Source organism: Luteimonas aestuarii, from assembly GCF_004357985.1.
GTDB classification, from domain to species: domain Bacteria; phylum Pseudomonadota; class Gammaproteobacteria; order Xanthomonadales; family Xanthomonadaceae; genus Luteimonas; species Luteimonas aestuarii.
The window spans coordinates 1-56,107 of record NZ_SMTF01000001.1 but is presented as its reverse complement, the minus strand read 5'-3'; the positions used below and the strand labels follow the sequence as shown (position 1 = coordinate 56,107).

The 56,107-nt window shown below is 67.9% G+C and carries 52 protein-coding genes and 4 tRNA genes (1 of these 56 cut by a window edge); 35 read left to right on the top strand and 21 right to left on the bottom strand.

The genetic code is table 11. The features are described 5' to 3' along the window. Positions 1-271 carry the 3' portion of an extensin-like domain-containing protein gene (locus E2F46_RS00275; RefSeq protein WP_133320193.1) on the top strand. Its footprint begins 500 nt before the window's first position, so only the last 271 of its 771 coding nucleotides appear in the window; its start codon lies beyond the left edge, outside the window; its stop codon occupies positions 269-271. Positions 272-319: 48 nt separating this feature from the next. Here E2F46_RS00275 and E2F46_RS00270 read toward each other — a convergent pair whose 3' ends face one another. After that, a complete protein-coding gene (locus E2F46_RS00270; protein WP_133320192.1) occupies positions 320-1,429 on the bottom strand; it encodes a tetratricopeptide repeat protein in 1,110 nt (369 codons plus the stop codon). A 161-nt stretch (positions 1,430-1,590) separates the two neighbouring features. Between E2F46_RS00270 and E2F46_RS00265 the strand changes: the two genes are divergently transcribed. Next, entirely contained in the window at positions 1,591-1,857 is a 267-nt protein-coding gene (locus tag E2F46_RS00265; RefSeq protein WP_133320191.1) for a DksA/TraR family C4-type zinc finger protein, read from the top strand. Between the two features lie 124 nt (positions 1,858-1,981). On the opposite strand, the gene E2F46_RS00260 is transcribed toward E2F46_RS00265, so the two are convergent. Then, a complete protein-coding gene (locus E2F46_RS00260) occupies positions 1,982-2,455 on the bottom strand; it encodes a hypothetical protein (protein ID WP_133320190.1) in 474 nt (157 codons plus the stop codon). Positions 2,456-2,467: 12 nt separating this feature from the next. Here E2F46_RS00260 and E2F46_RS00255 point away from each other — a divergent pair, with 12 nt between their 5' ends. The 20 genes from E2F46_RS00255 (at position 2,468) to E2F46_RS00160 (ending at position 19,847) form a co-directional block, all read left to right on the top strand. Then, positions 2,468-2,953 carry a hypothetical protein gene (locus E2F46_RS00255; protein ID WP_133320189.1) on the top strand — a complete coding sequence of 162 codons (486 nt, stop codon included), beginning with the start codon at positions 2,468-2,470 and terminating at the stop codon, positions 2,951-2,953. A 57-nt stretch (positions 2,954-3,010) separates the two neighbouring features. Continuing rightward, a complete protein-coding gene (locus tag E2F46_RS00250; protein ID WP_133320188.1) occupies positions 3,011-3,343 on the top strand; it encodes a hypothetical protein in 333 nt (110 codons plus the stop codon). Positions 3,344-3,515: 172 nt separating this feature from the next. After that, positions 3,516-4,316, top strand: coding sequence for a spermine/spermidine synthase domain-containing protein (locus tag E2F46_RS00245; protein ID WP_133320187.1), 801 nt, complete (start codon positions 3,516-3,518; stop codon positions 4,314-4,316). Positions 4,317-4,400: 84 nt separating this feature from the next. Next, the gene (locus tag E2F46_RS00240) at positions 4,401-6,464 is read left to right on the top strand and encodes a S9 family peptidase (RefSeq protein WP_133320186.1); all 2,064 of its coding nucleotides are present in this window, start codon (positions 4,401-4,403) and stop codon (positions 6,462-6,464) included. Between the two features lie 61 nt (positions 6,465-6,525). Further along, positions 6,526-7,824: an MFS transporter gene (locus E2F46_RS00235; protein ID WP_133320185.1), complete on the top strand. Its 1,299-nt coding sequence runs from the start codon at positions 6,526-6,528 to the stop codon at positions 7,822-7,824. Between the two features lie 4 nt (positions 7,825-7,828). Continuing rightward, complete coding sequence (locus tag E2F46_RS00230) at positions 7,829-8,290, top strand: DMT family transporter (protein ID WP_133320184.1); 462 nt, start codon at positions 7,829-7,831, stop codon at positions 8,288-8,290. Between the two features lie 7 nt (positions 8,291-8,297). Beyond that, a complete protein-coding gene (locus E2F46_RS00225) occupies positions 8,298-8,918 on the top strand; it encodes an HD domain-containing protein (RefSeq protein ID WP_133320183.1) in 621 nt (206 codons plus the stop codon). 407 nt (positions 8,919-9,325) lie between these two features. Then, positions 9,326-9,694, top strand: coding sequence for a DUF6164 family protein (locus tag E2F46_RS00220; protein WP_133320182.1), 369 nt, complete (start codon positions 9,326-9,328; stop codon positions 9,692-9,694). A 3-nt stretch (positions 9,695-9,697) separates the two neighbouring features. Continuing rightward, the gene (locus tag E2F46_RS00215) at positions 9,698-11,014 is read left to right on the top strand and encodes an APC family permease (protein ID WP_133320181.1); all 1,317 of its coding nucleotides are present in this window, start codon (positions 9,698-9,700) and stop codon (positions 11,012-11,014) included. Between the two features lie 95 nt (positions 11,015-11,109). Continuing rightward, the gene (locus E2F46_RS00210) at positions 11,110-12,660 is read left to right on the top strand and encodes a leucyl aminopeptidase (RefSeq protein WP_207949482.1); all 1,551 of its coding nucleotides are present in this window, start codon (positions 11,110-11,112) and stop codon (positions 12,658-12,660) included. Between the two features lie 45 nt (positions 12,661-12,705). Beyond that, on the top strand, positions 12,706-13,464 hold the full coding sequence (locus E2F46_RS00205) for a sulfurtransferase (protein ID WP_133320180.1): 759 nt from the start codon (positions 12,706-12,708) through the stop codon (positions 13,462-13,464). Beyond that, the gene (locus E2F46_RS00200) at positions 13,461-13,844 is read left to right on the top strand and encodes a hypothetical protein (protein ID WP_133320179.1); all 384 of its coding nucleotides are present in this window, start codon (positions 13,461-13,463) and stop codon (positions 13,842-13,844) included. Before E2F46_RS00205 ends, E2F46_RS00200 begins: the two co-directional genes overlap by 4 nt. 435 nt (positions 13,845-14,279) lie before the next feature. Further along, entirely contained in the window at positions 14,280-15,047 is a 768-nt protein-coding gene (gene kdsB / locus E2F46_RS00195) for a 3-deoxy-manno-octulosonate cytidylyltransferase (RefSeq protein ID WP_133320178.1), read from the top strand. A 4-nt stretch (positions 15,048-15,051) separates the two neighbouring features. After that, on the top strand, positions 15,052-15,528 hold the full coding sequence (locus E2F46_RS00190) for a low molecular weight protein-tyrosine-phosphatase (RefSeq protein WP_133320566.1): 477 nt from the start codon (positions 15,052-15,054) through the stop codon (positions 15,526-15,528). A 17-nt stretch (positions 15,529-15,545) separates the two neighbouring features. Then, a complete protein-coding gene (locus E2F46_RS00185) occupies positions 15,546-16,970 on the top strand; it encodes a thioredoxin-like domain-containing protein (RefSeq protein WP_133320177.1) in 1,425 nt (474 codons plus the stop codon). Further along, positions 16,967-18,862 (top strand): excinuclease ABC subunit UvrC, encoded by a 1,896-nt coding sequence (uvrC, locus tag E2F46_RS00180; protein ID WP_133320176.1) that lies wholly within the window; start codon positions 16,967-16,969, stop codon positions 18,860-18,862. Before E2F46_RS00185 ends, uvrC begins: the two co-directional genes overlap by 4 nt. After that, positions 18,859-19,497 (top strand): CDP-diacylglycerol--glycerol-3-phosphate 3-phosphatidyltransferase, encoded by a 639-nt coding sequence (pgsA, locus tag E2F46_RS00175; RefSeq protein WP_133320175.1) that lies wholly within the window; start codon positions 18,859-18,861, stop codon positions 19,495-19,497. Before uvrC ends, pgsA begins: the two co-directional genes overlap by 4 nt. Further along, positions 19,488-19,563, top strand: a tRNA-Gly gene (locus E2F46_RS00170). Before pgsA ends, E2F46_RS00170 begins: the two co-directional genes overlap by 10 nt. A 93-nt stretch (positions 19,564-19,656) precedes the next feature. After that, positions 19,657-19,730, top strand: a tRNA-Cys gene (locus E2F46_RS00165). 30 nt (positions 19,731-19,760) lie between these two features. After that, a tRNA-Leu gene (locus E2F46_RS00160) sits at positions 19,761-19,847 on the top strand. Between the two features lie 61 nt (positions 19,848-19,908). Here the strand turns inward: E2F46_RS00160 and E2F46_RS00155 are convergent. Next, the gene (locus E2F46_RS00155; protein ID WP_165967295.1) at positions 19,909-20,277 is read right to left on the bottom strand and encodes a hypothetical protein; all 369 of its coding nucleotides are present in this window, start codon (positions 20,275-20,277) and stop codon (positions 19,909-19,911) included. A 231-nt stretch (positions 20,278-20,508) separates the two neighbouring features. Between E2F46_RS00155 and E2F46_RS00150 the strand changes: the two genes are divergently transcribed. Then, positions 20,509-22,131, top strand: coding sequence for an FMN-binding glutamate synthase family protein (locus E2F46_RS00150; RefSeq protein ID WP_133320173.1), 1,623 nt, complete (start codon positions 20,509-20,511; stop codon positions 22,129-22,131). A gap of 29 nt (positions 22,132-22,160) precedes the next feature. Here E2F46_RS00150 and E2F46_RS00145 read toward each other — a convergent pair whose 3' ends face one another. From E2F46_RS00145 to E2F46_RS00130, 4 genes are all read right to left on the bottom strand, one after another. Continuing rightward, complete coding sequence (locus tag E2F46_RS00145) at positions 22,161-23,453, bottom strand: dicarboxylate/amino acid:cation symporter (protein WP_133320172.1); 1,293 nt, start codon at positions 23,451-23,453, stop codon at positions 22,161-22,163. 143 nt (positions 23,454-23,596) lie between these two features. After that, positions 23,597-24,439: a MurR/RpiR family transcriptional regulator gene (locus tag E2F46_RS00140; protein ID WP_133320171.1), complete on the bottom strand. Its 843-nt coding sequence runs from the start codon at positions 24,437-24,439 to the stop codon at positions 23,597-23,599. Between the two features lie 7 nt (positions 24,440-24,446). Continuing rightward, positions 24,447-25,544 (bottom strand): dipeptide epimerase, encoded by a 1,098-nt coding sequence (locus tag E2F46_RS00135; RefSeq protein ID WP_133320170.1) that lies wholly within the window; start codon positions 25,542-25,544, stop codon positions 24,447-24,449. Between the two features lie 34 nt (positions 25,545-25,578). Then, the gene (locus E2F46_RS00130; RefSeq protein ID WP_243720244.1) at positions 25,579-26,859 is read right to left on the bottom strand and encodes a C40 family peptidase; all 1,281 of its coding nucleotides are present in this window, start codon (positions 26,857-26,859) and stop codon (positions 25,579-25,581) included. A gap of 457 nt (positions 26,860-27,316) precedes the next feature. Between E2F46_RS00130 and E2F46_RS00125 the strand changes: the two genes are divergently transcribed. The 3 genes from E2F46_RS00125 to E2F46_RS00115 all read left to right on the top strand — a co-directional run bounded on the left by E2F46_RS00125 (position 27,317) and on the right by E2F46_RS00115 (position 34,899). Beyond that, positions 27,317-30,160, top strand: coding sequence for a TonB-dependent receptor plug domain-containing protein (locus E2F46_RS00125; protein ID WP_243720243.1), 2,844 nt, complete (start codon positions 27,317-27,319; stop codon positions 30,158-30,160). A gap of 234 nt (positions 30,161-30,394) precedes the next feature. Next, a complete protein-coding gene (locus E2F46_RS00120; RefSeq protein WP_133320168.1) occupies positions 30,395-33,223 on the top strand; it encodes a TonB-dependent receptor plug domain-containing protein in 2,829 nt (942 codons plus the stop codon). After that, positions 33,223-34,899, top strand: a complete 1,677-nt coding sequence (locus E2F46_RS00115; protein WP_243720272.1) for a serine hydrolase — start codon at positions 33,223-33,225, stop codon at positions 34,897-34,899. Before E2F46_RS00120 ends, E2F46_RS00115 begins: the two co-directional genes overlap by 1 nt. Before the next feature lie 36 nt (positions 34,900-34,935). On the opposite strand, the gene E2F46_RS17375 is transcribed toward E2F46_RS00115, so the two are convergent. The 5 genes from E2F46_RS17375 to E2F46_RS00095 all read right to left on the bottom strand — a co-directional run bounded on the left by E2F46_RS17375 (position 34,936) and on the right by E2F46_RS00095 (position 37,423). Next, positions 34,936-35,106, bottom strand: a complete 171-nt coding sequence (locus E2F46_RS17375; protein ID WP_165967294.1) for a hypothetical protein — start codon at positions 35,104-35,106, stop codon at positions 34,936-34,938. 145 nt (positions 35,107-35,251) lie between these two features. Then, positions 35,252-35,326, bottom strand: a tRNA-Val gene (locus tag E2F46_RS00110). 319 nt (positions 35,327-35,645) lie between these two features. Next, positions 35,646-36,497: a hypothetical protein gene (locus tag E2F46_RS00105; RefSeq protein ID WP_133320167.1), complete on the bottom strand. Its 852-nt coding sequence runs from the start codon at positions 36,495-36,497 to the stop codon at positions 35,646-35,648. 17 nt (positions 36,498-36,514) lie between these two features. Next, positions 36,515-37,141 (bottom strand): TetR/AcrR family transcriptional regulator, encoded by a 627-nt coding sequence (locus E2F46_RS00100; RefSeq protein ID WP_133320166.1) that lies wholly within the window; start codon positions 37,139-37,141, stop codon positions 36,515-36,517. Positions 37,142-37,165: 24 nt separating this feature from the next. Next, positions 37,166-37,423 (bottom strand): acyl-CoA-binding protein, encoded by a 258-nt coding sequence (locus E2F46_RS00095; protein WP_133320165.1) that lies wholly within the window; start codon positions 37,421-37,423, stop codon positions 37,166-37,168. 145 nt (positions 37,424-37,568) lie between these two features. On the opposite strand from E2F46_RS00095, the gene E2F46_RS00090 reads away from it, so the two are divergent. Further along, positions 37,569-39,557: an SDR family oxidoreductase gene (locus E2F46_RS00090; RefSeq protein ID WP_133320164.1), complete on the top strand. Its 1,989-nt coding sequence runs from the start codon at positions 37,569-37,571 to the stop codon at positions 39,555-39,557. A 43-nt stretch (positions 39,558-39,600) separates the two neighbouring features. On the opposite strand, the gene E2F46_RS00085 is transcribed toward E2F46_RS00090, so the two are convergent. The 3 genes from E2F46_RS00085 to E2F46_RS00075 all read right to left on the bottom strand — a co-directional run bounded on the left by E2F46_RS00085 (position 39,601) and on the right by E2F46_RS00075 (position 42,669). Beyond that, a complete protein-coding gene (locus tag E2F46_RS00085; RefSeq protein WP_133320163.1) occupies positions 39,601-40,539 on the bottom strand; it encodes a restriction endonuclease in 939 nt (312 codons plus the stop codon). Positions 40,540-40,741: 202 nt separating this feature from the next. Further along, on the bottom strand, positions 40,742-41,320 hold the full coding sequence (locus tag E2F46_RS00080) for a phasin family protein (protein ID WP_133320162.1): 579 nt from the start codon (positions 41,318-41,320) through the stop codon (positions 40,742-40,744). Between the two features lie 83 nt (positions 41,321-41,403). After that, positions 41,404-42,669: a patatin-like phospholipase family protein gene (locus tag E2F46_RS00075; protein ID WP_133320161.1), complete on the bottom strand. Its 1,266-nt coding sequence runs from the start codon at positions 42,667-42,669 to the stop codon at positions 41,404-41,406. An 88-nt stretch (positions 42,670-42,757) separates the two neighbouring features. Here E2F46_RS00075 and E2F46_RS00070 point away from each other — a divergent pair, with 88 nt between their 5' ends. Beyond that, a complete protein-coding gene (locus E2F46_RS00070; RefSeq protein ID WP_133320160.1) occupies positions 42,758-43,474 on the top strand; it encodes a DUF8198 family protein in 717 nt (238 codons plus the stop codon). A gap of 59 nt (positions 43,475-43,533) precedes the next feature. Here E2F46_RS00070 and E2F46_RS00065 read toward each other — a convergent pair whose 3' ends face one another. Next, the gene (locus E2F46_RS00065) at positions 43,534-43,806 is read right to left on the bottom strand and encodes a polyhydroxyalkanoic acid system family protein (RefSeq protein WP_133320159.1); all 273 of its coding nucleotides are present in this window, start codon (positions 43,804-43,806) and stop codon (positions 43,534-43,536) included. 81 nt (positions 43,807-43,887) lie between these two features. Here E2F46_RS00065 and E2F46_RS00060 point away from each other — a divergent pair, with 81 nt between their 5' ends. Further along, on the top strand, positions 43,888-44,688 hold the full coding sequence (locus E2F46_RS00060; RefSeq protein ID WP_133320563.1) for an FHA domain-containing protein: 801 nt from the start codon (positions 43,888-43,890) through the stop codon (positions 44,686-44,688). Between the two features lie 18 nt (positions 44,689-44,706). On the opposite strand, the gene msrQ is transcribed toward E2F46_RS00060, so the two are convergent. Together msrQ and msrP are read right to left on the bottom strand one after the other, a co-directional pair. Next, positions 44,707-45,342: a protein-methionine-sulfoxide reductase heme-binding subunit MsrQ gene (gene msrQ / locus E2F46_RS00055; RefSeq protein WP_133320158.1), complete on the bottom strand. Its 636-nt coding sequence runs from the start codon at positions 45,340-45,342 to the stop codon at positions 44,707-44,709. 27 nt (positions 45,343-45,369) lie between these two features. After that, positions 45,370-46,341 carry a protein-methionine-sulfoxide reductase catalytic subunit MsrP gene (gene msrP, locus E2F46_RS00050; RefSeq protein WP_133320157.1) on the bottom strand — a complete coding sequence of 324 codons (972 nt, stop codon included), beginning with the start codon at positions 46,339-46,341 and terminating at the stop codon, positions 45,370-45,372. 122 nt (positions 46,342-46,463) lie between these two features. On the opposite strand from msrP, the gene serC reads away from it, so the two are divergent. Genes serC through aroA form a run of 4 tightly spaced genes read left to right on the top strand, consistent with a single transcriptional unit; the run spans position 46,464 to position 51,223 of the window. After that, the gene (gene serC, locus E2F46_RS00045) at positions 46,464-47,564 is read left to right on the top strand and encodes a 3-phosphoserine/phosphohydroxythreonine transaminase (RefSeq protein ID WP_133320156.1); all 1,101 of its coding nucleotides are present in this window, start codon (positions 46,464-46,466) and stop codon (positions 47,562-47,564) included. Then, positions 47,557-48,786: a prephenate dehydratase gene (pheA, locus tag E2F46_RS00040; RefSeq protein WP_133320155.1), complete on the top strand. Its 1,230-nt coding sequence runs from the start codon at positions 47,557-47,559 to the stop codon at positions 48,784-48,786. The genes serC and pheA overlap by 8 nt, the downstream gene beginning before the upstream one ends. Further along, on the top strand, positions 48,786-49,916 hold the full coding sequence (gene hisC / locus E2F46_RS00035; RefSeq protein ID WP_133320154.1) for a histidinol-phosphate transaminase: 1,131 nt from the start codon (positions 48,786-48,788) through the stop codon (positions 49,914-49,916). The genes pheA and hisC overlap by 1 nt, the downstream gene beginning before the upstream one ends. Then, positions 49,913-51,223 carry a 3-phosphoshikimate 1-carboxyvinyltransferase gene (aroA, locus tag E2F46_RS00030; protein WP_133320153.1) on the top strand — a complete coding sequence of 437 codons (1,311 nt, stop codon included), beginning with the start codon at positions 49,913-49,915 and terminating at the stop codon, positions 51,221-51,223. Before hisC ends, aroA begins: the two co-directional genes overlap by 4 nt. An 88-nt stretch (positions 51,224-51,311) precedes the next feature. Here aroA and E2F46_RS00025 read toward each other — a convergent pair whose 3' ends face one another. Both E2F46_RS00025 and E2F46_RS00020 read right to left on the bottom strand, forming a co-directional pair. Further along, positions 51,312-51,887, bottom strand: a complete 576-nt coding sequence (locus E2F46_RS00025) for an energy transducer TonB (RefSeq protein ID WP_133320152.1) — start codon at positions 51,885-51,887, stop codon at positions 51,312-51,314. Between the two features lie 137 nt (positions 51,888-52,024). Further along, positions 52,025-52,660 (bottom strand): energy transducer TonB, encoded by a 636-nt coding sequence (locus tag E2F46_RS00020; protein ID WP_133320151.1) that lies wholly within the window; start codon positions 52,658-52,660, stop codon positions 52,025-52,027. Between the two features lie 116 nt (positions 52,661-52,776). Here E2F46_RS00020 and serS point away from each other — a divergent pair, with 116 nt between their 5' ends. After that, positions 52,777-54,057: a serine--tRNA ligase gene (serS, locus tag E2F46_RS00015; RefSeq protein ID WP_133320150.1), complete on the top strand. Its 1,281-nt coding sequence runs from the start codon at positions 52,777-52,779 to the stop codon at positions 54,055-54,057. A 51-nt stretch (positions 54,058-54,108) separates the two neighbouring features. On the opposite strand, the gene E2F46_RS00010 is transcribed toward serS, so the two are convergent. Beyond that, complete coding sequence (locus E2F46_RS00010; RefSeq protein ID WP_133320149.1) at positions 54,109-54,687, bottom strand: FMN-dependent NADH-azoreductase; 579 nt, start codon at positions 54,685-54,687, stop codon at positions 54,109-54,111. A gap of 115 nt (positions 54,688-54,802) precedes the next feature. Here E2F46_RS00010 and E2F46_RS00005 point away from each other — a divergent pair, with 115 nt between their 5' ends. Beyond that, entirely contained in the window at positions 54,803-55,810 is a 1,008-nt protein-coding gene (locus E2F46_RS00005; protein WP_133320148.1) for a LysR family transcriptional regulator, read from the top strand. Positions 55,811-56,107 lie beyond the last annotated feature (297 nt).

Sequence of the window (56,107 nt, the reverse complement as noted above, 5' to 3'; positions counted from 1 at the left end):
TGCGACGGCGGACGCAGTGGACATCGCCGGCTTCGTGCTTGAGGACGGCAGGCGCATCCGCGTGCTGTCCGACTGGTCATCCGCCGCTGCCGTCGACAGCCAGACCACGTCCAGTCCGGAAGACGCTACAGAAGACGAAGAAGCCGCGTTCCTGCGCGCCGTACGCGATGGCGCCTGCAGATGGTTCGATGCGGTCCTTGGGCCGGAGTACAACGAGGCCCACGCGGACCACTTCCATTTCGATCGCGGGCCGGCACGGATCTGCCGCTGAACGCGCAGGGCAGGGCCCGGGCCCGTGGCTGGCCCGGGGCGTCAATCGTCACCTCCCCAACTGCGCCTGCAGCACATCCAGCTTGGATTGGTACTGCAGGCGTTCGATATCGCCGCCCAGCGCACGCGCGCGGCGCAACGCACGCACTGCGCCCGTCCGATCGCCTAGTCCAACCTGCACCCGGGCCAGCGCGAAGTGGAAGCGGTGTTCGCGAGGCAGCAGGCGGATGGCTCGACGGTAGTGCGACTGTGCAGCCTCGAGCTCGCCCCGGCCCTCCGCGCCGTGCCCCTGCAGGAAGTGATGGAAGGGGTTGCGTTCCAGCACGCGCTGCGCACGCGCGTTCAGGTGCTGCGCGGCGGCGTCGTTGCCCTGGCGCTGGTAGGCCTGGGCGAGGTTGAACAGCGCCCCGGAATGATCCGGATCGAGCGCGATCGCACGTTCGTATGCCGAAGTCGCGGCGCCGAGGTCGCCGTTGCGGAGGTGCGCGACGCCGGCGTTGTTCCACAACGTCGCCGAGCGCGGGTCGAGCTGCAGCGACCGTGCCACGTGCGGCAATGCACCGCTCACGTCGCCATCCAGCACGTATTCCATCGCACGATTGCCGTGGTACAGCGCTGCGAGCTCCGCATCAGTCATGCGCAAGGGCGGTCCCTGTGCGATCACGCTGTCGCTGGCCACGTCCAGGGTGAAATGCCGATGTCCTACGCGGATGCCGGCATTGACGTGGTTGCTGAGGACGAGGTTGCTGTCCTGCTGCCGCCAGGAGAGGATCCTGTCGTGGCGTTGGCCATGCGCCTCGAAGCCGGCTTCGCGCGCCAGGGCGATGGCAAGCAGGGTGAACGACAGGCAGTTCGCTTGCCGCGTGCGATAGGCGTCGGCGACGCCATGGGTCGCCTCGGACGCGTAGCGCATGCCAAGTCCGCTGTCGTCGAACAGGAAGCGCATCATCGCGTCGAGTCGTCGGCTGGGCAGCGACGACGGCGACAGCACCTCGTCATGGAAGCGCTGCCGCAGCTCGTCCGGCATAGCGAGCAGCTCTTCGGTCGTGGTGGCGACGCCGGCCAGGGCGGTCGTGGTCGCGGGGGGCGCGGCATCCACAGGTGCCGTGTTGGCGGGACCTGCAGAGGCCAGGAGGGCAGCGAGCAGCCATGCGGACATGACGACCTCCGTGCCGTGGCGATGGCGTGGTGCTCCAAGTCTAGGCCGATCCCAGTACGCGTGGCGGACCGGTCGTCGGAGGCCCTCGCCGCCTGCTCACCCGGGGTTTCGGAGACCGCCGCTATGCTCCGGCTTTCACGCATACGCAAAGGTGACGAGACATGGCCACCGGATGGGCCGGCGATGGCGCCGTGCAGGACCAGATCGACGCGACGGTGAAGGACGGCATCAAGCGGGCACGCAGCCAGCTTGCGCAAGGCCCTGGGCTGACGCATTGCGAGGAATGCGGCGCGGCCATTCCCGAGGCGCGGCGCAAGGCCGTTCCGGGCGTGCGACTGTGCATTGCCTGCCAGGAGGCCGAGGAGCGCGAGGAAGAGTCGGGTGCCGGCTACAACCGTCGCGGCAGCAAGGACAGCCAGCTGCGTTGAGATGGCGTCGCCGCGGACCCGGTGCCGGACAGGCGCTGCGGATGCGTTCGATTGAGCGATGCCTGGCGGGCAGCCCGACCGGACTGCCCGCCCTGGAAGCACGGGCCCCGTGGGTGATGCCGGATCAGCGCAGCAGCTGCAGGCCCAGGATCACGCCCAGTACCGCCGCGACGACGCGGTAGCGGCCATCGTCGCCACGGTGGCCGTGGCGGTAGCGATCGTGGTAGCCGTCCTCGTAGCCGCGCTGGAAGCCCTGGCGGAAGTAGTACTGGTACTGGTCCATGCCGATGTAGTGGCCGTCGTAGCCATAGAGCGCGTCGTGGTAGGCCTCGCTGCCACGATAGTCGTAGCGCCAGCCATCGGCGCGATCGGCGCGGCCGGCGTAGAGCCCTTCCTCGTAGCCGTAGGCGACGGCACGCTCCATCAGCTCCGCGCCGTAGCGATTGGTCTGGTGCCATGTACCGGCGAACAGATAGCGGTGCGTGACCGGCGAGTAGTAGAACGGGTCGTTGTAGTAGTTGTAGCTGGCGCGCTGCCAGCGCAGCTGGTGGGCATGCAGGCGTGCGTAGTACTGCTGCTGGTAGCGGTACTGCGCCATGCGCCGCTGCTGTTGCAGCTGGCGCTCGCGTGCGGCGGCGCGCTGCGCAGCCTGGCGTTGTTGCTGCGCGCGCTCGTGGCGGAAGCGCTCGGCGCGGGCGCGATCATCGCGGATACGCGCTTCCTGGCGCCCGCGGTCGATCCGCTGTCCGTTGTCGCGACGGCCTTCGTCGCGACGGTCGCCGCGCCCTTGCCAGTCGCCGCCCGCCTGCTCGGCACCGCGCTGTGGACGATCACGCCCGGTCGATTCGCGTTGCGGCTGGCGAGTGTCGTTCCGTTCCGGACGCTGGCCGGACCGACCTGGCATCGGCTGCTCGCGCTGCGCACGTTCGGCCTGGTCGCGTTGTTGCTGCACGCGCGTCGCCTGCTCGCGGATCGCGGATTGGCGCTGGCGTTGCGCGTCGTCACGCTCACGCTGCTGGTCGCGGGGGCGCAGGTCGTCGCGCTGGCGCTCGCGCGTCGCCTGCTCGCGTGGACGATCGCCGTCACCGCGCGGTGACGGCGCGGCGGGGCGTTGCGGCTGCACGGACTCCGCGCGCTCCTGCTGGCGCGCCGATTGTTCGCGGCGCTGCGTTTGCTGGCGCTCACGCTGGTCGGTCTGCGCGTCCTGCGTGCGCTGCACGCGTGCGGTTTGGTCGGAATTGCCGCGCTGCGCGGCCTGCCCCGGACGACGCGGCTCGTCGTTACCCTGGCGGCGCTGTTCACCGCGATCGCCGCCTCGACCGCGATCCTGCGCGAGTGCTGGCGTGGCGGCCACCAGCAGGCCGGCAAGCACCAGCGACGCTTGCATGAGGCGAAGTCGGGAGAAGAGAAGTGTCATGGTCGTGGACCCTGCTGCGTGCGGGCGCGTGTGGCCGGCGTAAGGCAAGTGTTGCACCGCGTGCAATGAACGGATTCTGACGGTTGCCGTCGCGGATTCAGCTGCAGGAGGGCGTAACCGGTTCCAGTTGAATGGCCCGCAACGCGTCCGGTGGAACGGGTCAACGCACGGCTTCCCCGTGCGTGTGTCTGGGTGCGTCAGTTACGCTTCGCGGCTGGTGGGCGACTGGGCGCGGAACGGCATGGGGAAAGACGACACGGGAGTGCGCCGCGGGCGGTCAAGATGGCTGCCCTCGCCGGATGCGGAGGGCGGATCGACCGCTGTCTCGACGCTGTTCAAGCGCGGCTGGCGCCACACCGAGCTGAAGTTCGCCGGCACCGTCACCCAGAGCCGCATGCTGACGTTCCGGCCGCACCATCTGCTGGTGCCGTACACGCGGACGATGATGGCGGCACTGCTGCTGCAGCCTCACGTCGATTGCATCGGAATGATCGGGCTGGGCGGTGGTTCGCAGGTCAAGTTCTGCCGCCGTTACCTGCCCGGCGTGCGGCTGGAAGTGGTGGAGAACAATCCTGCCGTGGTCGCGATGCGTCGCCGGTTCCGCATCCCCGATGACGATGCATGCCTGCAGGTGTTCGTCGAAGACGGGGCTACCTTCCTCGGTACGCGACCCGGCCGCTACGACCTGCTGCTGGTCGATGCCTACGACCCGCAGGGCATTCCGCCCGCGCTGTCCACCCAGCGCTGGTACGACGACTGCCGCAATGCACTGGCGCCGGACGGCGTGCTTGCCACAAACCTGTTCTGCGCCGATGCGCTGCGCCACGTGGAGAAGCTGCAGCGCAGTTTCGGCAAGCACAAGGTCCTGGTGCTGCAGGAACCGACGATGAGCAATCGCGTCGCGTTTGCATGGACAGGGGACGCGGTGCCGCGCGACGCGGATGCGGCCCGGGCGGCGCTCGAACGCTTGCCCACGCGTCTGCGGAAGGCGTTGGCGCCGGAGTTCGCTGCGCTGGCGCAGGCGCGGCGCAGCGTGCGCTGACCGAGCGGCGGCGGCACCCTTCGGGTCTTGCCATTGCAGGCGTTCCCGGCCAAAGTCCCGGGTCTGGCCGGAACAGGGGTAGCAATGATGCGGATGCGTGGTGGACGGATGTCGCGGGCGGGTACTTGTGTCGTCGCGGTGCTGTGCCTGCTGGCGGGCAGCGCGTGGGCCAACGGCGGGATGACGCTCGAACACGTGGCCAAGCTGCGGGGCGTGACGACGGCTGCGATCAGTCCGGACGGCAACCAGGTGGCATACGCCCTGTCGGTACCGCGGGCGCTGGGCGTCGACGAGGACGGCCCGGCCTGGAGCGAACTGCACGTGGTGGACGCCAGCGGCAACAGTCGCGGCTTCGTCACCGGCAAGGTCAACGTGGGCGGGGTGGAGTGGTTCGCCGACGGGCGCGAGATCGCCTACCTCGCCAAGCGCCAGGGCGACGACACCCGCAAGCTCTACCGCATTCCGCTTTACGGCGGCGAGTCGCGCGCCGCGGCGACGCTCAAGTCCGACATCACCGCCTTCCACCTTTCGGCGGACGGTCGTCGCGCCGCACTGCTGGCCAGCGAGCCGGAAAGCGACGCGCTGAAGGCGCTGAAGAAGCAGGGCTTCACCCAGAAGGTCTACGAGGAAGACTGGCGCCCGGTGCAACTTTGGATCCAGGACCTCGCCAACGAAACCTCGCAGCCGCGGCTGGTGCCGGTCGAAGGCAGCGTGCAGTCGGTGCAGTGGAGCCCGGCGGGCGATCGCCTCGCGCTGCTGGTCGCGCCTCGTCAGCTGACCGACGACACCCTGGTCTTCACCCGGGTGCGCATCGTGTCGCCGGAGGGGCGCGTGCTGGGCACGGTCGACAACCCCGGCAAGATCGGCGGGCTGTCGTGGAGCCCGGATGGCGAGCACCTCGCCTTCATCTCCGCCGAGGACGAGCAGGACGCGCAGCAGGGCCGGCTGTTCGTGGTCGGCAAGAATGGCGGCGAATGGCGCGACCTGCTGCCCGGGCTGGAAGGCCACGTGGTGGACGTGGAGTGGCGCGATGCCAACACGCTGATGTTCCTCAGCCATGAAGGCGTGCAGGCGCGCCTGGGCACCGTGGCCGTGAGTGGTGGTGCCGCGCAGACGGTGTTGCCAGCGACCGAGGGCCCGGTGTGGAACGGGTTCGCGCTGGCGGCGCAGGGCAACGCGGTACTGCTCGGCAGCACGCCGCAGCATCCCTCCGAAGCCTTCGTCATGGCCGCCGGCGGCGGCGAGCCGCGCCGGCTCACCGACAGCAATCCCTGGCTCAAGGACGTGCGCCTGGCGCGCCAGGAAGTGATCCGCTACCCGGCCCGCGACGGGCTGGAGATCGAGGGTCTGCTGGTGCATCCGCTGGACCGCCGCGGCAATACACGCGTGCCGCTGATCGTCGTGGTCCACGGCGGGCCGGAGGCGCATTACTCCAACCAGTGGTTGACGGCGTACTCGCAGCCGTTGCACCACGCCGCCGCGCAAGGCTATGCGGTGTTCCTGCCCAACTATCGCAGCAGCACCGGGCGTGGCGTCGCGTTCTCGAAGCAGGGCTTCGGCCGGCCGGGCATGGAGGAGTTCGACGACGTGGTCGATGGCGTCGACTACCTGGTCGGGACGGGGTTGGTGGATGGCGACAAGGTCGGCATCACCGGGGGGTCCTACGGCGGCTATGCCAGTGCCTGGGGCGCGACGTACTACAGCGAGCGCTTCGCAGCGTCGGTGATGTTCGTCGGCATTTCCGACCAGGCCAGCCTGGTGACCACCGGCGACATCCCGTGGGAGCAGAACCTGGTGCACTGGGGCACGTGGCCCTGGGAAAACCCGGAGCTGTACCGGCAGACCAGCCCCATCACGCACGCGCAGAAATCGAACACGCCGACGCTCATCCTGCACGGCGAAGCCGATCCGCGCGTGCCGGTGATGCAGTCGTACATGATGTACCGCTACCTCAAGCTGGCCGGTCAGGCGCCGGTGCGGCTGGTGCTGTATCCCGGAGAAGGCCACGGCAACGCGCGTGGCGCCTCGCGCTACGACTATTCGGTGCGCTTGATGCAGTGGATGGACCACTACCTCAAGGGCCCGGGCGGCGAGCCACCGGCGTACCAGGTCGAGTACGCATTGCCTGCGGCGGGCGCCGGCAGGTGAGCCTGGCGTCGTCGTCCACGGCATCGCGGCAAGCGGCCGCCGTGGATGGCGGCCTGCACGCATGAGCACCGAGGCTGCGGAAGGCGCGACGATGCCCGCACGCGGCGCAGACAAACGCCGCGTGCTGTTCGCCAGCCTGATCGGCACCACGATCGAGTTCTTCGACTTCTACATCTACGCCACGGCCGCGGTGCTGGTGTTCCCGACGCTGTTCTTCCCGGCCGGCGATCCGGCCTCGGCCACGCTGCAGTCGCTGGCGACGTTCGCGCTGGCGTTCTTCGCCCGGCCGATCGGCTCGGCGGTGTTCGGCCACTTCGGCGACCGCGTCGGACGCAAGGCGACCCTGGTCGCCGCGCTGCTGACGATGGGCATCTCGACGGTGGTGATCGGGTTGTTGCCGACGTATGCGCAGATCGGCGTGCTGGCGCCGGCGCTGCTGGCGCTGTGCCGCTTCGGGCAGGGGCTGGGCCTGGGCGGCGAGTGGGGCGGGGCGGTGCTGCTGGCGACCGAGAACGCGCCACCGGGCAAGCGCGCGTGGTACGGCATGTTCCCGCAGCTGGGCGCGCCGATCGGCTTCTTCCTGTCCACCGGTACGTTCCTGCTGCTGACCCACTACATGAGCGACGAGGCGTTCTTCGCCTGGGGCTGGCGCGTGCCATTCCTGGCCAGTGCGGTGTTGGTGGGGGTGGGCCTCTGGGTGCGGTTGCGGATCGGCGAGACGCCGGATTTCCAGAAGGTGATCGACCGCGAGGATCGCGCGCGCATGCCGATGCGCGACGTGCTGGTGGAGCATCCGCGTGCGCTGGCCGTCGGCACGCTGCTGACGCTGTCGACCTTCGTGCTGTTCTACCTGATGACGGTGTTCTCGCTCTATTGGGGCACGTCGCAGCTGGGCTATTCACGCGAGCAGTTCCTGTGGCTGCAGATGGCGGGCGTGGTGTTCTTCGGCCTGACGATCCCGTTCGCGGCGCTGTATGCGGACCGGCACGGGCGGCGCAAGGCGATGATCGTGGCCACGCTTGCGATCATCGCGTTCGGCCTGCTGTTCGCGCCGCTGTTCGTGGCCGGCAGCCTCGCGGGCACGCTGCTGTTCCTGGTGCTGGGGCTGGGATTGATGGGCTTGACCTACGGCCCGGTCGGCACCCTGCTGGCCGAGCAGTTCCCGGCGCGCGTGCGCTACACGGGGGCGTCGCTGGCGTTCAACCTGTCGGGCATCTTTGGCGCCTCACTGGCGCCGTACATTGCCACCTGGCTGGCGGGTAACCTCGGCCTGCAGTGGGTCGGCTACTACCTCGCCGGCGCCGCACTGCTCAGCCTGGTCGCGCTGTTGTGCGTGCGTGAAGCATCTTTGGAGGCCTAGAAACATGAAGGCGTGGGCAATCGGCGGTATCGCGTTCGCAGTCGTCATCGGCGCCTTGCTGCCCCTGCAGGCGCTGATCAATGCGCGCCTTGGCGCACAGACGCAGGGTCCGCTGTACGCGGCCTTCGTCTCGTTCCTGGTCGGCACCTGCCTGCTGGGCGCACTGCTGCTGGCCACGCGCACGCCGCTGTGGCCGGCGCAGCCGCTGGCCGCGCTGCCCGCGTGGATCTGGCTGGGCGGGGTGATCGGCGCTGCCTTCGTGTACGCCGCGACCCTGCTGGTGCCCACGCTCGGCGCCGGCGCGATGATCTGCCTGGTGGTACTGGGGCAGGTGCTGGGCTCGCTGGCGCTCGACCACTACGGCGTACTCGGCACGCAGCGCCCGATCGACCTGCTGCGCGTGCTGGGCGGCGTGCTGGTGATCGTGGGCGCGGCGCTGGTGGTGCGGCCGTGGCAACCCCATTGAAGGCGTGATGGACGCACCTTTCCCGCTTCCGCAGGGCCTGCTTGCCGAACTGGAGGCGGCCTATGCCACGCCGCCACGGGCGTACCACGACTTCAACCACGTGCGCGAAGTGTTGCGTCACTACGCCAGCGTTGCCGAAGGCCCCGCTTGGACGCAGCCGGTCGAGGTATACTTGGCCGTGCTGTTCCACGACGCGATCTACGAGGCTGGGCGCAGCGACAACGAGGCGCGCTCCGCTGCGTTGGCAGCGGATCGCATCGCACACTGGTGGCCGGATGGTGGCATCGACATCCCGCGGGTGCGCGAACTGATCGAACTCACCGCGCGCCACGGCCAGCACGCGCCGCTGGATTTCGGCAAGACCGCCGGTGCAGACGATACGCGGCAATTCCTCGACTGCGACATGGCGATCCTGGGCGCGGCGCCGGACGTATTCGACGCCTATGACCGCGGCATCGCCGCCGAGTACCGCGGCCACGTGCCCGGTTGGTTGTTCCGCAACCGGCGTCGCGCGTTCCTCAAGGGACTGCTGGCGCGGGAACGGATCTACCTCAGCGATTTCTTCCACGAACGGCTGGATGCGCAGGCGCGTTCGAATCTGCGCAGGGCGATCACGACGAAGCGTTGAAATACGTCCGTGGGTGGAGTCCCGACACGTGAACGATTGGCTCCCGATCGTCGTGCGCCGACGTTGCTTCCACGTTGTCCGTGGCATTGGGCGTTGCAGGATCAAGTGCTCCCGCCTTTCGGCGGGTGACTTTTCGTTGCTTGCCCACTGCGCAGCGAACGGCGAAGCCGGTCAAGAAAGCAACCGCCCTTCAGGGCGGAACGCTCTTGCTTTGGTCAACTTTTCAGTTCACTTCGCATGGTTCAGCAAAGAAGAGTGATCCGTCGAAGTAAGGTGGCCAGGGACGTGCTCCCGATGCAAATGCCCATTCCGCGCCATCGGATTTTCGTCGATATCCGGCGTGCCTCCGTGGACATGACGAACCCGCCCAGAATCGACTCGCGCGCCTGTCGCGCTATGATCGCCCCATGGCCAAACTCCTGCTCAACCTGCGCCACGTGCCCGACGACGAGGCGGACGACGTGCGCGGGTTCCTCGATGCCAACCGGATCGAGTACTACCAGACGCCACCCAGCCTGTTCGGCATTTCCGCTGGCGGCATCTGGTTGCGCAACGATGGCGACCTGCCCCAGGCCAAGCGGCTGATGGCCGACTACCAGCGTGGCCGGCAGGCGCGGGTGCGCGCGGAAGTCGCTCAGGCGAAAGCCGATGGCACCGCCCAGACCTTCGCCGACGTGTTCCGCCAGCAGCCGATGCAGGTCGTGGCGCGGCTGCTGGCGATCGTGTTCCTGCTGTCGCTGCTGGCGCTGCCGGCCTGGCTGATCCTGCGGGCCTGACGGGTGCGGCCGGCGACCCGCGAGGGACTGGTCCGCGGCATTGGCCGCGGCAGCATGGTGGCGCTGTGCATCAACGCGGTGGTGGGGGCGGGCATCTTCGGGCTGCCGTCCCGCGTGCACGACCTGCTGGGGCCGTATGCGCTGCTCGCCTACATCGGCTGCGCGGTGCTGGTGCTGCTGGTGGTGCTGTGCTTCGCCGAAGTCGGCAGCCGCTTCGACCAGACCGGCGGGCCGTACCTCTACGCGCGCACCGCGTTCGGACCGGTTGCGGGGTTCCAGGTGGGCTGGCTGGTGTGGCTGACGCGCGTCACTGCGTTCGCGGCGCTGTGCAACCTGTTGATCGATTACCTCGCGCACTTCTCGCCGTGGTTGGCGTCCACCCATGGGCGCGTACTGGTCGCGGCCGTCGCGACGGGCGTCCTGGCCTGGGTGAACATCCGCGGCGTGCGCACCGCGGCCATCGTCGCCAACGTGTTCACCATCGGCAAGCTGGTGCCGCTGGTGCTGTTCGTGGCGGTGGGCCTGTTCTTCGTCGAGCCGGCGAGCTACGTACCGCAGTCCACGCCGACGGCGACCGAATTCTCCGCGACCATGCTGCTGCTGGTGTTCGCCTTCACCGGGTTCGAGACCGCCACCGTGCCGGCGGGCGAGGTGCGCGATCCGCGACGCACGCTGCCGTTCGCGATCCTTGCGTCGATGGCGGTGATCGTGCCGCTGTACGTGCTGATCCAGGTGGTGGCGATCGGCACGCTGCCAGACCTGGCCACATCGACCACGCCGCTGGCCGATGCCGCGGGTCGCTTCGCCGGCAGCCTCGGCGCGGCGGTGATCGTGGTCGGCGCGGCCATCTCGATCACCGGCACGCTCAACGGCCTGGTGCTGGCGGCGCCGCGGCTGCTCTATGGCATGGCCGAGCAACACCAATTGCCGGGTCTGTTCGCGCGCACGCATCCACGTTTCCACACGCCCTGGCTTGCGATCGTGCTGACGGCGGTGTGCATGCTGGTGCTCACGCTGTCGGGTTCGTTCCTGGCCGCGGTGGCGATGAGCACGATCACGCGGCTGCTGGCCTATGCCGCCACCTGCGTGGCGTTGCCGGTGCTGCGGCGGCGCGAAGGCCGCGGCGATGTGGCGCCGGCGATGTTCCGCGTGCCGGGCGGCGGCTGGGTGGTCGGCACTGCGTTGCTGGTGATCGCATGGCTGGTGGCGCATGCCAGCGTGCTGGAACTGCGCAACGTGGGCATCGCGATGCTGGTCGGCGCGGTGCTGATGTGGCTCGCCGGACGGGCGGCGCGACGACCGTCAGGCACCGAGGCGTGACTTTCGGCATACCCCGTCGCGGAGTGCCCGGGGTATGGTCGATGGCTGCGCGGCCAGCGGCCCGCCTTCTTTCCTGAATCAGATGGGGCGTCTTGATGTCCAGAATGGTCTTTGCCTTGCTGTCGGCGCTGGTGGCGCTGGCGTTGCTGCCGTTGTCGGCCCACGCGCAGCGCACGTTGTCGTTCGATGCCCACGCCGCGCCCGATGCGGGCACGGTGGCGATCGCCGTCGCTGAAGGCCTGCCGGAAGGCGGCACCTTCTCGTCCATCGATGCCCGCAGCAACGGCGCGCTGCGCCGGGCGGCGGAGGCCGAGGGCTTCCGTGGCCGCAAGGATTCCACCCTGGACCTGCGCGGCTTCGCCGGCTACGACCGCCTGCTGGTGGTCGGCACCGGCAAGGACGCGCTGACGCCGGCGGCACTGCAGGACATCGGCGGCACCGTCGCGCGCACGCTGGGCAAGGCACGGGCACCGCGCGTGGAGCTGGTGTGGGATGGCGACGAGGCCGACGCTGCCTCGCACCTCGCGCTCGGCGTCGAGCTGGGCCAGTACAGCTTCGACACCTACCGCACGCGCAAGGCCGACGACGAGACGCCGGCCGACGCGGGACGCGGCGAGCTGGTCGTTCGCAGCCCGGCCGGCGCGGCGGCGGGCCAGGCGTATGCAGCGCAGTGGCAGCCGGTGGCGCGGTCGGTGACCTTTGCGCGCGACCTGGTGACCGAGCCGGCGAACGCGGTGTGGCCGGAGGAGTTCGTGGCGCGCGTGCGCGAGGAAGCGCGCGGGCTGCCGGTGCAGATCGAAGTGCTGGACGTGCCGGCGATGGAGCGACTGGGCATGGGCGGCATCCTGTCCGTGGGGCAGGGCAGTGCACGACCGCCACGGCTGCTGCTGGTCAGCTACCAGGGCGGCACCCGCGGCGATGCGCCGTTGGCCTTCGTCGGCAAGGGCATCACCTTCGATACCGGTGGCATCTCGCTCAAGCCCGGCGCCGACATGTGGCGCATGAAGTACGACATGAGCGGCGCGGCCACCACCATCGCCACTGTGCTGGGCCTGGCGCGCCGCGGCGCGAACGTGAATGCCGTGGGCGTCGCGGCACTGGCCGAAAACATGCCTTCGGGCACCGCCAGCCGTCCCGGTGACGTGATCCGCACCGCGTCCGGAAAGACCTTCGAGATCATGAGCACCGATGCGGAAGGCCGCATGGTGCTGGTGGATGCGATCTGGTACGTGCAGCGCCAGCACCGGCCGAAGCTGATCGTGGACGTGGCCACGCTGACCGGCGCGATCGTGACTGCGCTGGGCAACGACTATGCCGGCCTGTTCTCGCGCGACGACGCGTTGGCCGCGCAACTGCTGTCGTCGGGCGAGAACAGCGGCGAGCTGCTGTGGCGCATGCCGCTGCGCGACGACTATGCGCAGGGCCTGAAGTCGCCCATCGCCGACCTGCGCAACGGCGGCGGATCGCCCGGCTCCGGCACGGCGGCCTGGTTCATCGGTGAATGGGTGCCCAGGGACCTGCCGTGGGCGCACCTGGACATCGCCGGCATGGCCTGGCGCAACAGCGCCAAGCCGACGATCCCGGAAGGCGCGTCCGCGTTCGGCGTGCGCCTGCTGGACCAGTTCGTGCGCGACCACCACGAGTAAGCCCGGGTTGGCCCGGGCGGGGCGGCGGCGGCCTACAATGCCGCGATGATCCGCAACGTCGCCGCCTACCATTTCGTCGCCATCGACGACCCCGCCGCGCTGGTCGCGGCGGTACGGGCGCGCGCCGAAGACGGGGCCTTGCGCGGCACGGTGCTGGTCGCGCCGGAGGGGATCAACCTGTTCCTCGCCGGGACGCCTGCCGCCATCGAGGGGTTCCTGGCGTGGCTGCGTGCGGATGCGCGTTTCGCCGCGCTGCAGGTGAAGTACAGCGACAGCGCCGCGCAACCGTTCGCGCGGCTGAAGGTGAAGTTGAAGCGCGAGATCATCAGTTTCCGTCGCGACGGTGCCGTGCCGCTGTCGCGCGAGCGGGCGCCCGCGGTGGCACCGCGGGACCTGGCGCGCTGGATCGCGCAGGGCGCCGACGACGCGGGCCGCCGGCTGGTGCTGCTGGACACGCGCAACCGCGAGGAATTCGCGCATGGCACCTTCGACGGCGCGCTGACGCTGCCGATCGACAATTTCACCGACCTGCCCGACGCACTGGAACCGCATCGCGGGGCCCTGGCCGATGCCACCGTGGTGAGTTTCTGCACCGGCGGCATCCGCTGCGAAAAGGCCGCGCTGTGGATGCGCGATACCGGCATGGACAACGTGCTGCAGCTCGAGGGCGGCATCCTTGGCTACTTCGAAGCCGTGGGTGGCGTGGGCTACGACGGCGACTGCTTCGTGTTCGACGAACGCGTTGCGCTGGACCCGGGGCTGCGTCCACGCGTGGATGGCATTGTCGAGGCATCGGCGGCGTGAGCTGGCTCGGGCTGGTCATGCTGGTCGTGGGCGCGTACCTGGCGTTCAAGCTGGTTGGCGCGTTGCTGAAGCTGCTGATGTTCGTGCTGGCGCTGGTGGGCGCCTACTGGTTCCTGGCGCCGCACCTTGGCTGGCCGACGGTGTCGGACCTGTTCTACGTGCTGGGTCCGGATTTCGGCGGCAAGCGCATCGAGGAACTGGCCGATCCCGCCGAGCTTGCGCGCCATGCGAAGCAGAAAGTCGTGGATGGCGTGGTGGACGGCGTCGTCGGCCACTTCCCCTCGCAGTCGCCGGTCCCGCTGGAGGACATGCCACAGCCGCTACCAGAAGCCGAGGCAACGACGCCGGTGCGTTCTGACGGGGGACTGCCGGCGAACTGAAATTTTCCCCATGCGCCGTGCAATTCGAGTTTCAGGGAACACAGGGTTGGCCCATCGAAATCCCGACGGTGGCCGGTCATGTTTTCGCGCACGGAAGCACGGGATGAATTCGCTCCCATGCGGGCGAAACCATCACCAGGAGGACACCGTCCCCGACGGAGTTGACGATTGGCGGGAAGTGCGTCGGATTCGCGACCCGCCATCCTCGCCGTGTCGGGAAACGCCGCACCTCCATGTGGGGGGCGGCGTGTCCGCGAACTGATGTCGAGATCCGCCAAAGAACCACCAGGCATCCATCGAACGGTTCCAGTGAGGCGCCCTGCACAGGTGATCGCCCCCGCCCTCGCCGCAACGCTTCCCCGGGAAAGGAGCGGATCGCTCACAGCGCGATCGACCGACACCAGAAGCATCGCGACATCCGTTTAGAATCCTCGAATGACAATCCCGGACTTCGTCGTCGCCATCCCCGCCCGCCATGACGCCATGCGCCTGCCGGGCAAGCCCCTGCGGCTGCTGGCGGGTGAGCCGCTGGTGCTGCATGTCGCGCGCCGCGCGCTCGCCGCGGGCGCGCGCGAGGTGTGGGTGGCGGCGGACGACGACCGCATCGCCAAGGCCCTCGAAGGCAATGGCGTGCGCGTGGCGATGACCGCGGCGTCGCACATCTCGGGCACCGATCGCCTGGCCGAGTGCGCGGGACTGGCGCGCTGGAGCGACGACACGCTGGTGGTCAACTTGCAGGGCGACGAGCCTTTCGCGCCCCCGGCCGGCATCCAGGCGGTCGCAGTGCTGCTGGCAGATACCGGCGCGGACATGGCAACCCTGGCAGACGACAGGATCGAAGCCGGGCAGCTGTTCGACCCCAACACCGTGAAGGTGGTCAGCGACGCCAACCGGAATGCGCTGTACTTCAGCCGTGCCCCGATCCCTTGGCATCGCGACGCCTTCGCCGCCGGCAATCGCGAACCGGCCGAAGGCGCATGCATGCGCCATATCGGCATCTATGCCTATCGCGTGGGTTTCCTGCGACGCTTCGCCGCCATGCCGCCTGGCCGGCTGGAGCGCCTGGAATCGCTGGAGCAATTGCGCGTGCTGGAGGCCGGCTGCCGCATCGCCGTGGCGATCACGCCGGAACCGTTCCCGCCCGGCGTGGACACACCCGAGGACCTGGCGCGCGCCGAGGCGAGGATGGCGGCGCGTGGCTGAGCCGGTGCGCCTGCTGGTGGTCTGCCTGGGCAACATCTGCCGCTCGCCGATGGCCGAAGGCGCGCTGCGCTTCCGGCTGCAGCAGGCGGGGCTGGGCGACCGGGTGCAGGTGGACTCGGCAGGCACCGGCGACTGGCATGTCGATGAGCCGCCGGATCGCCGGGCCATCGCCACCGCGGCGAGCCACGGCGTGGACATCTCGACCTTGCGCGGTCGCCAGCTGCATGTGGATGACTTCCAGCGGTTCGACTGGCTGCTCTGCGCGGACCGCACCAACCTTCGCGAGGTGCGCGCGCGGGCGCCGCGGGATGCCCGCGCGGAGATCGTCCTGTTGCGGGAGTGGGCAGGCGAGGGCACGGGCGCGGAAATCGCCGATCCCTACACCGGCGGCCAGAGCCACTTCGACACGGTCTGGGCGCAGGTGGACGCCGCGGCGCGGCACGCAGCCGCCCGTTTCTCGCGGCAACGCCGGCCCGGATGACGCATAATCCGGCGACGATGGATGCCGCGATCGCCCCAGAGTTTCCGCCGAACCTCGAGTGGATCAACCTGCTCGCGCCGCTGCGCATGGCGCAACTGCGCGGCAAGGTCTGCGCGCTGGCCTTCGTCAACGCGGGCTCGGCCTGGTCGCAGCAACGGCTGAACGACCTGGCGCACCTGCGTGCGCGCCATGGCGACCGGCTTCACGTGGTGGCGGTGCACGTGCCACGCTTCGAGCACGAGCGCGATGCGCGTCGCGTGGGCAGGCGCCTGGGGCGGCAGAAGTACGAATTCCCGATTGCCCACGATCCCGACTGGACCTTGTGGCAGCACTATGGCATCGAGGCTTGGCCGACGGTGGTGCTGCTGGATGGCGAAGGCCGCATCCGCGAGCGCATCGTCGGCGATGGCCCGATCCGCGAGCTGGATGCGCGGGTGTCGAAACTGGGCGAGGAGCTCGTCCCGCGTTCGCTCAATCCCGATCCGATCGAGATGCGCCGGGGCGGCGAGCCGCATCTGCCGCTGCGGTTCCCGACCGGCATCGCCACGCTGGGCAACTATCTCTACGTGGTCGACAGTGGCCACCATCGCGTCCTCGAGTGCGACCAGGGGGGGCGCGTGCTCCGCCAGTTCGGCAGTGGCGGCCCGGGCTTCATCGATGGCCCGATGGAACTGTCCGCCTTCAATCGGCCGCAGGGCATCTGCGTGCAGCGCGACATGCTGTACGTGGCCGATGCCGGCAACCACGCGGTCCGCCGCATCGTACTGCGCAGTGGCGACGTGGAAACCGTCTGTGGCGCCGGCCGTGCCGGCACGCCGATCAAGGGTGCCGTGGGCGATCCACGCCTGGTGGCACTGGACCAGCCGCGTGCCGTGGCGTTGGTGGGCGGCAAGATGTTCATTGCCACCGCCGGCGACAACCGCCTGTGGAGCTTCGACCTGGGCAAGCCGGAGATCAAGCTGGTGGCCGGCTCCGGTGCGATGGGCGTGACCGATGGCAGCGGCCCTGCGGCGGCGTTCGCCGAGCCGACGTCGCTGGCGGCGGTGCAACAGGTGATCTACGTCTGCGATGCCGCCGGTTCCGCGATCCGTAGCGTCAACGCCCGCAGCGGACAGGTGCAAACCCTGGTCGGGCAGGATGCATGGAACTTCGGCAACGCCGACGGCGCGCGCACCGAGGCGCGCCTGCAGCAGCCGCAGGCGATCGCCCTGGCACCCGACGCGCCGGTGCTGTGGATCGCCGACAGTGGCAACGACGCGTTGCGTTCACTGCGCCTGGGCGGCGGTGAACTGACCACCTTCGAACTGCCGCAGCGCCTGCATGCACCCGGCGGACTGGCCGTGGCCGATGGCGTGGTCTGGATCGCCGATACCGATGCCCACGCCGTGCTGCGGCTCGATACCAAATCCGGCGCGGTCCGACACGTCCCGATAGGCGAATGACGGCAGGGTCTGGCGCTTCCGGCGGAAAGCCTGCGCGGCGCGGTGCAACGGGGTTCGACGGCAAGGCCTTCGTCCGCGGCCTGAGCACCGCCCCGGGCGTCTATCGCATGCTCGCCGCCGATGGCGCGGTGCTGTATGTCGGCAAGGCGGGCGCGCTGAAGAAGCGCGTGGCCAGTTACTTCAGCGCAGCGCCGAAGGCACCGCGCACCGTGGCGATGCTGGCGCAGGTGGCGGCGATGGAGGTCACGGTCACCCGCACCGAGGCCGAGGCGTTGCTGCTGGAGAACCAGCTGATCAAATCGCTGCGGCCGCGTTACAACGTGTTGCTGCGCGACGACAAAAGTTATCCCTACGTGCTGCTGACGCAGGAACCGTGGCCACGCATTTCGGTGCACCGCGGCCCTCGCAACGTGCCGGGGCGCTATTTCGGCCCGTACACCAGCGTTGGCGCGGTGCGCGAAACGCTGAACATGATGCAGAAGCTGTTCAAGCTGCGCACCTGCGAGGACAGCGTGTTCCGCAACCGCTCGCGGCCCTGCCTGCAGCACCAGATCGGCCGCTGCACCGCGCCCTGCGTCGGCCTGGTGTCGGCACGCGACTACGCCGAGTCCGTGCGCCGCGTGTCGCTCTTCCTCGAAGGTCGCAGCGACGACCTGAGCCGCGAACTGGCCGCGGCGATGGAAGCGGCCAGCGAACGGCTGGATTTCGAGGAGGCGGCACGCCTGCGCGACCTGGTCGCCGGCATTCGCACGCTGCAGGCGCGTCAGTACGTCGATGGCAATGCCGCCGAACTCGACGTGCTGGCCTGCGTGATGCAGGGCGCGCACGCCTGCGTGCTGCTGCTGGCATTCCGCGACGGGCGCAGCCTCGGCACGCGGGCGTTCTTTCCGAAGACCAACGGCAGCACCGATGCCGCCGAAGTGCTGGCCGCGTTCGTCTCGCAGTACTACGCCGAGCAGGCGCCACCGCGAGAGATCGTCCTCGATCGCACGATCGAGGACCTTGAACTGCTGCAGGACGCATTCACCTTGTCGGCAGGGCGCAAGGTGCTGCTGAAGGCGAATGTGCGCGGCGACCGTGCGCGCTACGTTGAACTGGCGCAGCGCAATGCCGAGCTGGCGCTGTCCAGCGAACTCGGCAGCCAGGCGACCCAGCAGGCGCGGATGGAGTCGCTGCGCACGCTGCTGGACCTGGACGAGGTGCCGCAACGCATCGAGTGTTTCGACATCAGCCACACCATGGGCGAGGCGACGGTGGCCTCGTGCGTGGTGTTTGGTCCCGAGGGCGCGGTGCGCGGCCAGTATCGCCGCTACAACATCGCCGGCATCGAGCCCGGCGATGACTATGCGGCGATGCACCAGGCACTGGAACGCCGCTTCCGGCGCGCGGTGGACGAGGGTGGGGTGTTGCCGGACGTATTGCTGATCGACGGTGGCAAGGGCCAGGTGGCGCAGGCGCGCGGGGTGCTGGCCGACCTGGGGATCGGCGGCGTGATGCTGGTGGGCGTGGCCAAGGGGCCGGAACGTCGCGCCGGGCACGAGGCGCTGCTGCTGCCGGACGGGCGTGAACTGCGCCCCGGTCCGGACTCGCCCGGCCTGCAGTTGATCCAGCAGGTGCGCGATGAAGCGCACCGGTTCGCGATCACCGGGCATCGCGGTCGTCGCCAGAAGGCGCGCACCTCCAGCCGTCTGGAAGACATCCCCGGCATCGGTCCGCGCAGACGCGCCAGCCTGCTGAAGCATTTCGGTGGACTGCCCGGGCTGAAGGCGGCGGGCGAAGAGCAGATCGCGCAGGTCGAGGGCGTCAACGCGGCACTGGCGAAACGGATTTATGCGACCCTGCACGGGTTGCAGGCACCCGTAACGGGTGCACAGGATCCAAACGACGCATGAGATTGACCATCCCCACGTGGCTGACCCTGCTGCGGATCATGATGATCCCGGTGCTGGTCGTCGTGTTCTACCTGCCGTTCGCGTGGACCAACTTCGCCGCGGCGCTGGTGTTCGCGCTGGCGTCGATCACCGACTGGCTGGACGGCTGGATCGCGCGCAAGTACCACCAGTACTCGGCGTTCGGTGCCTTCCTCGACCCCGTGGCCGACAAGCTGATGGTGGCTGTGGCACTGTTCCTGATCGTGCAGGGCCATCCCACGCCGTGGATGGCGTTCTGGGCGGCGGTGATCGTGGGCCGCGAGATCGCGGTATCGGCGCTGCGTGAATGGATGGCGGAGCTGGGCCAGCGTGCGACGGTGAAGGTGGCTTCGATCGGCAAGATCAAGACCATCGCGCAGATGGTCGCGCTGCTGTGCCTGCTGTATTCCGTGACCCCCGATCCACGACCGGCACCGTGGCTCGGCCGCGAAATCTTCATCCTCGGCGACTGGCTGCTGGCGGCGGCAGCAGTGCTGACGCTGTGGTCAGGGCTGGCCTACCTGCGGGCGGCGTGGCCGGTCCTGACCGCAGGCGAGAAGGCAAGTGTTGACACGCCCGGGGCGGACGGTAAAATGCGCGGCTCGATGCGGGAATAGCTCAGTTGGTAGAGCGCAACCTTGCCAAGGTTGAGGTCGAGGGTTCGAGCCCCTTTTCCCGCTCCAGGTTCCATGCAGGCCCCGGCACCGCCGGGGCTTTGCTTATGTGGTTTTGTACCTGCAACGCCAACGTGTATCGTTGCCGCTGCGGCAGTCACCGGCCTGGTGGCAGAGTGGTCATGCAGCGGACTGCAAATCCGCGTACGCCGGTTCGATTCCGACCCAGGCCTCCATCCTCGTGATGGCAGATGGCACCGCGGCTTGCCCGGGTGGCGAAACTGGTAGACGCAGCGGACTTAAAATCCGCCAGCCGCGAGGTTATGCCGGTTCGAGTCCGGCCCCGGGCACCACGCCTCGCGAAATCGGCCCGTCGCACGCACCCCTCTGGTGGCCCGCGCCGTGTCGGCGCGGCTAGCGCCTGTCCGCCGGGGCGTGCGCAACGACTTGCACCTCGCCCGGGTCGGGCCTGCCTTGCCGCGCGACTTCACCACGGCAGGCCGTCTTGCCTGTTTCCACGCCGTCTGCATAGCCGCGTGTGTACGCCGCATTCGACCAGCGGCGGGATTCGGCCGGCGCGCGCAGGACGCATTTTTCGGCATAGCCCGAGGCGAACCCGTCGCTGAAGCCGGCACCGGAGGCATCCGCGGTGCGATCGCAGCCGCTGGTCGCGACGGATGCCACCAAGGCTGCTGCAAGTGCAGCGGATTTCCGTCCTGACCGCCCCATGGTTTCCCCAAGAAAATGGCAATGGCAAGGGAGTGCACGCAGGTTCCATGCCATTGCCGGCCCTGCCGGCCCTGCCGGGTTGCGCGGGCCCGCAGGCAGTTTGGGCGCGGGCGTACCGACGTGGATGGGCACACAGGTCGGGAACTGACGCGATGCGGCGCTCGTCGGCAGCCTGAAACGGCCATGACGGGGCGGTGACTACAATGCGGGTCACAGTGCCGCACGTGCCCAGCCCGGCCCAGGGAGGGCGGCGATGCCGGGCACGCTTGTATTTCAGGGAGAGGAATGAGCCGTTACCTGTTGTTTGCTGCATGCGTGGCGGGGCTGCTTCTGTCGCTGGGTTTGGCGCTGCATTCGACCGTGTGGATATGGCCCGCGCTGCTGTTCGGCGTGTTGACGGCGGTCGGCCTCGGCGACCTGCTCCAGCGCAAGGCCACCCTGCGGCGCAACTATCCGCTGCTGGCGCATTTCCGCTATGGCTTCGAGGCGATCCGTCCGGAGATCCGGCAGTATTTCATCGAGGACGACCTGGCCGAAGTGCCGTTCTCGCGCGAGCAGCGCGCCCTGGTGTACCAGCGTTCGAAAGGCGTGATGGACGTGGTGCCGTTCGGCAGCGCGCATGATCCGTATGGCGTGGACTATGAGTGGATCAACCATTCGATGGTGCCGCGCCATGCCGAGTCGCACGACTTCCGCGTGGCCATCGGCGGCACTGCCGCGACGCGCTACCAGGCCAGCGTACTGAACATCTCCGCGATGAGCTTCGGGTCGCTGTCGGCGAATGCGATCCGTGCACTCAACGCAGGCGCGCGGCGTGGCGGGTTCTTCCACGACACCGGCGAAGGCTCGATTTCCAGCTATCACCGCGAGCATGGCGGCGACCTGGTCTGGGAGATCGGCTCGGGCTACTTTGGCTGCCGCGACGACAGCGGCCGTTTCGATGCGACGCGCTTCAAGGACAATGCCTGCGATCCGCAGGTGAAGATGATCGAACTCAAACTGTCGCAAGGCGCCAAGCCCGGCAAGGGCGGCATGCTGCCCGCAGCGAAGGTCACGGAGGAAATCGCCAAGGCGCGCGGGATCCCCGTGGGCAAGGATTGCCTGTCGCCCGCCGCGCATCCGGAGTTCTCGACGCCGCTGGGCATGCTGGAATTCATGGCGCGCCTGCGCGAGCTGTCGGGCGGCAAGCCCACCGGCTTCAAGCTGGCGGTCGGTCACCCCTGGGAGTGGTTCGGCGTGGCCAAGGCGATGCAGGAATCGGGGATCGTGCCGGACTTCATCGTCGTCGACGGTGCGGAGGGCGGCACCGGCGCCGCACCCGCCGAGTTCATCAACCATGTCGGCCTGCCGATGCACGAGGCGCTGATGCTGGTGCACAACACCCTGGTGGGGCTGGACCTTCGCGACCGCGTGCGGATTGGTGCGGCGGGCAAGGTCACCGGGGCGTTCGAGGTGGCGCGCACGCTGGCGATGGGTGCGGACTGGTGCAATGCCGCGCGCGCCTTCATGTTCGCGCTGGGTTGCATCCAGTCGCGCACCTGCCACAACGACCACTGCCCGACCGGCGTGGCCACGCAGGACCCGAAGCGCTGGCGCGCGCTGGACGTCGAGGACAAGGCGACGCGCGTGTTCAACTACCACCAGAACACCCTGCGGGCGCTGCGCGACCTGTTGGGGGCGGCGGGGCTGGAGCATCCCTCGCAGATCGGCCCCGAACACATCCTGCGCCGGGTATCGCCGACCGAGGTGCGCTCGCTCGCCTCGCTGTACCGCTTCGTCAAGCCGGGGGAACTGCTCGACCATATCCCCGAGCACCGCGTGTTCCAGCAGTTCTGGGCACAATCGCGCAGCGACAGCTTCCACGCACCGGTGCGCGTGGCGGCGATGCGGGAAGCGAAGCGCCACTAGGCAGCCCTGCGACCGCCCCGTCGACGCGTTCAGCCGTCGTGCGCGGCGCCTGCTTCTCCATCCGTGTGGCCGGGACTTCGTCGCGCGACGATCGCGGTGGCCGCCATGTCGGCCGAGGTGTTGGCCACGGTGGCGAAGACGTCGGGGATGGTGTCGACCACCAGCAGCAGCGCGAGCGGTTCGACCGGCAGGCCCATGGCCTGCGTGACCGGCGTGTTGTTGGTCATGAAGCTGACCTGGCCGGGCAACCCCACCGAGCCCATGCTGATGACGATGCTGATGCCCACGGCAATCGCCAGCTGGCCGGCAGTCAATTCGATACCCATCATCCATGCGATGAAGCAGGCGACCACGATGTACTGCGGCGGGCTGGCGATGCGGAACAGCGAGACCGCCATCGGCAGGGTCAACGAGGTGACGGCGAGCGGATACCCCAGCCGCGTTCGCGCGCTGTCGATCATCACCGGCAGCGAGGCGACCGAGGACTGCGTGCTGGCGGCGATGGCCTGCACCGGCACCAGTGCGGAGGCGAAGCGCCGCAGCCCTTCACCGGCAGCCACCACCGCCACGCCATACAGAAGCACGGTGATGGTGATGTAGAGCGCCGACTGCGTTGCCACGTAGTAGAGCAGGGCTTGCAGCATGTCCAGGCCGACCCTGGCGCTGACCGCAAGCACGAGTGCGAACACGCCCAGCGGTGCGATCCACAACACCCAGCGCACGATCACCAGCATGGTGTCGCCGATGCTGCGGATGAAGCCCAGCATGCGTGCACGGGGCTCGACCTCAAGCCGCGTCAACGCGAAGCCGAAGAACATCGCGAACACCACCAGCGGCAGCATCGAGCCGGCCGCGGCCGCGGCGATGGCATTGCTGGGTATCAGGCTGGAAATCCACAGCCCGAAATCGGTGCTTGCCGTCGTTTCGGGCACGGCCATTGCCGCGCTGAAGGATTCCGTCAGCGCCTCGTTGCGCGGCAGGGACGACAGCAGGGCCGGCGTGGCGATGGCCGCGAACGCACCCGCGACCGCCAGCAGGACCACGAACACCAGGATCGACATCCGCGCCGTGCGGCCCGAAGCCGCCGCATCGCTGGCGGAGTTGATACCGACCACGATCAGCGCCGCCACCAACGGCACCACCGTCATTTGCAGTGCGTTCAACCACAGGCGCCCGATGGGTTGCACGGCATCGGCCACACGGATGCCGGTCTCCGGGGCTGCATAGTTCAACCAGATGCCGATGGTGGCGCCGAGCACCAGCGCCAGCAGCACCCGGGCCGGTGCGGTGTTGAGGAAGTGCCTGCGTGCGGGTTCGGTCATCGGCCTGCCGGGTCGTGGATGGAGATGGATGGGGTGGAGAGTGCCACGGATGTGCGGGCAGCGACCGTCGCGCACGGGCCAGGGGACGTATCGTGCCAGCTGCGGCGACGGGTGGACCGGAGGATGGCGGCTATCCTGGCTCGTCAACCGTCGAGCAGGTGCCGGACCTGCTGGTGGTTGTCGTCGAGCTGCTTGCGCCGGTCCTCGTCTTCGCAGACCAGCAGGAATACCTGGTCCAGCAGGTGCTGCAGCGCGGACTGGTAGAGCAGCGGCACGACGTGCGCGCGCTCGTCGTGCGCGGAGACCAGCAACTGTTCGTCGGCGTGCGCCCGCAGCGGATTGGCCGTGTGCCGGGTGACTGTCACCACGCGGCCACCGCGCTCGCGGAACAGACGCGCCAACTGGCAGAACGAAGCCTGTTGGCCATGTTCCGAGAACAGGATCAGCACGTCGCTCGGGCTGGAGGTGGAGACCTCGGCCGGCACCAGAACCGGATCGAAGTGGTGGATGGCCAGGATACCCAGCAGCGACAGCCGGATCGCGAAACCGCGTGCGGCGATGCTGTCGGGGCCGATGCCGACCAGGAACACCTTGTCGGCATTGCGCAACAGCAGCGAGATGCCCTCCAAGCGGTCGCCGGGATTGATCAGCCGGGTTTCCTCTTCCGCATTGGCTTTGGCGTTCCAGAGGTCGATGGCCAGCGAGGCATGGTCGTCGTCGCCGTCGCCTCTTGCGGCATGGCCGTTCTCGTCGCCGTTGCGTGCGATCGCTTCGCCAACCGAGTACTTCAGGTCCGGATAGCCCTTGAAGCCGAGCTTCTGGCTGAACTTCACCACGCTGGACTGGCTGATCCCCAATGCATTGGCCAGCTGCTGGGAGGAGTAGTCGCGCAGCAGGTGGGCGTTGTCGAGGATGAAATCGGCGATGCGTCGCTCGATCGCCGACATGCGGTCGCGTTCCGAGCGGATCTTGAGCAACGACGACATGGCGGCGTCAGCGCACGATGGGTTGGTAGCCGCGGATGGCGCGGATGCCGAGGCCCGGGGCATCGCCGATGGTGATCTCGGATTCGCTGAAGGTCACGCCGCCATCGACCGGATCGTAGGCGCATAACGAAGGACCGTCCAGGTCGACCTTGGTGATGACGTCGGACTTCGCGACCGCCAGGTGCACGGCGGCGGCGACGCTGATGCTGGTCTCGATCATGCAGCCGATCATGCATTCAACGCCGTACAGGGCCGAGATGTCGGCGATGCGGATCGCATTGGAGATGCCGCCGGTTTTCATCAGTTTGATGTTGATGATGTCGGCGGCGTGCTGCTTGATCAGTTCGATCACCTCCAGCGGGCCGAACACGCTTTCGTCGGCCATCACCGGCGTATGCACGCGGTCGGTGACGTACTTCAGCCCGGCGATGTCCTGCGCGCGCACCGGCTGCTCCAGCAGCTCCAGGTGCACGCCGGCGTCCTCCAGGGCATGCATCGCGAAGACCGCCTGCTTCGCGGTCCAGCCCTGGTTGGCGTCCAGGCGGAGCAGGGCGCGGCCCTCGACGGCGGCATGGATCGCCTTGACCCGTTCGATGTCCACGCCGATGTCCTTGCCGACCTTGATCTTCAGCGATTCGAAGCCGCGTTCCACCGCCGAGATCGAATCGGCCACCATCTTGTCGATGTAATCCACGCTGATGGTGATGTCGGTGGTGACCACCGGGTCGCCGCCACCGAGCATCCGGTACAGGGGCGCCTCGTACAGCTGCCCCCACAGGTCGTAGACCGCGATCTCCACCGCCGCCTTGGCGCTGGTGTTGCGCTCCAGCGATGTCTGGATCAGCCGGGTGATGTGGTTGAGGTTGGCGATGTCCTGCCCGACCAGCCGCGGCGCAATCACGCGGTCGATGGCCTCGATGATCGAACCGTGGGTATCGCCGGTGATCACCGCGGTGGCCGCGGCCTCGCCGTAGCCGACGTGGCCGGTATCGGTATGGATGGCGACGACGATGTCCTCCACCGCCTCGACGGTGCGCAGCGCGGTCTTGAACGGCGTCTTCAGCGGTACGCGCAGCATGCCCAGCCGGATTTCGGTGATCTTCATCGTGCCTTCCTTGCGTGCGGGAGCCGGCGCGGCATCATGGCCGGATCCGCTGGATGTTGGTGATGCGTTCGATGGTGGTGCGATGCTCGTCCGACATCATCGGCAGCAGGGGCGTGACCACTACGCCCTGCAGCGTCAGCCGGCGCAGGCTGCCGTCGGCCTGCTGGTACGACATGCCCGCGGTGTCGTGGATCACGTACGGGTTGCCGTCCTCGTGGCCGATGACCATCATTACGTGCCCGGGGATGTAGATCAGGTCGCCGATCTCGGTCTTGCGCACCAGTTCGAGGCGGTCGTCGTAGGACATGCCCGGATCCACTTCGATGCGGTTGAGCGCGGGACTGACCGACTGGTCGCGTGTATTGCGCGGCATCAGCACGCCGAAGCTGCGGTACACCTCCGACACGAAACCACTGCAATCGCGCGCATTGAACGAGTGGCCCCAGCCGTAGCGCTCGCCCAGGAACTTGAAGGCCTGCCGCAGCAGGTTGGCGCGCGTCATCTCCAGGTAGCCGGTTGCGACATCCGCGGATAGCGGGATCAGTGCCGGCGCAAAGGACAGCGTGCCGTCGTCGTTGCGCACCGGCAGGTCGACCGCATGGCCGAAATAGGGATGCTGGCCATTGACCAGCCCGTCTTCCGGCAGCGCCTGCACCAGCGGCAGGCGTACGCCCATGTCCAGCTGCACTTCCGACACGCGTGGCTCCTGCCGCGCATGCACGGTGCGTACGGTGGCCCCGGTCACGACTACGTAGGGTGCGCGGCGCAGATGCGCGAAGATCTCCTCCTTCTCGCCGAATGCGACCGCATCCTTGTCGATCCACGCGGCGTACGTCTGGCTGACCACGAACAGCCATTCGCGGTCACGGCTTTCATGCACCACGGCGACCGGCGTGCCCGGGAACAGGGCGCTTTCCTGGAAGCGGTCGAGGTTGCGATCGTCGGGGGTGTTGTAGACGCGCAGGTCAGTGGGGAACGTACGCAGGCTGGCCCGGCGGACCACCATGCCGTAGCGGGTCACCTGGGTCTGCGGAATGCGATTCAGGTCCAGCGCATTGACCAGGCGGTCAATGGCGCGACTGCTGCCTTCGTTACCGGTTTCGTCGTAAAGCGCGCGCGTGGGCCGAACCGAGACCGATTCGATCCACGCCTGCACCTGCTCGCGTTCAAGGGTGACAGGCAGCGATTCGATGTCGTGCAGCGACGGCTCGATGGTCTCCATCGCCAGGTTCTGGGTGGCGATGGCGGCAGGCGTCATCACCACGCGGTCCGGCTGGCGCGCCTTGGCGATCCAGTACGCGGGGGCGAGATGCACGTCGCGGACACCGATCACGGGCTCTACGACGGATGCGGATTGTGCCGGTGCCGGCTCCGGCGCTGCCAGCGCAGGCAGGCAGAAAACCCAAAGCGCGGCGGCCAAGGCCACCGGCGGCCCGATCGACGCGCGACGCTTGCGGGCTGCGGCTTCACCGGTCGGCGACGATGGCCCGGACGTGGCGGGGCCGGGGGGAATCGCGGGCACAGTCACGGGTGTCTTACCCCCAGGAATAAATCGATATCGGCGCAGATTACTGGAGAATAAAAAATTGACAAGGGTGTGACGATCATGTTAAGCAGACGGAAACCGGAAGAGGCGCGGGAGCCGTCGGCGGGAGGCCGGTGGTGCGGGGGACTCGCCACTGCCGGATGCCCAACCACAACACATCATCTACGCGGGGATTCGCATGTCAGCAGTACGCCACGTCTCGGGAACCAGGGCCCTGGGTTCGACCTTGTCCGCAGCCATCCTGTTGGCCCTTGCTGGTACAGCCACTGCTCAGGACGGCACTGCCCAAGCGGGCGAAGCGCGTGCCCTGGACCGGGTGCAAGTCACGGGCTCGCGCATCAAGCGCACCGATGTGGAGGCTGCGCTGCCCGTCACGGTGATCCAGAAGGCGGACATTGAGGCGCAGGGCATCTCGTCGGCCGAACAACTGATGCAGTACCTCAATATTGCCGGCAACGGGTCGGACAATCTCGCGGCGAATGCGGGCATCGCGCCCCCGGACCTGCGTGGCAACAACGGCGTATCCGGCGCCAACCTGCGCGGGCAGGGTGCGGACGCGACGCTGGTGCTGCTCAATGGTCGCCGCGTGGCCACGCATGGCTTGCGTGGACAGGCCGTCGACCTGAACTCCATCCCGTTCGCCGCGATCGACCGCGTGGAAGTGCTGCGCGATGGTGCCTCGGCTGTGTACGGCACCGATGCCATCGGTGGCGTCATCAACTTCATCACCCGCACCGACTATTCGGGCATGCAGGTCAATGCCTTCGTCGACCTGCCTGAGGCAGGTGGCGGCAACATCTACAGCACCAACATCCTGCTGGGTGCCGGCGATCTGGATGCCGACCGCTGGAATGTCTTCGCGACGGTCGGTCTGAAGAAGAACGACATCCTGCGCGGCAACTCGCGTGATTTTTCCAACACGTTCCAGCCCGATCGTGGCCTCTCCCCTGATACGCGCGGGACGCCGTTCGCGACGCTCTTCAATTTCGCAGGCGGCATGACGCCGACGACATTGACCGCGCCGGGCGGCGGGGTGGTCAATGGCGTGAACACCCTGAACCTGCCGGGCGCTGCAGGATGCGAGGCGGGCGGGGACATGATGGGGCCCTATGATTTCCGCCTGTGGGCGACGACTGCGACCAACGTCGCCTCACGGTTCGGCTGCGCATGGGATTACCCGGCGGCAGCGGTCATGCAGCAACCGCAGGAGAGCGTGCAGTTCCTGGGTCGCGCCACGTTCAAGATCAGCGACAACCACCAGGCCTACGTGGAGGCGATGGGGTCCGAGGTGGATGTCAACCGGATCTTCGAGCCCAATCAGATTTCGTCGAGCGGCGTAGCGACTGCCGCGTTCAATCCCACGACGTGGTACCCGTTGAACGAAACGACGCGGGCAACGTACGACTCCATCTACAACGCGATGGCCGCCTATTTCGGTGCGGAGCAACTCAACTACGGCGCACCCATCGCCTATCGCTGGCGCTGCATGGCTTGCGGCCCGCGCGAAGTGCAGACCAACACCAAGGCTTACCGCGTGATGTTCGGGTTGGACGGCACCGTCGGCAACTGGGACTACACCATGGGCCTGTCGCGCGCCGCCAGCGAGTCCACATCGCGCCTGGGCACCGGCTATCACTACACGGCAGGGCTGCAGCAGGCCCTGGGCTCCGGCTTGCTCAATCCCTTCCTCATGCCGGGGCAGGAGCAGAGCCCGGCGGCAATGGCTGCGCTGGAAGCCGCATCTGCGGCGGGGGTCGTGCTGTACGGCGGTCGCTCCATCGTCACTGGATTCGACGCGGCTGCATCCACCAGTATCGGCCGACTCGGCGGTGGCGACATGCAGGTCGCGTTCGGCGTGGACGTGCGCCGCGAAGAGTTCGAGTTCAACGGCGACCGTCGTGCCGCGGCCGAGCGCCCGGCGATCTTCAATGCGCCGTTCGACGATGCCAATGCGCTGCCGTCGGTGAGTCGCAATGTCAAGGCCGTGTTTACCGAGCTGTACATGCCGGTCCTCGACAGCCTGGAGTTCACGATCGCCGCACGCTACGACGAGTACGATGGATTCGGCGGCACCGCGAACCCCAAGGTGGCATTCAAATGGCAGCCGTTCGATGCGCTGGCGTTCCGTGGTGCGTACAGCACCGGATTCAAGGCGCCCGAGTTCAGTAAGTTGTTCAGCGGAATCACCGCAACTCCCTACACAGGCCTGGACCTGGCGGATCCCGGCCGCTGCCCCGGCGGCGTGGTCGACGACACGCGTCCGGAGTGCGTCCAGATCCGCCCGGACATCATCACCGGTGGCAAGCCCGACCTCGCACCCGAGGAATCGCGCCAGAAGAGCCTGGGCGTGGTGATCGCGCCCGTCGATTGGTTCAATATGAGCCTGGACTGGTGGGAGATCGAGCGCATCGACACCATCCGCACGGGTCCGGACGTGGACACGCTGCGCAACAACTACGACCTGTTCATCGACAACTGGATCCGCAACGCGGCGGGCGACGTGATCGGGCTGGATCGGCGCTTCGTGAATTCAGGCGGCACGTTGATGAGCGGCGTCGAGGTGGACGTCAATTTCCGCGGCCAGCTGGCTGGCGGCAACTGGCGCCTGCACCTCAATGGCAGCTACCTGGACAACTACCAGGACAAGCTGCTCGAGTTCCTGCCTTACTCGGACAATCGTGTCGGTGAGTACATCCGCTACTTCAGCCTGCCGTTGCGCTGGAAGCATACGCTGGGCTTCTCCTGGGCGAAGGAAGACTGGTCGCATTCGATCACGCAGATCTACCGCCACGGCTACAAGGACGAAGTGCCGACGAGCGTCGCGGCGGGGCACTACATCCCGTCCGACTGGAACCCGGATGTCGACCGCTACATCACCTACAACTACAGCGTCAGCTATACGGGCATCGACAAGATGAAGTTGACGCTGGGCGTGAAGAACCTGCTCGATCGCGATCCGCCGTTCACCGCGCACAAGAACGACTGGGCGAGCGGCGCGGCATGGGAGCCGCGCATCGCCGATCCGCGTGGTCGTGCCTACAGCCTGTTGGTGCAGTACGACTTCTGGTGATGTTCGATCGCGCGCATCGCCACCCGGACGGACGGCAGGCCATGCCTGCCAAGCCACCGGCGTGGCGATTCGGCACAGGCGAGCCGACAATGTCTGGCTCGAACGTACCGCGGGATCCGCATGGCGGACGAGTCCCGCGGGGCACGACGGGATAAAGGTCTTGCCCTGCGATGCCCCATGGGGCATCGCAGGGGTGGCCGTTTCGCTTCAGTCAGTCCAGCCGGGGAGATCCACATGCCAGCAAGTTGCAAGGCCAGCAAGCCAAGAATCGTCGGGTCCGTGTTGTCGTTCGCCATCGTTCTGGCGCTTGCGGGCAACGCCAGTGCCCAGCAGCAGGCGCCCGAGGCGCAGCCCGCGCCGCCGGCCAGTGACAGCGCGTCGCTGGACAGGGTGACGGTGACGGGCTCGCGTATCGCGCGCGCCAACACAGAGGGACCTGCGCCCGTCGTGGTGATTACCGCCGAAGAGATCGAGCGGCAGGGGTTCACGACCGTGTGGGAGTCGCTGGGTACGCTGAGCCAGTTCACCGGAAATGCCCAGAACGAGACCGACGTGACCGGGCAGTCGCCGAACGGACAGTTCATCAACCTGCGTGGCCTTGGCCCCGGCTACCAGCTGGTGCTGCTCAATGGCAAGCGCATCGCCGAGTACCCGCAAGCCTATGGCGGCACCAGCACCGGCGTCAGCACTGGGTCGATCCCTGCCGCGGCGGTGGAACGCATAGAAGTCATGAGTGGTGGCGCGTCCGCGATCTACGGCTCCGACGCTGTGGCCGGCGTGATCAACATCATCACCAAGACCAACTACGAAGGCGACACCGTTCGCCTGCGTGGCGGCACCACCAGCCGCGGCGGCGGCGACACAGGGCTGCTGCAGTGGGTGGGCGGCCGGAGTGGTGATCGCTGGAACCTGCTGTATGCGCTGGAGCGCCTGGATCGGGAAGAGATCGTGGCGGCACAGCGTGGCCTCAGCTATCTCGCCGCGCCGCAGTACCGGACCGACAACCCGCGTCCGACGGCATCGCTTTCCGGCGTGTATTTCCGGACCACGTCTCCCAATGTTTACTACTGGCCGGATGCGAACGGCAACCTGTCGACGTCCTACGATGCCCTGCTTTACGCCTGCAACCAGACCAATCCGAATTTCGTGCCGTTCCACAGTGCGACGACCGTGGCCGTGCCGAACCGGTGCGGCAACAATGCGTACTACGATGCGCGGACTCTGCAGAACGGCTACGGCAAGACGTCCGGATACCTGTCCGGTACCTTCGACTTCACCCCGAACGTGCAGGGTTATGCCCAGTTCCTGTACAACCGTTCCAAGGACAAGAGCAGCAGCCAGACGCATTACTTCATCGGTGAGGCACCCTTCATCGTGCAGGACCCGGTGCTGGGGCGCGTGACGGCGTCGCGGTCGTTCGATCCCGCGGAGGTGGGGCAGAACTACATCACCTTCGATGAGGAAGCGTGGAACCTCAACGTGGGCGTGCAGGGCACGGCCTTCAACAACCGCTTCGACTGGGATGCGAGCGTGGTGCTGTCCCGTTTCGAGATTGCGACCGCGCGTCCGCGTTTCCTGACGAACGCCATTCGTGATTACTACATGGGCCCGGTCCAGGGCTACCACCCGGATGGCACCGAGATCCGAGAGTTCTACATCGACAGGCTGTTCGCGCCCGGAACGCCGGCGCTGTACGACCAGCTGACCACGATGGTGCTCAACGACGGTTCGTCGAAGAACGATGGTGCGCAGTTCGTGTTCGCGGGCCCGCTGTTCGACCTGCCTGCAGGCAGCGTGCAGATGGCTGCGTTGCTGGAAGCGTCGCGGATGGACTACGACCTACGGCCGGACCCCCGCATCACGGTGGACTACACCGGTCCCGAGCGCGTCTACAACCTGACCGGAACGCCGGGCGGCGGCCCGCGCGACCGATATGCGGCGGGCCTGGAGTTCCGCGTGCCGATCCTGTCGAGCGTCGAGGCGACGCTTGCCGCGCGCTATGACGAGTACAAGGATGTCGCCACGCAGGATGCGGTGACGTGGCAGGCTGGCCTTGAGTGGCGGCCGACCAACAACCTGCTGCTCCGCGCGACCCATGCGACCAGCTTCCGGGCCCCGGACATCCTGTGGATCTACGCCGGAACCACCGGGTCGAACCCCTTCGTCATCGATGAGTTCTGGTGCCGTCGCGATGGCGTGGACCCCGAGTCCGATGCCTGCATCGCGACGGGCGGCGACTACTATTACCAGTCCTACCGCGTGTCGTCGGCCAATCCGCTGCTCGAACCGGAAACCGGCAAGTCGACGACGGCGGGCCTGGTGTGGGACGTGGTGCCGAACCTGTCGCTCACGGTCGACTACTACCAGATCGAGCTCGAGGACCGCGTGCAGCTGTCGCCGGATCGCATCACGCTGGAGCGTGAGGCCGACTGTCGCCTTGGTCGTGACCGCGCAGGCGGCTCGGTGGACGTCAACTCCGCCGAGTGCCAGTTCTATCTCAGCACCGTCGAGCGTCCGATCACCGACTCCAATCCCCTCGGGCGGATCACGCGATTCACCTCGTTCCCGATCAACGCCGCGCTGATGAAAACCACCGGCGTCGATGCCTCGTTGCGCTATTCGCAGGACATCGGCCGGTTCGGCAGCCTGGGCGTGCAGGCGGGCTATACCCACGTGTTCTCGTTCGAACACGCGGCGTTCGCCGACCAGCCGCTGCGCGACGAACGCAACAACGTCGAGTACAACCCCGTCCGCAACCGCTCCAACCTCCGCCTGAACTGGTCGATCGACGACTGGAACAGCAGCATCTACGGCTACAGGCTGGGCTCCCGGCCAAACAACAACCAGATCACGCACCCGGGGCGCGGCAGCTCGTTCACGCTGTGGAATGCCGACGTGTCGAAGCGGATCACCGAGCAGATGCGGCTGGGCCTGAGCGTGGTCAACGTGTTCAACAAGATGCCGCCGCAGGACGACTCGTACACCGCGTGGCCGTACTTCGCCCCGCGCAGCTACAGCCCAATCGGTCGGCAGATCTACGCCAACATCACCTTCGATTTCTGATGGCTGGAGGTGCCGGGATGTCGTCGCCAGGGGCGGCGCATTGCCTCGGGCGAAACGGAGGCGGCCTGCGTGCAGGCCGCCTTCTTCGCTTGGCCCTCATGTTGTTCATGGCGCTTCCGGTTGCGGCGGTCGCTTCCGGTGCCGTTGCATCGGGGAGGATGCGGTCAATCAATATCGAGGCTATCGACGCGCTGGTAGCGGATGCGAGCAACCGCTATGCGCTGCCGGGGCTTGCGATTGGTATCGTGGTGGATGGCCAGGTCGCCTACACCCTTGCGCAAGGTGTGCTGTCGACGGACGGACGGGATCCCGTCGACCGGGCAACCGTGTTCAAGATCGCGTCCAACAGCAAGCCGATGACAACGGCGCTGCTGGCACGTTTGGTGGAGCAGGGCAAGCTGGCTTGGAACGATCCGGTCCGCAAATACCTGCCCGATTTCCGGATGCCTGACGATTGGGTGACCCGCGAGTTGCAGGTGCGCGACCTGCTGGTCCACCACGCCGGGTTTGGACCCGGCGCAGGCGACCTGATGTTCTGGCCGGAGCCCAACCGGTTCAACCGGCAGGATGTCCTGCATGGCTTGCGTCATCTGCGGCCTGGCTACAGCTTCCGTTCGCGCTACGTATACAACAACGCGCTGTACGTGGTGGCGGGCGAGGTGGCCGCGGCCGCTGGTGGCGCACCTTATGACGTGCTGGTCCGGCGCGAGGTGTTCGCGCCGCTGGGGATGGCGCGCTGTCAGGCCGGCGCGTGGCAGCGGGACGCGGTGGGCAATGTCGCCCAGCCGCATATCCATCGGGAAGGCCGCAACCTCCCCATCCGTCCCGACCCCGGGACGATTCCTGACGCGCCGATGATGGCCGCGGGAGGGCTGCGCTGCAGCCTCGATGACATGCTTGCCTGGATGCAGGCGTGGCTGCAACCGGAAGGCGACGTCGTCGGCATCGATGGCCATCCATGGCTGTCGCAAGCGCAGCGCGGCGAACTGTGGAAGGCGCATGTTGCGATGCCACTGACGCAACGGATGCGCGAGTGGGATCGCAGCCATTTTTCGGCCTACGGGTATGGCTGGCGGCTGACCGACGTGGATGGCACGGCGCAGGTGTCGCATACGGGCACGCTGGCCGGCATGTACTCATCGGTCGTACTGCTGCCGGAGTTGCGCGTCGGTATCGTGTTCATGGCCAATGGCGATGCTGGCGAAGCACGCACGGTACTGATGCAGGCGCTCGCCAAGCAGTTCACTTCCGGCGATCCGGCGCGCCACACGGTCGACCATTACGCGTCGCTGCTGGTCGCGTCCCGCGAGGCGACGACCGAATCGATGGACGCTGGCGGCGACGCGCGCATGGCGGCAACGGCAGCGGAACTTGGCGACCGGCTCGGGCGGTACCGCGACCCGTGGTTCGGTGAGGCGCTCGTATGCCCGAAGGGCGACGGCGTACAGTTCCAGTCGTTGAAGTCACCGAAACTGTCCGGCGACGTGATGCACGTCGATGGCCGCTGGCTCGTCGACTGGCGTGACGTGGATGTCGATGCGGAGGCCTGGCTGGAGTTCCAGGCGACTGAGAGCGGCCACATGCTCCGGATGAAACGGACGAACCCCGCGATCAATTCCAGCTACGGGTTCCAGGACCTCGCATTCCAGCAGGTCGGCGGCTGCGCGACGGAGTGAGGCCGCCCGTCGCGCCGCGCGCATGTCGGCGGGGTGTCAGCCGATCTTCTTGAAGGTATTCGTGTTGCCGAGGCGCTCGACCTTGCCGCCGGACTTGCGGAATGCCGCCAGGTCGTCAGCGATCTGCTCGCGGGTCAGGCTGGCGGCCTGCTTGCCACCGGACTTGCCGGGCTTGCGGAGGGTGATGTTGCTCTTGCTGGAGGGCATAAGGGCTCGGAACCGGTTGCGAATGGATCGCGACACGATAGCCGATGGCCTGTAAAAAAACGTTCATCGAAGCCGGTTGCGGGCGTCGGAAAAGACCGGGCCGACACCTGTCGGCCCGGTGTAAGTCACTGTAATGACTCAAGATTGGTGGGCGGTGCAGGGTTCGAACCTGCGACCCTTGCCGTGTGAAGGCAATGCTCTACCGCTGAGCTAACCGCCCTAAAAGAAACGGGTCAGGCGAAGCCTGACCGCCACTCCCCCTCCTCCGCTTGCGGGGGAGGGCAAGGGGTGGCGGGCGGCCCGCGCGGTCACCGAGGTGCAACGCGCTGCCGAATCGGGACGCGAATTCTACGGGGCCGCGGGCGCGGCGGCAAGCGGAACGGCGGGTCGCGGGATTGCAAGGTCCCTGTGCCCGTCGCAGGGGTTGGTGGAGAGGGCGTGCCGAAGCGCCTTACGCGGAAACGGTTGCTCCAACGGAGTTCGGGAATGGCGTTGGGCGCCGACGTTCGCCGGGGTGACGGATCCCTGCAGCGGAACGACTACTCCAGCTGCTCCCGCGCATACGCCGCATCCAGCGCTTCCATCGCGTCGGCGGGCTTGAGCCTGGCGGCCTTCTCGTAGGCTGCGGCCGCGGCATCCTCCCTTTTTTCGCCATGCAGCAGCATCAGCACGTTGCCGTGCTCGATGTGGGCGATCGGCGAATCCGGCGTCAGTTTCAGCGCAGTCTTGATGTGCGATTCGGCCTCGGCGGCCTTGGCGCCATAGGTCAGGCCACCGATCATCGCGCCGATCTTGTCGATGATTTCCGCGTGGTACAACGCCAGCGCGGTATGAGCCTCGGCGTGCTGGGGTGCCAATTCGAGCGTGGTGTCCAGTGCCTCCCGCACCTTGCCGGCAATGCCTTGCTTGAGCGCCTTGCCGATGCTGATGCCCTGGCTGTAGCGGCCCAATGCGAAGGCGTGGCGGTAGTGGGCGTTGGCTTCTCCGGGCAGGGCCTTGACCGCGTCTTCCGCCAGCTTGGCCGCCTGTTCGTAGCGCTTGAGCTTCTCGGCGTCGCCGGTGACCAGGTAGGTGGCGTGGATGCCCAGCGCCTTCACGGCCACGGAGGCACCGACCGGACCGAGCGCTTCGCCGGCATCGAAGGCGGTCTTGAAATCGCCGCGGTGGAAGGCGCGCCATGCTTCCTGTAGCGCATCGGCCAGCGCGTCGGCATCCAGGCCCTTCGGCGCCGCCTTGCCTGCGGACTTCAGCAGCGCGGCGGCGCGCTTGGCATCCGGATACGGCTCGACGTCGCCGGCATGCAGCCGCGGCCAGGCCTTCTTCAAGGCATCGCCAGCGTAGGTAAAGCCCTTGGCATCGTGCGGGAAGGCGGTCCAGGCGGGTTTGGCCATGTGGTATGTCCCGTGTGTCAGTCGGTGTAGGCGCGGATCAGCTGGTTGAGGTGCACGCGCTCGGCATCGCGCAGGAACGGCGAGAGCAACATCATCACCTGCACGATGCCACTGCGGATCGCTGCCTGTTCGTCCTTGTCGCCGCGCACGGTGGCGTAATTGAGCCAGAACGTCGCCAGTACCAGCAGGTTGGTGGCGGCGGCATCGATCTCGGCCGCGGACGCGCGGATCACGTCGGCCTGAGAGAGCCCGCGCATCACCGTATGCGCGCGGTCGTCGGCGCGCTTGAGGATGCGCGCGAAACGAATGCGCAGGCGCCGGTTTCGGCTGAGGATCTCCAACAGGTCGCGGTAGAGGAAACGGTAGTCCCAGATGCATTCGAAGACATGGTGCAACTGCATCCAGATGTCTTCGAGGCCGGGCAGGCGGCCGTCCGGTGGCGTGAGCGCTTCATCCATGCGCTGTTCGTACGTAGCGAACAGCTGCTCGATGATGTCGTCCTTGTTGCGGAAGTGGTAGTACAGGTTGCCTGGGCTGATCTCCAGCTCGTCGGCGATGTGGTTGGTGGTGACGGTCGGCTCGCCCTGCGCGTTGAACATCGCAAGCGAGCAGTCGAGGATGCGCTGGCGCGTGTCGCGGGCCATCGTGGCGGGGCAGGTGGCGTGTGGTCAGCCGGTCAGCTTGTTCACCAGGGCAACGTACTGCTGCTGTGCAGCATCCTGGGGCGTGCCCTTCAGCTTGCCCCAGGCCTCGTACTTGGCGGTGCCGACGAAATCGAAGAAACCCGGTTTTTCGCCGCTCACGTCACCTTCGGCGCCCTGCTTGTACAGCGCGTAGAGCTTGAGCAGGGTGTCGTTGTCGGGGCGCTCGGTGAGCGTCTTGACGTCTTTCGCGGCCTGCTCGAAGGCCTGTTGCAAATCGGACATGGCGTCCCTCCCGTCGGCTGGCGCCATGACAGCATGCGTCCATGACCGGGTCAATACGCCGCCGGATTGTGGTGGCCGCGCTGCTCTGGCAACGTAGGCGCGGGAGGGCGCGCTTGCGCCAGGGCAACTTTCTTCGGAGCGCACCATGACCTATTTCGTTACCGGCGCAACGGGCTTTATCGGCCGTCACCTCGTCTCCAGGCTGCTCAAGCGGAAGGGCACGGTGCACGTGCTGGTGCGGGAAGACTCGAAGAAGAAGCTCGAGGCCATCGGCAAAAGGATGGGCTGGGACATGAAACGCATGCTGCCGGTTGCTGGCGACATGACCCAGCCCGGATGCGGTGTCTCGAGTGCGCAAGCAAAGGCGCTGGGCGGCAAGGTCAGGCATTTCTTCCACCTTGCGGCGATCTACGACCTGACCGCCAGCGCCGACGCGCAGAAGGCCGCGAATATCGAAGGGACGCAGCATGCACTCGATCTTGCCGCTGCACTGGGCGCGGGGTGCTTCCACCATGCAAGTTCGATCGCAGTGGCAGGGCTGTACCCGGGCATCTTCCGCGAAGACATGTTCGACGAGGCCGAAGGCCTTGACGATCCGTACTTGCGCACCAAGCATGAATCCGAGCGGTTGGTGCGAGAGGAAAGGCGCGTCAAGTGGCGGGTGTACCGACCGGGCATGGTGGTCGGTCATTCACAGACCGGCGAGATCGACAAGATCGACGGGCCGTATTACTTCTTCACCCTGATCAAGAAGCTGCGGCAGACGCTGCCGCCGTGGATGCCGGTGCTGGGGCTGGAGGGCGGCCGCATCAACCTGGTGCCGGTGGACTTCGTGGTCGACGCCATGGACCACATCGCGCACAAGTCGAAGCTCGATGGCGGCACCTTCCACCTGACCGATCCGGAACCGATGCGCGTGGGCGAGGTGCTCAACACCTTCGCACGCGCCGGCCATGCGCCGGAAATGACGATGCGGATCGACGCGCGCATGTTCGCCTTCGTACCGCCCTCGATCCGCGGCGCGGTGGGCAACCTGCCGCCGGTCAAGCGTTTCATCGGCATGCTGCTGCGCGACTTCCGCATTCCGAAGCAGGTGATGAAGTTCATCACCTATCCCACGCGCTTCGACAGCCGCGAGACCGAGCGCGCGCTGAAGGGCAGCGGCATTTCGGTGCCGCCGCTGGACACCTACGCCTGGCGGCTGTGGGACTACTGGGAACGCCACCTCGATCCGGACCTGTTCATCGACCGCACGCTCAAGGGCAAGGTGCGCAACAAGGTGGTGGTGATCACCGGCGGCTCGTCGGGCATTGGTCTGTCCACCGCGCAGCGCGTGGCCGAGGCGGGTGCGGTGACGGTGATCGTGGCGCGCGGCAAGGACGAGCTGTTCAAGGCCCGTGACGAGATGAAGGCCGCCGGAGGCAAGGTCTTCGCCTACACCGCGGACCTCGCCGACATGGCCGACTGCGACCGGCTGGTGGCGAAGATCCTCAAGGAGCACGGCCACGTCGACGTGCTCATCAACAACGCGGGGCGTTCGATCCGGCGCTCGATCGAGCTCAGCTACGACCGCTTCCATGATTTCGAGCGCACCATGCAGCTGAACTATTTCGGCAGCCTGCGCCTGATCATGGGCTTCATGCCGGTGATGACCAAGCGCCGCAAGGGCCACATCATCAACATCAGTTCGATCGGCGTGCTGGCGAATTCACCGCGCTTCTCGGCCTACGTGGCGTCGAAGGCGGCGCTGGATGCATTCAGCCGCTGCGCGCAGGGCGAGCTGTCGGGCAAGGGCATCAGCTTCACCACCATCAACATGCCGCTGGTGAAGACCCCGATGATCGCACCGACCAAGATGTACGACAGCGTGCCCACGTTGACCCCGGACGAGGCCGCGGACCTGGTGGTCAAGGGCATCATCGAACGCCCCAGCCGCATCGCCACGCGCCTGGGCATCTTCTCGGCATTGGTCAATGCCGTGGCGCCGAAGGCCTACGAGGTGATCATGAGTACCGCGTTCGAACTATTCCCGGATTCAGCGGCGGCCAAGGGCGACCGCGCCGCGCTGAAGGACGAAACGCCCAGCCAGGAGCAGATCGCCTTCGCATCGATGATGCGCGGGGTGCACTGGTAGCAGGCCACCGGCGCGTCGCCTGCGCGGGATGTGCGTCAGGGGATCAGTACGAGCGGCACTGACGGAACCGCGTCAAGGCATCGCTGCCGGCCGGCGGCGTGAGCTGTATGCGCGACGAGGCGAGGTCGTCGAAACGCTCGACCAGCGGGCAGATGCGCTGGAATGCGTCGCCATCCACCCTTGCAAGATAGACCTGCAGCGTCGACTCGCTGGACCAGATGACTCGGTCCACTTCGGCCAGCGTGGATACTGCATTGAGCAGCGCCTGGCGTTGTTCCTCGATCGACTGGCGTGGCGCGGCCGCAAGCGGCGTAGCGTCCGGTAACGCCGTCCTCGCGTTGCCCGCAGGCGCGACGGCGGGCGAAGCCGCGGGCGTCTGCATGGCAGGGCGCGGCGCAGGCAGCGTGATGAACACCGCCATGCCGACCACCAGCGCGCCCAGCCAGGACAGCAACGTGCCCTGGCGTGCGCGTTCGGCGGCCTTGGCGCGGATTTCGGCCAGCTGATCGGCGGGAATGAACCCGCGCAACTCGGGCCATAGCGCGGTGCCATCCAGCAGTTCGATGCGCTGCAGGGCAGCGACCGGACGCGCGTCGTCCGTGATCCGGCCCTGCGTGACCAGGAAGCCGCCCGATGCGCCCTTGAGGTTCACTTCGTTCGCCAGTTCGTTGACCACCGGCTTGCCGAGCACGAACGCACTGCCGTGCTTGCACGAGAGCAGCCAGCGCTGGCCATCCTTCTCGAGCACGAAATCGCGGTCGCCGGAGACGTCTTGCTGGTCGACGACACGTTCGTACCCGCGACGCGACCAGGCGTCCAGCACCATGTGGATGAAGACCCGCCAGGACACCGCGGACAGGGCCGCGATGCCGGCCTGGGTTTCGTCGCGGCGCATGCGGAATGCGCGGAAATACAGCGTGCCCGCCACGCCGACGGTGATGCCGACGATGATGGCGATGATCCAGTGTGAAGCCGCGCCCATGGAACCTCCCGGTGAGCGCGACAGGATAGCGGAACACACCTGAAGTGAAGGGGCCGACGATCACGGTGCCCGGCCGTCGCGAGGAGCGGACAGCGCCCGCGCGGGCCCCGCCGCGGGCAAGCCGGTCTCGGGCTTTTCGCCCGAGGTCGGGTCGGAGGGGCGCCGAAGCGACCCGCGCCCGGCGCCTGCGGGTGCCGCTGGATCAGGCGGTGGTCTGCTTCCCGGCCGTCTTTCGCGCGGCGCGCTTTGCAGCCGGCCTGCGGGCCGCCGACTTCGCGGTCTTGCGCGGAGCCTTCTTCGCGGGCGCTGCCTTGGTCTTCTTCGCCGCCGCCTTGCGCGGCTTCCCGGTGCCACCCTGGCGGCGGAGCTCGGCGGTCAGCGTGTCGACGCGCGCACTCAGGTCGCGCAGGTCATCGCGGCCGGGCACGCCCAGCTTGACCAGGGCACGCTGCACGCGGTCCTCGAACACTTTCTCCAGGCGGTCCCAGGTGTCGGTGGCACGGTCGCGGGCCTGCTCGACACGGCTTTCGACCGTCTCGCGCACCACGTCGGCGCGCTGGCCGGCGAACTTGCGTGCGGTGTTCTCCAGGCTCACGCCTTCCTTCACCAGGCTTTCGAACAGCTTGGTGCCTTCCGCCTGTGCGCGCGAGAACGCGCCTACGCCGGCCAGCCAGATCTGCTGCGCGGACTCGCTGAGCGACTTCGACAGGCGCTCGGCCTGCGCCTGCGCGTCGGCCTTGCCGGTCGTCGACTTCTTCGCACTCTTCTTGAACTTGGCCACGGCGTCCTCCGGGGAAGGGATGGTTTTGAACGACGGTAGCGTGGCGTCGATGAGTAGAGCATTCACACCAGCGCGGGGCGCGGTCAGGCCCTGCGCGTCGTCCGGCGTTTGCGCGCCAGCAGGGCGTCGGTATCGTCCAGCGCCCGTCGCAGCCGTGCCGTGGTCTCGGTGCTGCGCGGCGGCGGTGTCGCCAGCGATGCCGCGAGGCCGCGGTTGCGGGCGGCCAGCACCTCGTGGCGCAGCCGGATGCCATGCGCTGCGAACACCGGCGCCAGGTCGTCCGCGCGCTTGCGCAGGTCGGCCAGCGTGTTGCGATAGGCCAGTTCACAGACGCGCTGGCGCGCCGAGAAGCTGAAGAGGTTGGTGAAGAACAGTTCGCTGTCGCCGGCGTTGGGTTCGAACACCAGCTGGTCGATGTCGGGGTATTGCCGCGGGTACTTTTCCATGCCGATCTGCATGCGCGACTGCAGCAGGGTGCGCAGGGTCTGCGACAGCACGCTGGGCAGGCCGCCCGTGGCCAGGCCCAGCGGGTCGGCGTCGCCCGGCCGGCGCGGCGCGCGCGAGGCGTCGAAGGGGACCAGCGGATTGAGGCCGATCATCAGGTCGATGCCGCGGTCGAGCACGGTGGACGCATGCATGGTCCGGCGCAGTGCGCCGTCGAGGAAATGCCGGCCGTTGATCTCCACCGGCGGATACAGCCCCGGCAGCGCGGCGCTGGCCTGCACGGCACGCGAGATCGGCACCGTGTCCCAGCCGGGCTCGCCGAAGCGCACGGCCTCGCCGCTGTCCAGATCCACGGCCACCACGAACAGCGCGGCGTCGAGCTCGCGGAAATCGTTGCTGCGCCCGCGCCGGGTCAGCACGTCGCGCAGGAAGCGCTCCACCGCACGGTTGTCGAAGATGCCGGTGGGCACCAGACCGCCGAAGCGCAGCATCCACTCCGACCAGCGCAGTGCGCGCGCCGGTTGTGCCAACACCCGGCGACCCCAGTCGAACGACAGCGCGGGCAGGGTGGCCGCGCGGCGCGCGACTTCGCCGATGTTCGGGCGCAGGAAGGTCTCGGGCCGGAAGCTGATGTCGTCGCTGTTGCCGGTGATGAAACCGCGGCACATTTCGGCGGTGCCGATGCGGTTGGCCAGCCCCGCGGCCAGGAACGCGCCACTGCTCACGCCCACGTAGCAGTCCAGCCGGGTCAGGTCGATGCCCTCCAGCGCCTCGTCCAGGGCACGCAGCGCGCCGAGTTCGTACATGCCGCCGATCGGACCGCCGCCGGCGATGGCGAGGCCGACCTTGGGCATCTGCGTACGCGCCTTGCGGCGGCGCTTGTGGGCGACATGGAGCGACAGCATGCGGGTGCGGCCTCGGACGATGGCCGAGTGTAGCGGAGGCCGATTCGAGGGGTTGCTCCAATCCGGCGCCCGCACCACCATGCGCGACATGTCGAAGGATGCCAACGACCGGCTCGCCAAGCAGTTGGCCCTGCACCAGGCGCTTCACGATCCCGCGCGGGAGCCGCGCAATACGTTGCGCTGGCTGCCGGAAGTGCGGCGCTGGCAGGCCGAACGGCTGCGCCGCAGCTTCGATCATTTCCTGCACGACCCGGAACGCCGACCGGCCGCGGAGTTCTTCCTCACCGATGTCTACGGCGACCACGATTTCACCCGACGCGATGCCGACATCGCCCGTGTACTGCCGATGATGCGGCGGCTGCTGCCGACGGCGTTGCTGGGCACCGTGGCCGATGCCATCGAGCTGGGCGCGCTGACCCAGTCGCTGGACCTGGACATGGCCGAGGCGCTCGACGCGCTGGCACCGCGCCGGCGCAAGCTCGACGCCGAGCTGTATGCCGAGGCCTACCGGCAGGTTGGCGGCGTGGCCCGGCGCAGGCGACAGGTGGCACTGATCGGGCGGGTGGGGCGCGGCTTCGGCGCGGCGCTGCGGATGCGTGGCGTGGCGGCGCTGCTGGCGTTCTCGCGCGGCCCGGCAAAGCTGGCCGGGCTGACGCAATTGCAGGCGTTCCTCGAGCGCGGGTTCGCGGCGTTCGAGTCGTTGGGGGAAGTGGAGGGCTTCATCGCCGAGATCGAGCGCGACGAAGCGGCGGTGTCGAAACGGTTGTTTGCAGGCGACCCCGATCCGTTCCGGCACGATTGCTGAGGCCGACCGGGCTCCATGCGGAGATGACCGGCGATGCGGTGGGCAGGGCGGCCGGGGGCCTAGAACTTCTCGTCCAATACGCGGCGGATCTCGGCCTCGATCGGGCCTTTCAGTGCCGTCAGCAGGAACCCCAGCTTGGCGGTGACATGCAGCTGGTCCGGGCTGACGTCGATCTTGCCGTCCACGCCGGCGCCATTGAAGCCCAGCGTGTCACCGCTCCAGGCATAGGTCACGCCGAAGCGGTCGGCAAGCTTGGCGGCGACCTGTTCCACGGACTTGCGCGCCTTGGCCATCGGCAGGGCGTGTGGGTGGCGGATATCGATACCAGACATCGGGGGCTCCATTGCGGGTTGGCCGCCAGTGTGCGGTGGCGGGGATCGGGGACCTAGGCCGACATGGTAGATTGCCGCCGCATGCAGGGCGTCAAATTACGATTCTCCGACCAGACCGTGGCCGACCACCCCCTGGGGATCGGCGAACACGGCGTGGTGCGCAGCAACGACGGCCTCGAACTGGTGGAAGGCGCCTCGGCGCCCGTGCGCCTGTGCGTGGATCGCCGCGGCGTGTGGCTGAGCATCGATGGCGATGGCGATGGCCAAGGCGTGCACGTCAATGGCCGCCAGGTCCGGCGCATGGCGATGCTGCGCGTGGGCGACGCGATCTACGTCGATGGCATCGAGATGCGGCTGGTCGGCGCGCAGCCGCCCGAAGTACCGCCGCCGGGGCTGTCGGGCAGCGACGAGGCAGCTGATCCGCGCGTGGTGCTGCGCGGCGTCGGCGGCCGTCACCATGGGCGCAGCTTCACGCTGGAACGCCCGCGCCTGGTGGGGCGCGTCGCCAGCGCCGACATCCGCATCGACGATGTCGCCTTCAGCGAACGCCATGCCAGGCTCGAGCGCGTGGGCGACCAGGTGCTGCTGCGCGACCTCGGCTCTCCGGAAGGCAGCCAGGTCAACGGTGAACCGGTGCGCGATGCACTGTTGAATGCAGGCGACCAAATCGTCTTCGATGGGCTGCATCGGTTCGTGGTGGAAGCGCCGCAGCGGGGCCTGCCGGCAATGCCGGAACCCCCGGGCGACGGTGCCCTGGTCCACGTTGACCACGGACCTGTCGAGGCCGATGCCAGCCCGGCGTGGCGACTGCCGTGGGTACTGCTGGCGGCACTGCTGCTCGCCTTGCTGCTGTCGGCATTGTTACTGTTCGGGCCTGCCTGACCGGCGCGCCGGCGTGCCTCAGGAAGGCCGTGACGCCGCGCGCCTCCTCGCGAACCAGCGCCACGCGCGCCATCCCAGCAGCAGCGCCAGAAACGCTGCGTACAGCAGTGGCTCGCGGTAGTCGGACTTCACCACCCACCAGAAGTGCAGTACTGCCAGCACGGCGATCGCGTACACCAGCCGGTGCAGCTTCGCCCAGCGCCGCCCCAGGCGCCGGATCCAGCCTTGCGTCGAGGTGATCGCCAGTGGCACCAGCAGCAGCCATGCAGCGAATCCGACCGTGATGTAGGGGCGCTTGACGATCTCCTCGAACACCTGCGCCCAGTAGCCGCCCAGGTCCAGCACCAGGTACACCGCGAAGTGCAGCGAGGCATAGGCGAAGGCATACAGTCCGAGCATGCGCCGGAAGCGCAACAGCACCGGCTGGCCGGTGAGTTGCCGCAGCGGCGTCACCGCAAGCGTCAGCAGCAGGATGCGCAATGCCCAGATGCCGAGGAAATGTTCCATCTCCGCCACCGGGTCGGCGCCGAGGGCATCGATGTCGGCGCCGCTGTAGACGCGCCAGAACTGCCATGCCAGCCACGCCAGCGGCGCGAGCGCGAGGGCGTGGACGGCCGCCTTGGCGGCGATCACCGCCGGTGCTGTGCGTGGCATGTGGGTCGATGGCCGGTCATGGTCGGATCAGTACCAGCGCTTCAGGTCCATGCCCGAATACAGCGACGCCACCTGGTCGGCATAGCCGTTGAACATGCGGGTCTGGATGCGCTGCGGGAACAGGCGGCCGGCGCCGTCGCCGGCGATGCGGCGCTCGGTCTTCTGGCTCCAGCGCGGATGGTCCACGTCCGGATTGACGTTGCTGAAGAACCCGTACTCGCGCGGCTGCAGGTCGTTCCAGGCCGTTGGCGGCATGCGCTCGGTGAACTCGATCCGCACGATCGACTTGATGCTCTTGAACCCGTATTTCCACGGCACCACCAGCCGCAGCGGCGCGCCGTTCTGCTGCGGTAGCGGCTTGCCGTACAGGCCGGTCGCCAGGAACACGAGCGGATGCATGGCTTCGTCGATGCGCAGGCCTTCGCGGTAGGGCCAGTTGATCGAGCGCACGCGCAGGCCCGGCATCTGGTCGCGGTCGGCCAGGGTGGTGAAGGCGACGAACTTTGCGTTGGCGGTTGGCTCGAAGCGTTTCAGCACATCGGCCAGCGGCACGCCCAGCCAGGGGATCACCATCGACCAGCCTTCCACGCAACGCAGCCGGTAGGTGCGTTCTTCCTCGGTCGCTCCACGCAGCAGGTCTTCCAGCGCGATGCGGCCGGGCCTGGCGCATTCGCCTGCCACTTCGACGGTCCATGGCGAGGTGCGCAGCGTCTTCGCGGCGCGCGACGGGTCCTGCTTGCCGGTGCCGAATTCGTAGAAGTTGTTGTAGGTGGTGACGTCCTCATAGCGCGTCAGCGCTTCATCGGTGCTGAAGCCCGCGCGTGCCTGCGCAGGCGTGACCGGCGTACGCGAGGCGGGTGGCGGCTCGGCATCGGCGCAGCCGGCGAGCGACAGCGCGGGCAGGCTGGCGAAGACTGCCAGCAGGCGGCGGCGATCGCGGTAGACCGTTTCATCGGTGACTTCCGATGCGCGGATCTTCAGTGCGTCACGCAGGTTCATGTCGGCTCCCGTTGCGTCTGAAACCAATAGAGCGACAACGGCGGTGAAAGTTTCGCGATGCCGGTGCAATGCTGTTGCGCTGCGGCATACTACGGCGCTCGACGCCCGATGGATGCACCCGCATGGCCCGCGCCTACAATTTCAGCCCCGGTCCCGCCGCCCTGCCCGAGGTCGTGCTGCGGCAGGCGCAGGCCGACATGCTGGAGTGGGGCGACGCCGGCGCGTCGATCGTCGAGATCAGCCATCGCGGCCCGGAGTTCATGCAGGTCGCGGCGCAGACCGAGGCCGACGTGCGCACCTTGCTGGCGGTGCCTGACGACTATGCGGTGCTGTTCGTGCCCGGTGGTGCCACCACGCAGCAGGCGCTCATCCCGCTGAACTTCGCCGAGGCAGGGCAGGTCGTCGATTACGTGGTCACCGGCCATTGGGGCAAGACCGCGCTCAAGCAGCTCACGCCGGCGCTGCGCCTGAACGTTGCCGCCAGCAGCGAGGCGGATGGTTTCCGCAGCATTCCCGCGCGCGATGACTGGCAGCTGACGCGCGATGCCGCGTACGTGCACATCACCGCCAACGAAACCATCCACGGCGTGGAATACCGGCCGGCCTGGGGCAACCCGGCGCCGGACACGCGCGACGTGCCGCTGGTGGCGGACTTCAGTTCCAGCATCGCGTCCGAGCCGATCGACCTGTCGCGCTACGGCGTGGTCTACGCCGGCGCGCAGAAGAACCTCGGCCCGGTCGGCATCACCGTGGTGATCGTACGCCGCGACCTGCTGGAGCGCGCCGGCCAGCCGCGTGCGCACATGTTCGATTACACGGCGCAGCTGCAGAACGACTCGATGCTCAACACACCGCCCACGTGGAACTGGTACCTGCTGGGCCTGACCGTGCGCTGGATGCTGGACGAAGGCGGGACTTCCGAGTTCGACCGCCGCAGCAACGAAAAATCGCGGCTGCTGTACGACGCCATCGACGCGTCCGGCGGCTTCTATCGCAACGACGTCGATCCGCGCGTGCGCTCGCGCATGAACGTGCCGTTCTTCCTGCACGACGAGAGCCGCAACGACGCCTTCCTGTCCGGCGCGCGCGAAGCCGGACTGATTGGCCTCAAGGGGCATCGGGTGCTCGGCGGCATGCGCGCATCGATCTACAACGCGATGCCGGTCGCGGGTGTGCAGGCATTGGTGGATTTCATGAAGGAGTTCAGGGACAGCCATGGCTAGGCGTACTACGAAGGCACCTGCGACGAAGCAGGCCGGGGCGAAGCCGACGGTCGCGTGTGCAGGCAAGAAGCCGCGTCCGCCCGCGTCGCAAGCCGCCAGCTCCGCTGCATCGGCGCGCAAGCGCACGGTGGCGGCCAAACAACCCAAGCCCGACCTGGCCGACGTGCGGGCGCAGATCGACGGCATCGACCGCGAGATCCAGGCGCTGATCGCCGAGCGTGCGCTTTGGGCGCACCAGGTCGGCAAGGCCAAGGGCAAGCTGGCGGCCGCGATCGATTACTACCGCCCCGAGCGCGAGGCGCAGGTGCTGCGCCGGGTGGTGGACCGCAACGAGGGCCCGCTGCAGGACGAAGTGCTGGTACGCCTGTTCCGCGAAATCATGTCGGCATGCCTGGCCCAGCAGGAGCCGCTGAAGATCGGCTACCTCGGGCCGGAAGGTACGTTCTCGCAGCAGGCCGTGCACAAGCACTTCGGCCATTCCGCCAAGGGCCTCCCGCTGGCCAGCGTGGAGGAAGTCTTCGACGAGGTGGCCGCCGGCCATGCCGATTTCGGCGTGGTGCCGGTGGAGAACTCCGGGCAGGGCACCATCCAGTCGACGCTGGACCTGTTCCTGACCTCGCCATTGACGATATGCGGCGAAGTCGAACTGCGCGTGCACCAGTACCTGCTGTCGCGCACCGGCCATCTCGGGGACATCGAGCGCGTGTATTCGCACGGGCTGTCGCTGGCGCAGTGCAAGCACTGGTTGCGCGAGAACCTGCCCGGCGTGCACAAGGAGGCCGTGTCCAGCAACGCCGAAGGCGCGCGTCGTGCCAGGCTGTCGGACGATGCCGCGGCGATCGCCGGCGAGAACGCCGCGCACGTGTACGGCATGAAGATCGTCGCCGGCCCGATCGAGGACCGCAGCGACAACACCACGCGTTTCCTGGTGATCGGGCGCGCGCTGTTCCCGCCGTCGGGACACGACCGCACCTCGCTGATGGTGTTCATCCGCGACCAGCCGGGCGCGCTGTACAAGATCCTCGAGCCGCTGGCGCGCCGGAACATCAGCATGAACCGGATCGAATCACGCCCCGCGCACGGCAAGCTGTGGCAGTACGCGTTCTTCATCGACGTGGCCGGCCATGTCGACGAGTCGCCGCTGAAGGATGCGCTGTCCGAGATCGACGACTTCGCCGGCGACGTTCGGGTGCTGGGTTCGTATCCCGTCGCGGTGCCGTGATGCCGGCGGTGGACGAGGCGTTCTTCGCCGGCCTGGCGCAGCCGGCGATCCGCGGATTGAAGGCCTACGATCCGGGCCATGACCTGGTCGCGCTGCGGCGCGGCTTCGCCCCCGACGTCCTGGTCGAGCTGGGATCGAACGAGAATCCGCACGGCCCCAGCCCACGCGTGCGCGAGGCGCTGCTGGCGGTGGCCGGCGAGTTGCATCGCTATCCCGACCCGCGTGGCGGCGACCTCAAGCGTGCGCTGGCAGCGAAGCATGGCGTCGCCGAGCCGCAGTTGCTCTTGGGCAATGGTTCGCATGAGCTGCTGATGCAGTTCGGGCAGGCGTTCGCCGGGCCCGATGCCGGCATCGTGATGTCGCAGTTCGGCTTCGCGGTCTACGCCATCGCGGCAATGGCGGCCGGCGCGCCGCTGGTGCAGGCGCCGTGCCTGCCGCGCGACCATCCCATGCCGCGCGGGCACGACCTCGATGCCATCGCGGCGGCGATCGGCCCCGATACGCGGCTGGTGTACGTTGCGAATCCCAACAATCCCACCGGCACCTGGTTCGGCGCGGAGGCATTCGCCGCGTTCCTGGCCCGGGTGCCGCGCGAAGTGCTCGTGGTCGTGGACGAAGCCTATGCCGAGTTCGTCGATGCGCCGGAGTACGCCTCGGCGCTGCCGCTGGTGGCCGCGCATCCCAATTTGATCGTCACCCGCACCTTCAGCAAGGCGTATGCGCTGGCAGGGCTGCGCGCAGGGTTCGCCGTCGCGCATCCAGGCCTGGTGGCGGTGATGGAGCGGCTGCGCGAGAGCTTCAACCTCAACATGGCGGCGCTGGCCTGCGCCGAAGCCGCGCTGGGCGACGAAGCGCACCTGCACGATGGCATCCGCTTCAACCGCGAGCGCCGAGAGGCGCTGGCCGACGCACTGCGCCACCGCGGTGTGTTCGTGTTTCCGTCGCAGACCAACTTCCTGCTGGTCGAGTTCGGCGAGGCCACCGATGCGATCGAGGCAAGGCTGCGCGCCGCAGGCGTGGTGCTGCGCCCGATGGGCGGCTACGGACTGGGCGACTGCCTGCGCATCACCGTGGGCGATGACGACGAGAACGCGCGCCTGCTGCAGGCGCTGGATGGAGCACGCGCATGAGCGGAAGCGGCTTGGACTGGAGCGCATCACGCGGTGGGCCACTGCGTGGCGAGATCATGGTGCCCGGCGACAAGTCGGTGTCGCACCGCGCGATCATGCTGGCGTCGCTGGCCGATGGCGTGTCGCGCATCGATGGATTCCTCGAAGGCGAGGACGCGCGCGCGACCGAGGCGATCTTCCGCCAGTTGGGCGTGCGCATCGACACGCCGGCCGCCGGTGCACGCACGGTGCATGGCGTGGGCATCGATGGCCTGCGTGGATCGAATGCGCCGCTCGATTGCGGCAACGCCGGCACCGGCATGCGCCTGCTGGCGGGCCTGCTGGCCGGGCAGCGCTTCGATTCGGTGCTGGTGGGCGACGCCTCGTTGTCGAAGCGACCGATGCGGCGCGTGACCGGACCGCTCTCGGAGATGGGCGCGCGTATCGAGACGGCCGAAGGCGGCCTGCCGCCGCTACGCATCCATGGCGGCCGGCCGCTGCGTGGCCGTGACTTCACGCTGCAGGTGGCCAGCGCGCAGGTGAAGTCGGCGATCCTGCTGGCGGGGCTTTCCGCGGATGGCGAGACCATCGTGCGGGAGCCGCATCCGACCCGCGACTACACCGAACGGATGCTGTCGGCGTTCGGCGTCGGGATCGAATTTTCCCCGGGCCATGTGCGGCTGCGCGGCGGGCAGCGGCTGGCGGCGACCGATATCGACGTGCCTGCCGACTTCTCGTCGGCGGCGTTCTTCCTCGTTGCGGCGGCGCTGGTACCGGGCTCGGAGCTGCGGCTACGGCGTGTCGGCATGAACCCGCGGCGCACCGGCCTGCTGCACGTACTGCGGGCGATGGGCGCCGACATCCGCGAAGAGCATCCGGGCGAGCAGGGCGGCGAGCCGGTGGCGGACCTGGTGGTGCGGCATGCGCCGCTTCGCGGCATCGAAGTGCCTGTGGCACACGTGCCGGACATGATCGACGAGTTCCCGGTGCTGTTCGTCGCCGCGGCGTGCGCGGAAGGGCGCACCGTCGTCAGTGGCGCGGCGGAACTGCGGGTCAAGGAATCCGATCGTATCGCCGCCATGGCAGCGGGCCTGCGGACGCTGGGCGTGCAGGTGGACGAAACGCCGGATGGCGCCACGATCCACGGTACATCGGCCATCACCGGCGGCAGTGTCGCCAGCCATGGCGACCACCGCATTGCGATGGCGTTCGCGGTTGCGGCACAGGTTGCCGTGGGCGAGGTCCACATCGCCGACGTCGCCAACGTGGCAACGTCGTTCCCGGGCTTCGATGCGCTGGCGCGGAACTTGGGCTTCGGTTTGCGCTGAGGCAGGTCGTTTCGCTGGCTCGGCTTCAACGACAACTGCCATCCACCAGCTCCCCCTGCCCGCGATGCGGGCAAGGGGAGTGGGGCACCTACTGCTGGCTGAGGGTGAACTCCACCGGCACCTGCACGGTCGAGGCCACGGCCTTGCCATCGCGGATCGCGGGCTCGAAGGTCCACTGCTTCACGGCATCGACGGCAGCGCGGTCCAGCTCACGCGAGCGGCTGGAGCGGGCGACTTCAACGTCGGTGGGCATACCTTCGGCATCCACCTGCGCACGGACCAATACGGTGCCGGTGTCACGCGCGCGCGCGGCCGCGACCGGATACTCCGGCTCGACGCTGGCCAGCACCGCCGCGTCGCGGTCCGGCCGGGGCGGCGTGGCCGCCGGTGTCGCCGGGCGTGGCGTGGTGCGTTCGGGTGCTGGCTCGGCGTCCGGTGTTCCGTCGGCCTGGCCGATCGGCGCGGTCGGCTCCGGCGGTGCTTCCACCGTGTCGCGCCGGGACATGAAGTACCAGGCCAGCGCCAGCAGCGCGACCAGCACCACGATCCAGACGATCGGGTTGGCGCCCTTGCGTGGTTCGCCCGGAGGCGGCTCCACCGGGGGCGGCACGTTGCCGCGGGTCGGGTCGGGAGTGGGACGGTTCATCGGGTTCGGATCGGACATGGTGTTGCCCTCGTTGATGAATGGCGACTCGCACTATCCACGCGGCACGTGCACGACGCGTCGTCGCAGCGTTTACGCTGCGTGAGGGTCGCGGAAGCCATTGGTCGTGTACTGCGCGGGGCGCGCTGGCGATCCGGCTAGTTGAACGTCACCGTCTGTTGCACGCTGGCGGCCACCGGCGTGCCATCGCGCATCGCCGGCTCGAACCGCCACTGGCGCACGGCCTGCAGCGCGGCGCGATCGAGCGAGCGATTGCGGCTGCTGCGCACCACTTCCAGCGAAGCCGGTCGGCCATCGGGGCCCACGTCGATGCGGATCACCACTTCGCCGGTCGCGCCCGAGCGCAGCGCATCACGCGGGTATTCCGGTGGTGGTGCATGGACCAGGCGCGGGATGGCGGCTACACCTGCGGATGGGGGGGTGGCCGTCGGTGTGGAAGGGGCGGTCGGCGCGGGTGCGGCAGGCACAGGCGCAGGCGCTTGCTGGTCGATGCGGGCGCCGCCCGAGGGCGGCGGATCGCGGTCGTCCATGCCGCTGGCCGGCAGTTCGCCGGCCGGCAGCGGCACTGGCAGGGGCTCGAAGACCTGGCCGTCCGCCGTGCGCGGCGTGCCTTCGGTCCGATAGAACGCGAATTCGTCGCGCTTCCCCAACCACAGTACGAGGAACAGCAGCAGGCCCGCTGCAAACGCGCCGGCAACCAGCCACCAGCCGCGACTGCGCGGCCACCAGCGCTGGCGCGGGGACGGGGGCGTGGCGGCGGGCGATGCGGGCATGGTGCGGTCCGTCGGGAATACCGGGCGATTCTGTCACAGCGGTGTGGTGCCGATCGGGCAGGGCGGTGGTTTCTCGGGCGATAATCACGCTTTCGTTCACTTGGCCGCGCCTTCCCATGCTCGACAACGCCCTGCTGCGCCAACACCTCGCCGACACCGCCACCCGCCTGCGCGACCTGCGCGGGTTTGAACTGCCGGTGGCGCGGCTGGAAGCGCTGGAGGCCGAGCGCAAGCAGATCCAGGTGCGCACGCAGGAACTGCAGAACCTGCGCAACACGCGCAGCAAGGCCATCGGCCAGGCCAAGGCGAAAGGCGAGGACGTGGCACCGTTGCTGGCCGAAGTGGCCGGGTTCGGCGACGAGTTGAAGGCCAGCGAGGCGCGGCTGGATGCGATCCGTGGCGAACTGGATGCCATCGCACTTGGCATCCCCAACCTGCCGGACGCCACGGTGCCGCAGGGCGCGGACGAGAACGACAACGTCGAGCAGAAGCGCTGGGGCACGCCGCGGACGTTCGATTTCGAGGTGAAGGACCACGTGGAACTCGGTGCGCGCCACGGCTGGCTGGATGCCGAGGCCGCCGCCAAGCTGTCGGGCGCGCGCTTCACCGTGCTGCGCGGGCAACTGGCGCGCCTGCACCGGGCGCTGGCGCAGTGCATGCTGGACCTGCACGTCAACCGGCACGGCTACGAGGAAACCATCGTGCCGGTGATCGTCAATGAAGAAAGCCTGTACGGCACCGGGCAGTTGCCGAAGTTCGAGGAAGACATGTTCGCCACGCAGTTGGGCGAACACCGCCGCTATCTCATCTCCACTTCCGAGATTTCGCTCACCAACCTCGTCCGCGACGAGATCGTCGACGCCGAGCGCCTGCCGTTGCGCATGACCGCGCATTCGCTGTGCTTCCGCTCCGAAGCCGGCAGCGCCGGGCGCGATACGCGGGGCATGATCCGCCAGCACCAGTTCGAGAAGGTGGAGCTGGTGTCGGTCTGCGCGCCTGGCGACAGCGATGCCGAGCACGAGCGCATGACCGCCCACGCCGAGGCCGTGCTGGAAGCGCTGGACCTGCCGTACCGCAAGGTGCTCCTGTGCGGCGGCGACATGGGGTTCTCCGCGCGCAAGACCTACGACCTGGAAGTCTGGCTGCCGTCGCAGCAGGCGTATCGCGAGATCTCGTCCATCTCCAACTGCGGTGACTTCCAGGCCCGGCGCATGCAGGCGCGCTGGCGCAACCCGGAGACGGGCAAGCCCGAACCGGTGCATACGCTCAACGGATCGGGCGTGGCCGTGGGCCGCGCCTTGATCGCGGTGATGGAGAACTACCAGAACGCCGATGGCTCGATCACGGTGCCCGAGGCGCTACGGCCCTACGTGGGGGGCGCTGAGCGCATCGCCTGAGGCGGGGCATTGGGGTGCTCCTGGCACCCCGACGCGCTCCACGCCGCCATGCTACGCGGCCTTGCGAAGCGGTTCCGGCAGCGCGGCCAGCGCCGTATCAATCGCCTTGGCGCGGTGCTCCGGCGACAGGCCGATGCCATCGGCGCGGACGAATTCGATGTCGCTGATGCCGAGGAACCCGAACAGCTGGCGCAGGTAGGGTTCGACGAAATCCGTCGGCTGCCCGCCGTGCACGCCGCCGGCGGCCGTCGCGACGACCACGCGTTTGCCCCTGGCGAGGCCTTCCGGCCCGTTCGCGGTATAACGGAACGTGCGGCCATTGACCGCGATGCGATCGATCCAGGCCTTCAATGTCGACGGAATGCCGAAGTTGTACATCGGCGCGCCCACGACCACCACGTCGGCCTCGAGGAACTGCTGGAGGGTGGCTTCACCACGAGCGCGCTCCATGTCGTCGGTGCCGCCCAGCACGCTGCCGGCAAGATGCGGGATGGGAGCGGCATCGAGGTCGCGGTGCGTGACCTCCAGCCCGGGGACGTGGGCTTGCCAACGTGCGACGATGGCCCCAGTGAGTTGACGGGTGACCGAATGGTCACCCAGTACGCTGGCATCCAGATGCAGCAATTTCATGGCCTTGGCTCCGTTTTCCGGCCGCTGCCGGGATTGGAAGACACTCTAGGCCGTTGCTTTGATGGAATAAACATGGTCGAATGCCACGTATTGTTCCGTTTATGAGGTTAATCGAATGCAGGACCTCAACGATCTCTATTACTTCGCCATGGTCGTCGACCACGGCGGCTTTGCCGCTGCCGAGCGTGCGCTGGGCATCCCCAAGTCGCGCCTGAGCCGGCGTATCAGCCAGCTGGAAAGCGACCTGGGCGTACGCCTGCTGCAGCGCTCGACGCGTCGCTTCGCGGTGACCGATGTTGGCCAGAGCGTGCATCGCCATGCGCAATCCATGCTGGCCGAGGCCACCGCCGCACGCGAGGTCGTGGACCGCCTCAGTGCCGAGCCGCGCGGGCTTGTGAAGGCCAGTGTGCCGGTGGGGCTGGCGCAACAGCTGATGCCCAAGCTGCTGCCGGATTTCCTGGCGAAGTACCCGCAGGTGCGCGTGCAACTGCATGTGAGCAACCGCCGCGTCGACGTGATCAACGAAGGCTTCGACATGGCCCTGCGCGTGCGCACGAAGCTCGACGACGATGGCAGCCTGGTGATGCGCAGCTTCGGCCAGATCCAGGAGCTGCTGGTGGCCAGCCCGAAGTACCTGGATCGCGCCGGCCGTCCCCAGACGCCGGAGGATCTGGCCGAGCACACCACCATGACCATGGGCGAGGACGACGTGCGCCAGCGCTGGGAGCTGCAGGGACGCGAAGGCGAAGTGCGCCGCGTCGAACTCAAGCCGCGCGTGTCCGGTTTCGATTTCCCGATGCTGATGGACTTGGCCAGGCAGGGACTGGGCATCACCATGCTGCCCGAGACGCTCTGCGCCGAAGCCGTGCGCAGCGGCGAGCTCGAAGTCGTGCTGCCCGACTGGCGCCTGCCGCAGGGCATCGCGCACGTCGTGTTCGCCTCGCGCCGCGGCCTGCTACCGGCAGTGCGCGTGTTCATAGACCATCTCGCCGAGACGCTGCCGACGCTGATCGAAGAGTCCAGCCTCAATTGCCGGGATTGCGGCAAGGGCGAGGAGAGGGACGTGTCGCATGCACCCGTTGCCGCGTCGTTCAAGGCACCGGCACATGCGACAATGCGCTAACCGAGCGGTGGATGTTTGGCCCTGGTTGCGCCCTGGGTCGATCGATCGGGGTGGTTCCGTAGGGGGAAGATGGACTTCGTCATGCCTGTGAAGGCGGACACCCGCGGATATTCGCGGATCGCCCGAGTCCATGGGCCTCTTCGCGGGGGTGACTGAAGTTTCGGACGCGCAAGCGCCCTGTGGTCGTGACAATGCAATTCGGAGAGATGGCCGAGCGGTTCAAGGCACCGGTCTTGACCCGGAGGCCGCAGGCCGGAGGGAACAGCGGCGAAGCCGCTGGTCAAACCGGCGAAGACG

Bases quoted from the DNA above. Each gene is read 5' to 3' on its own strand.
- E2F46_RS00020 (WP_133320151.1), bottom strand. From the start codon at position 52,660: ATGCCCGCATCGCCCGCCGCCACGCCCCCGTCCCCGCGCCAGCGCTGG.
- E2F46_RS00210 (WP_207949482.1), top strand. From the start codon at position 11,110: ATGTCCAGAATGGTCTTTGCCTTGCTGTCGGCGCTGGTGGCGCTGGCG.
- E2F46_RS00005 (WP_133320148.1), top strand. From the start codon at position 54,803: ATGCAGGACCTCAACGATCTCTATTACTTCGCCATGGTCGTCGACCAC.
- E2F46_RS00230 (WP_133320184.1), top strand. From the start codon at position 7,829: ATGAAGGCGTGGGCAATCGGCGGTATCGCGTTCGCAGTCGTCATCGGC.
- msrP (WP_133320157.1), bottom strand. From the start codon at position 46,341: ATGAACCTGCGTGACGCACTGAAGATCCGCGCATCGGAAGTCACCGAT.
- E2F46_RS00075 (WP_133320161.1), bottom strand. From the start codon at position 42,669: ATGCTGTCGCTCCATGTCGCCCACAAGCGCCGCCGCAAGGCGCGTACG.
- kdsB (WP_133320178.1), top strand. From the start codon at position 14,280: ATGACAATCCCGGACTTCGTCGTCGCCATCCCCGCCCGCCATGACGCC.
- E2F46_RS00270 (WP_133320192.1), bottom strand. From the start codon at position 1,429: ATGTCCGCATGGCTGCTCGCTGCCCTCCTGGCCTCTGCAGGTCCCGCC.
- E2F46_RS00115 (WP_243720272.1), top strand. From the start codon at position 33,223: ATGGCTGGAGGTGCCGGGATGTCGTCGCCAGGGGCGGCGCATTGCCTC.
- aroA (WP_133320153.1), top strand. From the start codon at position 49,913: ATGAGCGGAAGCGGCTTGGACTGGAGCGCATCACGCGGTGGGCCACTG.
- E2F46_RS00140 (WP_133320171.1), bottom strand. From the start codon at position 24,439: ATGTCGTCGTTGCTCAAGATCCGCTCGGAACGCGACCGCATGTCGGCG.
- E2F46_RS00245 (WP_133320187.1), top strand. From the start codon at position 3,516: ATGGGGAAAGACGACACGGGAGTGCGCCGCGGGCGGTCAAGATGGCTG.
- E2F46_RS00095 (WP_133320165.1), bottom strand. From the start codon at position 37,423: ATGTCCGATTTGCAACAGGCCTTCGAGCAGGCCGCGAAAGACGTCAAG.
- E2F46_RS00265 (WP_133320191.1), top strand. From the start codon at position 1,591: ATGGCCACCGGATGGGCCGGCGATGGCGCCGTGCAGGACCAGATCGAC.
- E2F46_RS00120 (WP_133320168.1), top strand. From the start codon at position 30,395: ATGCCAGCAAGTTGCAAGGCCAGCAAGCCAAGAATCGTCGGGTCCGTG.
- E2F46_RS00155 (WP_165967295.1), bottom strand. From the start codon at position 20,277: ATGGCATGGAACCTGCGTGCACTCCCTTGCCATTGCCATTTTCTTGGG.
- E2F46_RS17375 (WP_165967294.1), bottom strand. From the start codon at position 35,106: ATGCCCTCCAGCAAGAGCAACATCACCCTCCGCAAGCCCGGCAAGTCC.
- E2F46_RS00105 (WP_133320167.1), bottom strand. From the start codon at position 36,497: ATGGCCAAACCCGCCTGGACCGCCTTCCCGCACGATGCCAAGGGCTTT.
- E2F46_RS00100 (WP_133320166.1), bottom strand. From the start codon at position 37,141: ATGGCCCGCGACACGCGCCAGCGCATCCTCGACTGCTCGCTTGCGATG.
- E2F46_RS00025 (WP_133320152.1), bottom strand. From the start codon at position 51,887: ATGTCCGATCCGAACCCGATGAACCGTCCCACTCCCGACCCGACCCGC.
- E2F46_RS00010 (WP_133320149.1), bottom strand. From the start codon at position 54,687: ATGAAATTGCTGCATCTGGATGCCAGCGTACTGGGTGACCATTCGGTC.
- E2F46_RS00225 (WP_133320183.1), top strand. From the start codon at position 8,298: ATGGACGCACCTTTCCCGCTTCCGCAGGGCCTGCTTGCCGAACTGGAG.
- msrQ (WP_133320158.1), bottom strand. From the start codon at position 45,342: ATGCCACGCACAGCACCGGCGGTGATCGCCGCCAAGGCGGCCGTCCAC.
- serS (WP_133320150.1), top strand. From the start codon at position 52,777: ATGCTCGACAACGCCCTGCTGCGCCAACACCTCGCCGACACCGCCACC.
- E2F46_RS00260 (WP_133320190.1), bottom strand. From the start codon at position 2,455: ATGGCGCAGTACCGCTACCAGCAGCAGTACTACGCACGCCTGCATGCC.
- E2F46_RS00085 (WP_133320163.1), bottom strand. From the start codon at position 40,539: ATGGGCGCGGCTTCACACTGGATCATCGCCATCATCGTCGGCATCACC.
- E2F46_RS00065 (WP_133320159.1), bottom strand. From the start codon at position 43,806: ATGTCTGGTATCGATATCCGCCACCCACACGCCCTGCCGATGGCCAAG.
- E2F46_RS00240 (WP_133320186.1), top strand. From the start codon at position 4,401: ATGATGCGGATGCGTGGTGGACGGATGTCGCGGGCGGGTACTTGTGTC.
- E2F46_RS00060 (WP_133320563.1), top strand. From the start codon at position 43,888: ATGCAGGGCGTCAAATTACGATTCTCCGACCAGACCGTGGCCGACCAC.
- E2F46_RS00185 (WP_133320177.1), top strand. From the start codon at position 15,546: ATGGATGCCGCGATCGCCCCAGAGTTTCCGCCGAACCTCGAGTGGATC.
- E2F46_RS00220 (WP_133320182.1), top strand. From the start codon at position 9,326: ATGGCCAAACTCCTGCTCAACCTGCGCCACGTGCCCGACGACGAGGCG.
- pgsA (WP_133320175.1), top strand. From the start codon at position 18,859: ATGAGATTGACCATCCCCACGTGGCTGACCCTGCTGCGGATCATGATG.
- E2F46_RS00135 (WP_133320170.1), bottom strand. From the start codon at position 25,544: ATGAAGATCACCGAAATCCGGCTGGGCATGCTGCGCGTACCGCTGAAG.
- E2F46_RS00235 (WP_133320185.1), top strand. From the start codon at position 6,526: ATGAGCACCGAGGCTGCGGAAGGCGCGACGATGCCCGCACGCGGCGCA.
- hisC (WP_133320154.1), top strand. From the start codon at position 48,786: ATGCCGGCGGTGGACGAGGCGTTCTTCGCCGGCCTGGCGCAGCCGGCG.
- pheA (WP_133320155.1), top strand. From the start codon at position 47,557: ATGGCTAGGCGTACTACGAAGGCACCTGCGACGAAGCAGGCCGGGGCG.
- E2F46_RS00145 (WP_133320172.1), bottom strand. From the start codon at position 23,453: ATGACCGAACCCGCACGCAGGCACTTCCTCAACACCGCACCGGCCCGG.
- E2F46_RS00070 (WP_133320160.1), top strand. From the start codon at position 42,758: ATGTCGAAGGATGCCAACGACCGGCTCGCCAAGCAGTTGGCCCTGCAC.
- E2F46_RS00090 (WP_133320164.1), top strand. From the start codon at position 37,569: ATGACCTATTTCGTTACCGGCGCAACGGGCTTTATCGGCCGTCACCTC.
- uvrC (WP_133320176.1), top strand. From the start codon at position 16,967: ATGACGGCAGGGTCTGGCGCTTCCGGCGGAAAGCCTGCGCGGCGCGGT.
- E2F46_RS00205 (WP_133320180.1), top strand. From the start codon at position 12,706: ATGATCCGCAACGTCGCCGCCTACCATTTCGTCGCCATCGACGACCCC.
- E2F46_RS00150 (WP_133320173.1), top strand. From the start codon at position 20,509: ATGAGCCGTTACCTGTTGTTTGCTGCATGCGTGGCGGGGCTGCTTCTG.
- serC (WP_133320156.1), top strand. From the start codon at position 46,464: ATGGCCCGCGCCTACAATTTCAGCCCCGGTCCCGCCGCCCTGCCCGAG.